The organism is Frankia sp. CeD (assembly GCF_000732115.1).
Classification (GTDB): Bacteria; Actinomycetota; Actinomycetes; order Frankiales; family Frankiaceae; genus Frankia; species Frankia casuarinae.
This window is the reverse complement of the sequence record NZ_JPGU01000007.1, coordinates 1-57,671: the sequence shown is the minus strand read 5'-3', so window position 1 is coordinate 57,671 and position 57,671 is coordinate 1. Positions and strand designations below refer to the sequence as shown.

General features: G+C 70.2%; 52 protein-coding genes, 2 tRNA genes and 3 pseudogenes (1 of these 57 running past the window's edge). 30 read left to right on the top strand and 27 right to left on the bottom strand.

All coding sequences use genetic code 11. The features are described 5' to 3' along the window. From CED_RS06915 to CED_RS06870, 10 genes are all read right to left on the bottom strand, one after another. Window positions 1-498, bottom strand: the 5' portion of a protein-coding gene (locus tag CED_RS06915) for a PIG-L deacetylase family protein (RefSeq protein WP_011438324.1). Its footprint begins 156 nt before the window's first position; 498 of the gene's 654 nt are visible here — the first part of the coding sequence; the start codon lies at window positions 496-498; its stop codon lies off the left edge, out of view. Between the two features lie 186 nt (window positions 499-684). Continuing rightward, on the bottom strand, window positions 685-1,278 hold the full coding sequence (gene pth, locus CED_RS06910) for an aminoacyl-tRNA hydrolase (protein ID WP_011438325.1): 594 nt from the start codon (window positions 1,276-1,278) through the stop codon (window positions 685-687). 33 nt (window positions 1,279-1,311) lie between these two features. Beyond that, window positions 1,312-1,932, bottom strand: coding sequence for a 50S ribosomal protein L25/general stress protein Ctc (locus tag CED_RS06905; RefSeq protein WP_035732506.1), 621 nt, complete (start codon window positions 1,930-1,932; stop codon window positions 1,312-1,314). Between the two features lie 177 nt (window positions 1,933-2,109). Next, window positions 2,110-2,778: a hypothetical protein gene (locus CED_RS06900; RefSeq protein WP_011438327.1), complete on the bottom strand. Its 669-nt coding sequence runs from the start codon at window positions 2,776-2,778 to the stop codon at window positions 2,110-2,112. After that, on the bottom strand, window positions 2,775-3,350 hold the full coding sequence (locus CED_RS06895) for a DUF6286 domain-containing protein (RefSeq protein WP_011438328.1): 576 nt from the start codon (window positions 3,348-3,350) through the stop codon (window positions 2,775-2,777). Before CED_RS06895 ends, CED_RS06900 begins: the two co-directional genes overlap by 4 nt. 106 nt (window positions 3,351-3,456) lie before the next feature. Further along, the gene (locus tag CED_RS06890) at window positions 3,457-3,840 is read right to left on the bottom strand and encodes an Asp23/Gls24 family envelope stress response protein (RefSeq protein WP_035909309.1); all 384 of its coding nucleotides are present in this window, start codon (window positions 3,838-3,840) and stop codon (window positions 3,457-3,459) included. After that, on the bottom strand, window positions 3,837-4,025 hold the full coding sequence (locus CED_RS06885) for a DUF2273 domain-containing protein (protein ID WP_035732549.1): 189 nt from the start codon (window positions 4,023-4,025) through the stop codon (window positions 3,837-3,839). The genes CED_RS06890 and CED_RS06885 overlap by 4 nt, the downstream gene beginning before the upstream one ends. Window positions 4,026-4,196: 171 nt before the next feature. Next, window positions 4,197-4,535 carry a hypothetical protein gene (locus CED_RS25105; RefSeq protein WP_049760994.1) on the bottom strand — a complete coding sequence of 113 codons (339 nt, stop codon included), beginning with the start codon at window positions 4,533-4,535 and terminating at the stop codon, window positions 4,197-4,199. After that, on the bottom strand, window positions 4,532-5,029 hold the full coding sequence (locus tag CED_RS22260) for a hypothetical protein (protein ID WP_200875373.1): 498 nt from the start codon (window positions 5,027-5,029) through the stop codon (window positions 4,532-4,534). The genes CED_RS25105 and CED_RS22260 overlap by 4 nt, the downstream gene beginning before the upstream one ends. Continuing rightward, on the bottom strand, window positions 5,026-5,511 hold the full coding sequence (locus CED_RS06870; RefSeq protein ID WP_011438331.1) for an Asp23/Gls24 family envelope stress response protein: 486 nt from the start codon (window positions 5,509-5,511) through the stop codon (window positions 5,026-5,028). The genes CED_RS22260 and CED_RS06870 overlap by 4 nt, the downstream gene beginning before the upstream one ends. 425 nt (window positions 5,512-5,936) lie before the next feature. Here CED_RS06870 and CED_RS06865 point away from each other — a divergent pair, with 425 nt between their 5' ends. Continuing rightward, the gene (locus CED_RS06865; RefSeq protein WP_023840058.1) at window positions 5,937-6,986 is read left to right on the top strand and encodes a 4-(cytidine 5'-diphospho)-2-C-methyl-D-erythritol kinase; all 1,050 of its coding nucleotides are present in this window, start codon (window positions 5,937-5,939) and stop codon (window positions 6,984-6,986) included. Then, window positions 6,983-8,821, top strand: coding sequence for an ABC-F family ATP-binding cassette domain-containing protein (locus tag CED_RS06860; protein WP_035909307.1), 1,839 nt, complete (start codon window positions 6,983-6,985; stop codon window positions 8,819-8,821). The genes CED_RS06865 and CED_RS06860 overlap by 4 nt, the downstream gene beginning before the upstream one ends. A 25-nt stretch (window positions 8,822-8,846) precedes the next feature. On the opposite strand, the gene CED_RS06855 is transcribed toward CED_RS06860, so the two are convergent. Next, complete coding sequence (locus CED_RS06855) at window positions 8,847-9,866, bottom strand: acyl-CoA desaturase (protein WP_035909304.1); 1,020 nt, start codon at window positions 9,864-9,866, stop codon at window positions 8,847-8,849. A gap of 410 nt (window positions 9,867-10,276) precedes the next feature. Here CED_RS06855 and CED_RS06850 point away from each other — a divergent pair. The 4 genes from CED_RS06850 to CED_RS06835 all read left to right on the top strand — a co-directional run bounded on the left by CED_RS06850 (window position 10,277) and on the right by CED_RS06835 (window position 14,557). After that, a tRNA-Gln gene (locus tag CED_RS06850) sits at window positions 10,277-10,348 on the top strand. Window positions 10,349-10,565: 217 nt separating this feature from the next. Then, window positions 10,566-12,176 carry a bifunctional UDP-N-acetylglucosamine diphosphorylase/glucosamine-1-phosphate N-acetyltransferase GlmU gene (gene glmU / locus CED_RS06845; RefSeq protein WP_084680717.1) on the top strand — a complete coding sequence of 537 codons (1,611 nt, stop codon included), beginning with the start codon at window positions 10,566-10,568 and terminating at the stop codon, window positions 12,174-12,176. 269 nt (window positions 12,177-12,445) lie between these two features. Further along, entirely contained in the window at window positions 12,446-13,420 is a 975-nt protein-coding gene (locus CED_RS06840; protein ID WP_035909302.1) for a ribose-phosphate diphosphokinase, read from the top strand. A 111-nt stretch (window positions 13,421-13,531) separates the two neighbouring features. After that, a complete protein-coding gene (locus CED_RS06835) occupies window positions 13,532-14,557 on the top strand; it encodes a tryptophan--tRNA ligase (protein ID WP_011438337.1) in 1,026 nt (341 codons plus the stop codon). Window positions 14,558-14,637: 80 nt separating this feature from the next. On the opposite strand, the gene rsmA is transcribed toward CED_RS06835, so the two are convergent. Together rsmA and CED_RS06825 are read right to left on the bottom strand one after the other, a co-directional pair. Further along, window positions 14,638-15,393, bottom strand: coding sequence for a 16S rRNA (adenine(1518)-N(6)/adenine(1519)-N(6))-dimethyltransferase RsmA (gene rsmA / locus CED_RS06830; protein ID WP_011438338.1), 756 nt, complete (start codon window positions 15,391-15,393; stop codon window positions 14,638-14,640). A 116-nt stretch (window positions 15,394-15,509) separates the two neighbouring features. Next, window positions 15,510-16,334 (bottom strand): TatD family hydrolase, encoded by an 825-nt coding sequence (locus CED_RS06825; protein WP_011438339.1) that lies wholly within the window; start codon window positions 16,332-16,334, stop codon window positions 15,510-15,512. Between the two features lie 124 nt (window positions 16,335-16,458). Here CED_RS06825 and CED_RS06820 point away from each other — a divergent pair, with 124 nt between their 5' ends. Continuing rightward, the gene (locus CED_RS06820; protein WP_011438340.1) at window positions 16,459-17,619 is read left to right on the top strand and encodes an ABC transporter substrate-binding protein; all 1,161 of its coding nucleotides are present in this window, start codon (window positions 16,459-16,461) and stop codon (window positions 17,617-17,619) included. Window positions 17,620-17,788: 169 nt separating this feature from the next. Continuing rightward, window positions 17,789-18,340: a YdcF family protein gene (locus tag CED_RS06815; protein WP_023840053.1), complete on the top strand. Its 552-nt coding sequence runs from the start codon at window positions 17,789-17,791 to the stop codon at window positions 18,338-18,340. Between the two features lie 13 nt (window positions 18,341-18,353). Here CED_RS06815 and rsmI read toward each other — a convergent pair whose 3' ends face one another. Beyond that, window positions 18,354-19,268, bottom strand: coding sequence for a 16S rRNA (cytidine(1402)-2'-O)-methyltransferase (rsmI, locus tag CED_RS06810; RefSeq protein ID WP_035732497.1), 915 nt, complete (start codon window positions 19,266-19,268; stop codon window positions 18,354-18,356). 40 nt (window positions 19,269-19,308) lie between these two features. On the opposite strand from rsmI, the gene CED_RS06805 reads away from it, so the two are divergent. Further along, the gene (locus tag CED_RS06805) at window positions 19,309-21,018 is read left to right on the top strand and encodes a dolichyl-phosphate-mannose--protein mannosyltransferase (RefSeq protein WP_011438343.1); all 1,710 of its coding nucleotides are present in this window, start codon (window positions 19,309-19,311) and stop codon (window positions 21,016-21,018) included. A 401-nt stretch (window positions 21,019-21,419) separates the two neighbouring features. After that, window positions 21,420-21,617: a hypothetical protein gene (locus CED_RS06800; protein ID WP_006541195.1), complete on the top strand. Its 198-nt coding sequence runs from the start codon at window positions 21,420-21,422 to the stop codon at window positions 21,615-21,617. A 41-nt stretch (window positions 21,618-21,658) separates the two neighbouring features. Here CED_RS06800 and CED_RS06795 read toward each other — a convergent pair whose 3' ends face one another. After that, window positions 21,659-22,228 carry a hypothetical protein gene (locus CED_RS06795; RefSeq protein WP_023840052.1) on the bottom strand — a complete coding sequence of 190 codons (570 nt, stop codon included), beginning with the start codon at window positions 22,226-22,228 and terminating at the stop codon, window positions 21,659-21,661. 369 nt (window positions 22,229-22,597) lie between these two features. Here CED_RS06795 and CED_RS06790 point away from each other — a divergent pair, with 369 nt between their 5' ends. From CED_RS06790 to CED_RS06760, 7 genes are all read left to right on the top strand, one after another. After that, window positions 22,598-24,382, top strand: a complete 1,785-nt coding sequence (locus CED_RS06790) for a glycoside hydrolase family 15 protein (protein WP_011438346.1) — start codon at window positions 22,598-22,600, stop codon at window positions 24,380-24,382. A 213-nt stretch (window positions 24,383-24,595) separates the two neighbouring features. Further along, on the top strand, window positions 24,596-26,086 hold the full coding sequence (locus tag CED_RS06785) for an FHA domain-containing protein (RefSeq protein ID WP_035909297.1): 1,491 nt from the start codon (window positions 24,596-24,598) through the stop codon (window positions 26,084-26,086). Window positions 26,087-26,126: 40 nt separating this feature from the next. Continuing rightward, complete coding sequence (locus CED_RS06780) at window positions 26,127-26,942, top strand: DUF305 domain-containing protein (protein ID WP_035909296.1); 816 nt, start codon at window positions 26,127-26,129, stop codon at window positions 26,940-26,942. A gap of 110 nt (window positions 26,943-27,052) precedes the next feature. Beyond that, complete coding sequence (locus tag CED_RS06775) at window positions 27,053-28,633, top strand: SulP family inorganic anion transporter (protein WP_035909293.1); 1,581 nt, start codon at window positions 27,053-27,055, stop codon at window positions 28,631-28,633. A gap of 72 nt (window positions 28,634-28,705) precedes the next feature. After that, entirely contained in the window at window positions 28,706-29,836 is a 1,131-nt protein-coding gene (locus CED_RS06770; RefSeq protein ID WP_035909291.1) for a family 43 glycosylhydrolase, read from the top strand. Window positions 29,837-29,998: 162 nt separating this feature from the next. Next, window positions 29,999-30,403, top strand: coding sequence for a VOC family protein (locus tag CED_RS06765; protein ID WP_011438351.1), 405 nt, complete (start codon window positions 29,999-30,001; stop codon window positions 30,401-30,403). Window positions 30,404-30,691: 288 nt separating this feature from the next. Then, a complete protein-coding gene (locus CED_RS06760; RefSeq protein ID WP_235186940.1) occupies window positions 30,692-31,570 on the top strand; it encodes an acyl-CoA thioesterase II in 879 nt (292 codons plus the stop codon). 25 nt (window positions 31,571-31,595) lie between these two features. Here the strand turns inward: CED_RS06760 and CED_RS06755 are convergent, their stop codons facing one another. Beyond that, complete coding sequence (locus tag CED_RS06755) at window positions 31,596-33,179, bottom strand: MFS transporter (protein WP_035909289.1); 1,584 nt, start codon at window positions 33,177-33,179, stop codon at window positions 31,596-31,598. Between the two features lie 198 nt (window positions 33,180-33,377). Here CED_RS06755 and CED_RS06750 point away from each other — a divergent pair, with 198 nt between their 5' ends. Next, window positions 33,378-34,136, top strand: a complete 759-nt coding sequence (locus CED_RS06750; protein WP_232235089.1) for a TetR/AcrR family transcriptional regulator — start codon at window positions 33,378-33,380, stop codon at window positions 34,134-34,136. 2,462 nt (window positions 34,137-36,598) lie between these two features. Here the strand turns inward: CED_RS06750 and CED_RS06740 are convergent. Next, window positions 36,599-37,117, bottom strand: coding sequence for a hypothetical protein (locus CED_RS06740; protein WP_011438356.1), 519 nt, complete (start codon window positions 37,115-37,117; stop codon window positions 36,599-36,601). Between the two features lie 308 nt (window positions 37,118-37,425). Next, window positions 37,426-37,911: an NUDIX hydrolase gene (locus tag CED_RS06735; RefSeq protein ID WP_035909284.1), complete on the bottom strand. Its 486-nt coding sequence runs from the start codon at window positions 37,909-37,911 to the stop codon at window positions 37,426-37,428. A 254-nt stretch (window positions 37,912-38,165) separates the two neighbouring features. Between CED_RS06735 and CED_RS06730 the strand changes: the two genes are divergently transcribed. The 3 genes from CED_RS06730 to CED_RS06720 all read left to right on the top strand — a co-directional run bounded on the left by CED_RS06730 (window position 38,166) and on the right by CED_RS06720 (window position 40,359). Further along, window positions 38,166-38,573, top strand: a complete 408-nt coding sequence (locus tag CED_RS06730; protein ID WP_011438358.1) for a molybdopterin-binding protein — start codon at window positions 38,166-38,168, stop codon at window positions 38,571-38,573. Window positions 38,574-38,602: 29 nt separating this feature from the next. Beyond that, entirely contained in the window at window positions 38,603-39,619 is a 1,017-nt protein-coding gene (locus CED_RS06725; protein ID WP_035909372.1) for an ABC transporter permease, read from the top strand. 98 nt (window positions 39,620-39,717) lie between these two features. Next, a complete protein-coding gene (locus CED_RS06720; RefSeq protein ID WP_235186939.1) occupies window positions 39,718-40,359 on the top strand; it encodes an ABC transporter ATP-binding protein in 642 nt (213 codons plus the stop codon). Here the strand turns inward: CED_RS06720 and CED_RS26075 are convergent. Together CED_RS26075 and CED_RS06715 are read right to left on the bottom strand one after the other, a co-directional pair. After that, window positions 40,277-40,582: a DUF1918 domain-containing protein gene (locus CED_RS26075; RefSeq protein ID WP_083503380.1), complete on the bottom strand. Its 306-nt coding sequence runs from the start codon at window positions 40,580-40,582 to the stop codon at window positions 40,277-40,279. The two genes, CED_RS06720 and CED_RS26075, sit on opposite strands and share 83 nt — an antisense overlap. Window positions 40,583-40,618: 36 nt before the next feature. Then, on the bottom strand, window positions 40,619-41,947 hold the full coding sequence (locus tag CED_RS06715; protein WP_035909281.1) for a phosphoribosyltransferase family protein: 1,329 nt from the start codon (window positions 41,945-41,947) through the stop codon (window positions 40,619-40,621). A gap of 947 nt (window positions 41,948-42,894) precedes the next feature. Here CED_RS06715 and CED_RS06710 point away from each other — a divergent pair. The 4 genes from CED_RS06710 (at window position 42,895) to gap (ending at window position 46,640) form a co-directional block, all read left to right on the top strand. After that, window positions 42,895-43,446 carry a hypothetical protein gene (locus CED_RS06710; RefSeq protein WP_049760996.1) on the top strand — a complete coding sequence of 184 codons (552 nt, stop codon included), beginning with the start codon at window positions 42,895-42,897 and terminating at the stop codon, window positions 43,444-43,446. Window positions 43,447-43,528: 82 nt separating this feature from the next. Further along, window positions 43,529-43,605 (top strand) — tRNA-Ala (locus CED_RS06705). A 136-nt stretch (window positions 43,606-43,741) separates the two neighbouring features. Next, window positions 43,742-44,197: a hypothetical protein gene (locus tag CED_RS06700; RefSeq protein ID WP_133057101.1), complete on the top strand. Its 456-nt coding sequence runs from the start codon at window positions 43,742-43,744 to the stop codon at window positions 44,195-44,197. A 1,432-nt stretch (window positions 44,198-45,629) separates the two neighbouring features. Next, the gene (gene gap, locus CED_RS06695; protein WP_035909368.1) at window positions 45,630-46,640 is read left to right on the top strand and encodes a type I glyceraldehyde-3-phosphate dehydrogenase; all 1,011 of its coding nucleotides are present in this window, start codon (window positions 45,630-45,632) and stop codon (window positions 46,638-46,640) included. A 38-nt stretch (window positions 46,641-46,678) separates the two neighbouring features. Here the strand turns inward: gap and CED_RS23450 are convergent. Next, a pseudogene (locus CED_RS23450) lies at window positions 46,679-46,828 on the bottom strand (hypothetical protein); the annotation flags it as partial. Between the two features lie 130 nt (window positions 46,829-46,958). Between CED_RS23450 and CED_RS26070 the strand changes: the two are divergent. Both CED_RS26070 and CED_RS06685 read left to right on the top strand, forming a co-directional pair. Then, window positions 46,959-47,093, top strand: a pseudogene (locus CED_RS26070) (hypothetical protein); the annotation flags it as partial. A 95-nt stretch (window positions 47,094-47,188) separates the two neighbouring features. After that, on the top strand, window positions 47,189-48,145 hold the full coding sequence (locus tag CED_RS06685) for a transposase (protein WP_160172369.1): 957 nt from the start codon (window positions 47,189-47,191) through the stop codon (window positions 48,143-48,145). 248 nt (window positions 48,146-48,393) lie between these two features. Here the strand turns inward: CED_RS06685 and CED_RS06680 are convergent, their stop codons facing one another. Continuing rightward, the gene (locus tag CED_RS06680; RefSeq protein WP_023840038.1) at window positions 48,394-49,257 is read right to left on the bottom strand and encodes a LuxR C-terminal-related transcriptional regulator; all 864 of its coding nucleotides are present in this window, start codon (window positions 49,255-49,257) and stop codon (window positions 48,394-48,396) included. Between the two features lie 217 nt (window positions 49,258-49,474). Here CED_RS06680 and CED_RS06675 point away from each other — a divergent pair, with 217 nt between their 5' ends. After that, on the top strand, window positions 49,475-51,184 hold the full coding sequence (locus CED_RS06675; RefSeq protein ID WP_035909275.1) for an AMP-binding protein: 1,710 nt from the start codon (window positions 49,475-49,477) through the stop codon (window positions 51,182-51,184). Window positions 51,185-51,355: 171 nt separating this feature from the next. Here the strand turns inward: CED_RS06675 and CED_RS06670 are convergent, their stop codons facing one another. After that, window positions 51,356-52,231: a helix-turn-helix transcriptional regulator gene (locus CED_RS06670; protein ID WP_148214921.1), complete on the bottom strand. Its 876-nt coding sequence runs from the start codon at window positions 52,229-52,231 to the stop codon at window positions 51,356-51,358. A 76-nt stretch (window positions 52,232-52,307) separates the two neighbouring features. Between CED_RS06670 and CED_RS06665 the strand changes: the two genes are divergently transcribed. Both CED_RS06665 and CED_RS06660 read left to right on the top strand, forming a co-directional pair. Then, window positions 52,308-53,150, top strand: coding sequence for an alpha/beta fold hydrolase (locus CED_RS06665; RefSeq protein WP_011438398.1), 843 nt, complete (start codon window positions 52,308-52,310; stop codon window positions 53,148-53,150). Window positions 53,151-53,430: 280 nt separating this feature from the next. Continuing rightward, window positions 53,431-53,940, top strand: a complete 510-nt coding sequence (locus CED_RS06660; protein WP_023840033.1) for an ester cyclase — start codon at window positions 53,431-53,433, stop codon at window positions 53,938-53,940. 177 nt (window positions 53,941-54,117) lie between these two features. Here the strand turns inward: CED_RS06660 and CED_RS06655 are convergent, their stop codons facing one another. From CED_RS06655 to CED_RS06630, 4 genes and pseudogenes are all read right to left on the bottom strand, one after another. Next, window positions 54,118-54,600 (bottom strand): SAM-dependent methyltransferase, encoded by a 483-nt coding sequence (locus tag CED_RS06655; RefSeq protein WP_235186938.1) that lies wholly within the window; start codon window positions 54,598-54,600, stop codon window positions 54,118-54,120. Between the two features lie 97 nt (window positions 54,601-54,697). Beyond that, window positions 54,698-55,126, bottom strand: coding sequence for a type II toxin-antitoxin system VapC family toxin (locus tag CED_RS06650; protein WP_011438401.1), 429 nt, complete (start codon window positions 55,124-55,126; stop codon window positions 54,698-54,700). Next, the gene (locus tag CED_RS06645; protein ID WP_131728916.1) at window positions 55,123-55,380 is read right to left on the bottom strand and encodes a hypothetical protein; all 258 of its coding nucleotides are present in this window, start codon (window positions 55,378-55,380) and stop codon (window positions 55,123-55,125) included. The genes CED_RS06650 and CED_RS06645 overlap by 4 nt, the downstream gene beginning before the upstream one ends. 2,000 nt (window positions 55,381-57,380) lie before the next feature. Continuing rightward, window positions 57,381-57,671 (bottom strand): annotated as a pseudogene (locus tag CED_RS06630) (IS66 family transposase); the annotation flags it as partial.

Below are 57,671 nucleotides of genomic sequence, written 5' to 3'. Positions count from 1 at the left end.
TGCCCCGACCGTCTCCTCGAGGATCGGGACGTACAGGCTGGGGGACAGCCGGTCAGCCTCCCATTTCGGGATCTCGTAGCCGAGGATGAGCGCCCCGCGAAAGGCCTGCCACGCCAGCTCGCCGAGCACCCGGTGATCCTGGTGGGCATCCGCGAGCGCCGGGGCGAACACGATGTCCGGGGTGACCTGGCGGGCGATCTGCAGCAGGACCTCCTTGACCCCGCTCCACTCCCGCGGGAGGAAACCGTCCCGGACCTCGTGCAGGTGCAGCGAACCGAGCGAGGAGCCGAGCAGTTCACGCGCGCTCTCCTCCGCCTCCGAGCCGCGCTCGCCCTCGCCCGAGAAGACCACCCAGTGCACGGTGGCCTCCGGATGGGCGGCCAGCAACTGCATGATCGTGGCAGCGGCGCCGATCTCCACGTCGTCCGCATGTGCCCCGAGGGCCACGACGCTGTACGCCCGCCCATCGGCCGGCGGGCCCGCCGTCAACGCCAGCATCCGGCACTCCTCCGCGCTCGCCCGCCCTTTCTCTCCCCCTCATGCCAGTGCACGAAGCCTCCGCTCCCCGGTTCCCCGGCAACCGGCCATGCCGTTGACCTTTCGCATCCATGCCAACACTTGAAGTAGCCAAGCACCCGGAGTGCCCGCCGGACCGGCAGAAACACGCGGCGTCCGTCGAGCGGTTCAGAGCAACGCGTGATAGCGGTTCTGCGCGGGCTCCAGACCGTCGGCGATGAGCATCTCGACCGAGTCGGCCGCGTGTTCGAGCAGGAGGGGCAGCTCACGGCGTTCGGTCGAGGTGAAGTCCCGCAGCACGAAGTCGGCCGGATCCATCCGGCCGGGCGGACGGCCGATGCCGACCCGGACCCGCAGATAGTCCCGCGTCCCGAGCGCTGAGGAGATGGACCGCAGACCGTTGTGGCCGTTGTCCCCACCGCCGCGTTTGAGCCGCACTGCCCCGAAGGGGATGTCAAGCTCATCGTGCACCACGATGAGCCGGGAGACCTCGACCTTGTAGAAGCTCCGGGCCGCCGCGACAGGNCCGCCGGAGAGATTCATGAAGGAGAGCGGACGGGCAAGGACCGCCCGCGCCCCGGCCAGGCGGGTCTCTGCGACATCGGCCCGGGAACGGTGCGACTTCAGCCGTGACCCGGTCCGCTCGGCGAGCAGGTCCACGACCATGAAGCCGGCGTTGTGCCGATTCCCGGCATAGGTCGGTCCGGGATTGCCGAGACCGGCGACGAGCCAGGGCCCATCGCCGGTCGGGGTGATCATCATCGGCAGGCGACATCGGCGATGGAGCGGATCCGCCTAGACGGACGCGCTCGCGACGCCGGCCTCCTCCGCCACCGGAGTCTCGCCGAGCGAGGCCTCCTGCTGGGCGTTCGTCCGCTTGGCCAGGCACTGCACGACGACCAGGTCGGGATCGGCGTCGAGCTCGGAGCCGGCCGGCAGGACCAGCTGGCGGGCGAGAATGCTCGTACCTGGCTCGAGCCCGGTGATATCGACCTCGATCGGGCCGGGCAGCCGGGTGGCGTCGGCCTTCACCGCGATCGTGGTGACCTGCTGGTCGACCAGGGTGTCCGGGTGTGGTTCCCCGATCACCTGCACGGGGATGTCGGCCACGACCTTCTCGCCCCGGGCCACGAGCACGAGGTCGATGTGCTCGAAGCTGCCCTTGATCGGGTGGCGCTGGACGTCCTTCGCGAGCGCGAGTTCGGTCCCCTCGGCCAGTTCGAGCGTCAACAGGACGTTCGTGCCGGCGTCGGTCTTGAAGGCGTGGAGGAGGTCGTGTGCGGGCAGCGCGATGTGACGCGGCGGCTTACCGTGACCATAGAGAACAGCCGGGACCTTGCCGGCCCGACGGGTGCGACGAGCCCCGCCCTTACCGAACTCGGTGCGCGGCTCCGCGGCGATGCGGACCTCGGACATGGCGGCGCTCATCCTTTCCTAAACTGGGGATCCGGCGCCGGAGGGCGGTGGAACCACCGCGGCGCGGTCCTTCACAGTACCGGACGCGCCATGGCATGGGGGAAACGACCCCGTTCTGTCAAGCCCCTGGGTGCGTCGCGGCCTTGGTCACCCTGCCCGGTCACGCCGGGCCGCACCTCAGCGCACCTGCGGCCGGATGGTGGCAGCGGGGCGGACCTCCACCTTGGCGGGTAGCCGCGGACGACCGACCGCGGTCCGGGCTCGATGGAGCACCGGGCCACGGATGTCGTCGAGCACGCCGGCGACCCCCGGCCCCGGGACAACGGTGACCGCGATCTCCAGCACGGGTTCCCGCCGGCCGCGCAGCACCGCCCGCACCGCCTCGACGCCCACGATCCCGAGCACGTCGTCCTCGACGGCGTCGGTCAGTGCCGCGGCGGACAAATGGACACCGCCGAGCGCATCATCCGTCACGTAGAGTCCACGACGCCGCGCCGCCAGCGCCGTCTGCGCCCGAAGCCACCCGAGGGCGAGCAGGACGACCAGCCCGGAACCGATCCCCACGACGAGCCAGAACCAGGCGTGGGAGGTCGGGTAGGAACGGGTGTCGGCGTCGAGCACCGCCTCGTCGGCGACGTCGTTTCCGAACGCACCGGCCCCCACCAGCAACGCGAGAACACCGGCCGCGAGGCAGAGCAACCCGATTCCGACCAGGGCGACCCGGTTGAGGCGGTCGGGCGGCGGCTCGGACAGCCCGGCCGGCCTCCCGCCGGGCTCCGCGGGNACCCCGCCACCCGCCGAGCGGCCCTCGGCGGCCTGCCCGCCCGCTGCCCGCGTCTCGGTCATGCCGCACCGCCAGCGGCCCGGTCCGCCCCGTTGACGGTCCGGTCCGCGGCCGGCGGGGTCGCCTGGATGCGCAGCTCGAGCGGCTCAGCCAGCTCGAAGGAGACAAGCGTAGAGGCCAGGACGGCACCCGCGCGCTCCCGCGCGCCACCGGCGACACGCTGCCGAAGGCGCAGGCGGACGTCGGCGGTCCGGTCACGGACCCGAACCCGGGCGGCCCGCACCCCGTCGACGGTCAGGGCTGCGGAGCGCAGCGCCCGCGCAACCCCTCGCCGCTCGACGAAGACAATGGTCTGCGCGCAGCCGCGCCGCACGGCGAGTCGGGACGGCGTTCCGCGCCGCGCTCCGAGCCAGATCAGCAGCAGGCCAACTAGAACGCAGACCCCCGCGGCCAGTCGGACCGGCCCGGAGGACCAGGCCGTGTCCGCCAGGTCGTCCGCCCACGCCGGCCAGTCGACCACGACGTAGCCCCTGCCACCGCCGGCCGCGGCCACGATCTCGATGACGGTGATGACCCCGGCGGCCACGATCAGCGCGGCGAGCAGTCCGGCGACGATCCTGCGCCCCACCCGCACGGCACCCTCCCCTCACCGAGCCCAACCTTGTCTGTTACCCGTGGTCTGTTACCCGTGGTCTGTTACCCGTGGTCTGAACGCGAACCGGAGGGACAGAAGAGGGCCGCTACCCATCGGAGGGCAGCGACGGGATATCGATGTCCAGATGTGCCACGCGCACACCCGTGAGCGCCGCGACCCGGTCCCGCACCTCGCAACGGACCAGCTCGGCCGTCTCCGTGACCGGGATCGGGTAACGCACGGAGAACGACATCGTCAGTCGGGCGGTGGCTNCCTCCATCTTCGCCGAGACCCGTGGCCGCCCGGCACGCCCACGACGCCGCGCGCCGCCATGGCGCGGGAATCCGCGTGGCGGTCCGGTAACGCCGACGACATCCGCCGCCGCCATGGCCGCGATCTTCTCGACAACCCGGTCCGCCACCCGCAGGGAACCGGCCCCCGCCCGCCTACCCGCGGGACGGCCCGGTCGCGCACGCTCCCTCTCGTTCACCGCCGCCCCCGACGCCGGTCACCGCCCACATAACGGGTGATATCGAGATCACCATCCACCACCTTGCCGATGACCAGCCCTATCGCACCGAAGACCAGCACGATCAGAAACTCGCTGAAGCCCCCGAAGGCGAGGGCGAGTCCGGCGATCAGACCGATGATCAGGCCAAGCGCGCTCGATCGCATGTGGCTCTTCCCCTTTCCTGGCCCATCCAGCCCGGCCCCGTCCAGCCCGGCCCCGTCCAGCCCGGCCGCAGTACCCGGTCCGCCCCTCTGGACCGGCAGATCGAGGGGCATCCCGCGTGATCGTCACATGGAACCGAGCCCGGGGTGCGGTCCCGCGGACCCGGTGTCGCCTCAGCGCACCCGAGGACCACGGCCGGGGCCGAACCGCGCCCGGCGGTGCGACCACCACCGACGCGTGGAGTCGGAACAGCGGCGCCCGCGACCGCGAACCCAGGCGAACAGGATGTCCGCGGCGTTGGGCCGGTGATGGGTGGTGAGGCGGACACCCGGAACACCCGGCCCGTCCGGCCCATCCGGCGTGGATCGCAGGGCCCGCAGGCCGGCGGCGAACGCCTGTGGATCACCTCCCCGATCCGGATGGTGCGTGCGGATGAACGCGCGGATCTCGGCCCTGCGTCGGGCGGCGTCGAGCTGGCGTCGGGATGACTCCTGCCGCCGATCGGAGGTCACGGCACCCCCATCTCCGGCACCCCCATCTCCGGCACCCCCGCACCCGGCACCCCCGAACGGGGCGTCCCCGAACGGGGCGTCCCCGGACCGACTACCGCCGCGTCCGGCCCCTGCGGACACGACAGGTCCGGATCCGGAATTGCCAGATCACGGATGACGACGTCGACCCGGGGACAGCCGGGTTCGACCACCAGCACCGCGGCGCGCACCCGGGCGGCGAGCTCACCGAGCCGTTCCCCGTACCGGCACACGATCTGCACCAGGATCCCGTCCGGCCGTACCCGTACCCCCTCCNCCCGGCGGCCCGGAAGGTAGGTCGCGACCTCGGCCGCGGCACCCGCCCCGCCGTCCGGAACACGGTGACGATCCTTGTGCCGGACCGGCGCGCCGATGAGCCGGACGACACCGGGACAGGACAGCACGGTCCGGGCCACGGCATCCGGGTTCCAGGCGAACCCGCTCACCGGCCCGGCCGCTGTCGGGTTCGTGCTCATTCGACCCGCCGCGGCTCTTCCGACTCCTCCTCGCCGATGTAGACGTCGTCGATCGCGATGTTCACCTCGGTGACCTCCAGGCCCGTCATTCCCTCCACAGAGGTGACGACGTTGTGCCGGATCGAGTGGGACAGATCCACGATGGAGACCCCGTAGTCGCAGACGACGTCGAGGTCGATCGCGGCCTGCCGTTCCCCGACCTCCACCGCGACCCCCTGGGAGACGCTGGCCGACGCGCCGGGGATGCGGGCCCGGAACGAACCCATCGCGCGGGCCCCGCTCGAGCCCAGGTTGTGTACCCCGGAGACCTCGCGTGCCGCGACACCGGCGATCTTGCTGACGACGGCGTCCGCGATCGACGTCCGGCCCCGGCCGGTCACCAGCTCGGTGGATGTCTTGCGCTCCGGCACGGTGGTGCGACGCGCACCACCTGCGTCCGAGGCCTTCGCCTCGGGCCCGGCCGCGCTGGTTGTGGTGGTCATGGTGCTCCTTCCTGGCCNGCATCGTCGGAGCGCCCGAAGCGGTGGAAGGGGTCAGGTCCGACCAGGAGCGGGACGTCGAGGGACGATCCGTCCGGGCGCTCTCCGGTGCGGCCGTTCACGATCAGGGATACCCGAATTCTCCGGTCGGACAACAACCCGTTCCCGTCGGCACAGCTACGATCACTGAACGGAAGCGCGCATCGTCCCCGCCGCGTCGCCGGGGGCCGATTCGCTGCGTCCCTCGCGATCCTTCGCGGGCGGACGCTCATCCGCTCCCGGCGTGGGCGGATAGGTTTGGGTGCCGGCCGCCACCGAACGCCACGCCGCCCAGCGGGCGCGCGTGCGTCCGAGCGAAGGAGCATCCGCTGCCTCGATCCCACCCGGGTCCGCGCCGAAGCGTCGGAGCCGGCCCCGCCACCGTCACCGTGCGAGCCCCCGCCAAGGTCAACCTGCATCTCGGCGTCGGACCGCTCCGACCGGACGGCTACCACGACGTCATCACAGTGCTGCAGGCCGTCTCGCTGTTCGACGACGTCTCGGCGACGTCCGTCGATCCCCCGCGGTTCCACGACCCGGGGCCATCGACCACCGACGGGAACGGCGGGTCCGACGGGAACGGCGGGTTCGACGGGAACGGCCGGTCCAGCGGGGACATCGTCGTGACCGTCGAGGTGTCCGGGGAGGGCGCCGACCCGGCGTCGCTGGGTCCGGCGACGTCCACGCCGGAGGTCTCCATCGTCCCCACCGGCCGGGACAACATCGCCGTCCGGGCCGCTCACCTGGTTGCCGAGGCCGCGGGCATCACCTCGGAACGGGTTCATCTCACCCTGACGAAGGGCATCCCCGTCGCCGCGGGGATGGCCGGGGGCAGCGCCGACGCGGCGGCGGCGCTCGTCGCCTGCGACGCGCTCTGGCAGACCGGCCTGGACCGGGCGACCCTGACCCGACTCGCCGCCCAGCTCGGCAGCGACGTCCCGTTCCCCCTGGCCGGCGGCACCGCACTCGGCACCGGGCGCGGCGAGCAGCTCACCGACGTCCTGGCGACGGGCGAGTACTACTGGGTGTTCGCGCTCGCCGACGGCGGCCTGTCCACCCCCGCGGTCTACAAGGAGTTCGACCGGCTGACCGAGGGCAAACTGCGGACCGGCCCGACCCCCGCCGACGACGTGCTCGCCGCGCTGCGCACCGGCGACCCCGGCCAGCTCGGAGCCGCCCTGGTCAACGACCTGCAGCCGGCAGCGCTGCGGCTTCGGCCGTCCCTGCGCCGCGTCCTGGAGGCGGGCCGGGAGCTGGGAGCCGTCGGGGCGATCGTGAGCGGCTCCGGCCCGACCTGCGCCTTCCTCGCGGCCGGAGCGCAGGAGAGCATCGCGCTCGCGGCGAGCCTCGCCGGGATGGGGGTCGCCCGCGCGGTACGCCGGGCCTCCGGGCCGGCGAGCGGCGCCAGGATGGTGGAGGGAGCAGGCGAAGCGCCGTGAGCGCCGTCCTGGTCAGCCTCGAGAACGTCAACGCCGCGTTCGGCACCCGGACGTTGCTCGACCGGGTGAGCCTGGGGATCGGCGCCGGGGAACGGATCGGGGTCGTGGGGCGCAACGGGGCCGGGAAGTCCNCCCTGCTGCGGATCATCGCCGGCGAGGTGGCCCCGGACGCCGGCCGGGTCGTGCCCGCCGGTTCCACCCGGGTCGCCACCCTGGCGCAGGCAGACGTGCTCCCCGCCGAGCGCACCGTGCGCGAGATTGTCGTGGGCACCGTCGCTGAGCACGAGTGGGCGGCGGATCCCCGGCAGCGGGGCATCCTCGCCGGGCTCGGGCTGCTCGAACGGCTCGACGACCCGGTCGGACCGATGTCGGGCGGGGAACGCCGCCGGGTGGCGCTGGCCCGGCTCCTCGTCCAGGACACCGACCTGCTGATCCTGGACGAGCCGACGAACCACCTGGACGTCGAGGGGGTCGCCTGGCTCGCCCGGCATCTAGCCGGCTTCCGCGGTGGACTGCTCGTCGCGACCCACGACCGCTGGTTCCTCGACGAGGTGTGCGGACGGGTCTGGGAAGTCGTGGACGGGCGTGTCGACGCGTACGAGGGCGGCTACTCAGCGTACGTGCTCGCGCGGGCCGAACGCACCCGGCGGGCCGACGCCACCGAAGCCAGGCGCCAGAACCTGCTGCGTAAGGAACTCGCCTGGCTACGCCGCGGCCCGCCCGCCCGGACCAGTAAGCCGCGCTTCCGCATCGACGCCGCCAATGCGCTGATCGCCGACGAGCCGCCGCCCCGGGACACCATGGCGCTGCGCAGCTTCGCGGCATCCCGGCTGGGCAAGGACGTCTACGACGCCGAGCACATCACGGTCCGGATCGGGGACCGGACGTTGTTCGACGACGTCACCTGGCTGGTCGGACCGGGGGACCGGATCGNGCTGGTCGGTGTCAACGGAGCCGGCAAGACCACCCTGCTACGCGTGCTGCTGGGTGCGGTGACGCCGGAGGCCGGCCGGGTCCGGGTGGGGGCCAGCGTGCGACCGGCCCTGCTGTCCCAGGAGATTGCCGAACTACCGGCGTCGCTGCGGGCGCTGGAGGCCGTCGAACAGGTCGGGCAGGTCCTGGAGGTCGAGAAGGGCCGGGAACGGACCGCCGGCCAGTTACTCGAGCAGTTCGGCCTCCCGTCGTCACGGCAGTGGACGCGGGTCGGGGACCTCTCCGGCGGCGAACGCCGCCGGCTGCAGCTGCTGCGCCTGCTGATGGCCAGACCGAACGTGCTGCTCCTCGACGAGCCGACCAACGACCTCGACACCGACACCCTCACCGCGCTCGAGGACCTCCTCGACTCGTGGCCGGGCAGCCTGATCGTGGTCAGCCACGACCGCTATTTCCTCGAACGCACCTGCGACGTGACACTGGCGCTACTTGGCGACGGGCACCTGCGCATGCTGCCCGGCGGCATCGAGGAGTACCTCGCCCGGCGCGCGGCCGCCCGGCAGGACGCCGCGGCTCGGGCACCGTCATCCCGGGGTTCGTCGGCCGCCGGCTGCGGAGCGGGCGGACAGACCACCACCGTCGCCGAAGCCGGGCGGACAGGTGGGCCGCCCGTCCTGTCCGGGGGCGAGCTGCGCGCCGCCCGCAAGGAGCTGACCCGGCTCGAGCGCGCCCTGGATCGCCTGAGCCGACGCGAGCAGGAGCTGCATCACGAGCTGGCCGAGGCCGCGACGGATCACGAGCGTCTGCTGACGCTGGACGCCGAGCTGCGCGCCGTCGTCGCGGACAAGGACAGCACCGAGGAGGCCTGGCTCACCCTCGCCGCCGAGATCGAGGGTGGCTGACAAGCCACCGCCACCCGCCGTCCGGTCAGGCGGTGGCGCGTTTCGCCGCGAGACGCGCCGGGTCCGGCCAGCGGACGTCCCACACCAGGTGAACGGTCTCCATCATCTTGATCAGGTAGAAGCTGGTGTCGATCTGCCAGGGCCGCACCCCGTGCCGGGCCGAGGTCGGCTCGGCGTGATGCAGGTTGTGCCAGGATTCGCCCATCGACAGCAGGGCCAGCGGCCACACGTTGGTCGACCGGTCCCGCGACCGGTAGGGACGCGAGCCGAGGACGTGGCAGATGCTGTTCACCGACCACGTGACGTGGTGCAGCAGCGCGATACGGACCAGCCCGGCCCAGAAGAACGCCTCCAGCGCCGCGGCGAACGAACCCCCCCACAGGCCGCCGATCACGGCGGGCAGCGCGAGGCTGGCGAACGCGCACAGCGCGAACGAGCGGCTGACCTTCATGATGTCGGGATCGTCGAGCAGGTCCGGGGCGAACCGACGCTGGTCGGTCTGCTCGACGTCGAACAGCCAACCCACGTGGGCGTGCCAGAGACCCTTGATCAGCGACCACGTCCCCGGACCGTAACGCCACGGCGAGTGCGGGTCGCCCTCGGTGTCGCTGAAGGCGTGATGACGCCGGTGGTCGGCCACCCAGCGGATGACCGGACCCTCGATCGCCATGTTGCCGGCGACCGCCAACGCGATCCGCACCGGCCTGGACGTCCGGAAGCCGCGGTGGGTGAAGTAACGGTGAAAGCCGATCGTCACGCCGTGGCCGGTGATGCCGTAGAACACCACGGCGAGGACGACGTCCCGCCAGGAGATCCACTGCCCCCACATCGCCGGGATCGCGACCGCCAGGGCGACCAGCGGCACCACGATCGTCACCACCATCACGACCTGCTCGGCGTGGGCCTTCGCCATCGAGCGGGGCCGCGTGGCGTTACCGCGGCTGTTCGCGGGATCAGCCCGGCGGGGAACCGGACCCGTGGTGGGTTCGCGGTTGTCCCGCGGTGCCCGATTATCGCTCGGCGTCACCGTGTCGGTAGCGGTCATTGCCTCGTTCCATCCGTCGCGGCTGGCCCACTGTGCCGGCGCTCCATCCGCCACGGTAGCCCGCCGACATGACAACGTCCCCCCTCCTCCACGTCCGCCACGCAAACAAACCATCCGTCGCCGACCCGACCCGGATCGATCGGCACCGCCGCGCACCACGATCACCGACAGGTCGATGACAAGCCGATGACAAATAATGACATCCAATGACATTTAACGCCATCAGCCGACAGTCGGTGACAGTCAGTGACAGTCAGTGACAGTCGGGCGACGAAGAGATGAACGACAGCCGGCCAAACCCGGTCCGGGACGCCCGCCCGCGCCGGCCGGCGGGCCGGGTAGCCGGTGGCGGCCCGGCTTTTACCATCCGAGCCACCCCACGATGGTAGAGTTGGCGTGTTTTCTCGCGGTCCGCCGTAGTGTAATCGGCAGCACAGGAGATTTTGGTTCTCTTAGTCCACGTTCGAGTCGTGGCGGCGGAGCACTACCAGGCACCACCAGTAATACCATCGAAAAGAATATTCCGGAAGCACCGCCGCCGCACCATCACCACGGCGGTGGCCAGGCCCACATCATTTCCCGGTCCGGGGCCGGCGTGTTCCCGGGATGGCCGTGGCATCTGCCGGCGCCTTCCGGTCGACGAGTAGTGTGGGCGCCGTCGCCCCACCGCTGTCCAGGTCCGAAGACTCGGGAGATCGCGTGACATCATCACGTCCGGTGGCCGTCATCATCCTGGCAGCGGGCGAAGGCAAGCGCATGCGCTCGACGAGACCGAAGGTGCTGCACCACATCGCTGGGCGCTCCCTTCTCCACCACGTGCTGAGCGCGGCCGGAGCCCTCGCGGCGGCGCGTACCGCGGTCGTCGTGGGCCACGGCCGCGAACAGGTCGCGGCGATGCTGGCGGAGCAGGCTCCCGAGGTCGTCCCGGTCGTCCAGGACCGCCAACACGGCACGGGCCACGCCGTCCGGGTGGCCCTGGCGGCGCTCGGCGAGCTGGCGCCCGGCGACACGGTGGTCGTGCTGCCCGGCGACACCCCGCTGTTGACCAGCGCGACACTCACTGCCCTGGTGGCCCAGCACCATGCCCGGGCGGCCGCGGCGACGGTCCTGTCGGCCGTCATCGACGACGCCACCGGTTACGGCCGGGTGGTGCGCGACGGCGACGGCGCGGTCCGGGCCATCGTCGAGCATCGCGACGCCGACGCCGCCACCGCGACGATCCGAGANATCAACACCGGCGTGTACGCGTTCGCAGCGGGCCCGCTCCAGACCGCGCTCGCGCGGCTGACCAGGGATAATGCTCAAGGCGAGGAGTACCTCACCGACGTCGTCGGGCTGCTGGTCGCCGCCGGGCAGCCGGTGGCCGCGCGGGTCGTGGACGATCCCGGCGAGGCCGGTGGGGTGAACGACCGCGTCCAGCTCGCCGCCGCCGGACGGGTGCTGCGGGACCGGATCGTCGAGGCGGCGATGCGCGCCGGCACCACCGTCGTCGACCCGCGGACCACCTGGATCGACGCCGACGTCACTCTCGAACCGGACACGACTATCGCCCCCAACACCTTCCTGCACGGCCGGACGCACGTCGCTCGCGGCGCCGTCATCGGCCCCGAATGCNCCTTGACGGACACGACGGTAGGCGCGGGCGCGACCGTCCTGCGGACCACGGCCGAGCGGGCCGAGATCGGCGCCGGGGCCGTGGTCGGGCCTTACAGCCATCTCCGACCGGGCACCCGACTGGGCCGCGAAGGCAAGATCGGCTCCTTCGTCGAGACGAAGTCGGCCGATCTCGGGAACCAGACGAAGGTCCCGCATCTGGCGTATGTCGGCGACGCGGTGGTCGGCGAGCGCAGCAACATCGGATGCACGACGGTCTTCGTGAACTACGACGGGGTGGCCAAGCACCGCACGGTGATCGGCTCGGACGTCCGGATCGGCAGCGATACCATGCTCGTTGCTCCGGTCACGGTCGGGGACGGGGCCTACACCGGCGCCGGATCCGTGATCCGGGAGGACGTTCCGCCGGGCGCGCTGGCGGTCCGGGAGGGGCGGCAACGGATCATCGAAGGCTGGGTCTCCCGCCGCCGTCCCGGCAGCCCGGCGGCACGAGCGGCCGCCGCTGCCGGCGTCCAGGCCCCCGGCAGCGTCGGGGATCCCGAGCATCCCGATGAAATGCCGCAACCGTCCGCGGCCGAGGCCGCCGTGCCGATCCCAGCTCATCAGGGTGACGTGGCGCACCGGAGTGAGTTGCCGCATACCGGCGAGGGCGAGGCCGGCATCGCTGGCATTCCCGGCGCGGGGAGCAGAACGTAAAGAGACGTCCGTCCAAACCTTCTGGCCAGCGAGGGGATGCACACCGCCCGACCTGCCCCGCCCGGGTCGGCCGCCCGGGGTCCGCAGGCGGCGATCCGGGCACGTGGGTACCATCCCGCCTGCGCAAACAGGGGCGGGGCCGGGTATGCCCGAGTGTTGAACCGTGCAGCCTCACGGCCGTTCCCCCGGACGGGTCACCCGCCCGGGGGCTGCCCCCGCCAGCCCGATCACGCCAGCCCGATCATCCCGTCACGCCCGAGGAGTACGCGGTGGCCTACCAGACCGAGAACCGGCGCAATCTGATGCTCTTCGCGGGACGTTCGCACCCGGGCCTCACGGCGGAGGTCGCGGCCGNGCTCGACGTCGAGCCCGTCCCCACCCATGCCTACGAATTCGCCAGCGGCGAGATCTTCGTCCGCTTCTCCGAATCGGTTCGGGGCTGCGACGCCTTCGTGCTCCAGTGCCATTCGGCTCCGGTGAACACCTGGCTGATGGAACAGCTGATCATGGTGGACGCGCTGAAGCGGGCCAGCGCCAAACGGATCACCGTCGTCGCGCCCTTCTNCCCCTATGCGCGCCAGGACAAGAAGCACCGTGGCCGGGAGCCGATCTCGGCCCGCCTCGTCGCCGATTTGTTCAAGACCGCCGGCGCGCACCGGCTCATGTCGGTCGACCTGCACACCGCCCAGATTCAGGGCTTCTTCGACGGGCCGGTGGACCATCTCTTCGCGTTGCCGCTGCTCACCGACTACATCGAGTCCAAGCTGGACACGTCCGAGGTGACCGTCGTCGCCCCCGACTCGGGCCGGGTCCGCGTGGCCGAGCGGTGGACCGACCGGCTCGGCTGCCCGCTGGCCATCATCCACAAGCGGCGTGACCCGGACGTTCCCAACCAGGTGANGATGTTCGACGTGGTCGGCGAGGTGCACGGACGGACCTGCGTCATCGTCGACGACATGATCGACACTGCCGGCACGATCACGAAGGCCGCGGAGTCACTCAAGGAGCACGGCGCGGCGGGCGTCATCGCGGCGGCAACCCACGGCGTGCTCTCCGGCCCCGCCGCCGACCGGCTGAAGAACTCGGAGATCAGCGAGGTCGTCCTCACGAACACGCTGCCCCTGCCCAGCGAGGCTCGCATCGACAAGATCACCGAACTGTCCATCGCCCCGCTGCTGGCCGCGGCCATCAAGGCCGTGTTCGAGGACGGGTCGGTGACCGGCCTGTTCGGCGGAGACGCCTGACCGAGGCTCGCATCCCCNCCCCGCCGCGAGACAGGCGCGGGCAGGCGAACGGCCGCGGCGAACGACCTGGGGCGTCCCGGCGGCCGCCCCGCGTCCGTAGACTGCCCTGCCATGGCAGCGCAACAGCCGAAGGTGTCTCTCACCGGGATCAAGCCGACGGGCGAGCCGCACCTCGGCAACTACATCGGAGCGATCCGGCCGTCGCTGGAGCTCACCTCGGCCTACGAGTCGATCTACTTCGTCGCCGACTATCACGCCCTGACATCCGTGCGTAGTCGCGAGGAGTTGGCGAGCTATACCCGCTCGGTGGCGGCCACGTGGCTCGTGCTCGGGCTCGACCCGACGAGCACGATCTTCTACCGCCAGTCCGACGTCCCCGAGATCTTCGAGCTGACCTGGGTGCTGTCCTGCGTCACCGGCAAGGGTCTGATGAACCGGGCCCACGCCTACAAGGCGGCCCGTGACCGCAACGCCGAGGCCGGCGTCCCCGATCTGGACGCCGGCATCAACATGGGCCTGTTCAACTATCCGATTCTGATGGCCGTCGACATTCTCATCATGAATGCCGACGTGGTCCCCGTTGGCCAGGACCAGTCGCAGCATGTGGAATACGCCGCCGACATCGCCGGCTCCTTCAACCATCTGTTCGGCGACGTGTTCAGCCTGAAGATCCCGGAGGTGGTCCTCCCGGCCGGGAGCTCGGCGAAGGTACTGCCCGGCATCGACGGCCGCAAGATGAGCAAGTCATACCGGAACACAATCCCCCTCTTCGCGCCGGAGAAGCAGCTACGGAAACTCGTCCGTGGGATCGTGAGCGACAGCACACCGCTGGCGGACCCGAAGGACCCGGACAGTTCCGCGGCCTTCGTTCTGCTCGAGAACTTCGCGACTCCAGAAACGATCAAGGAGATGCGCGGCCGTCTGGAGCAGGGCGGCACCGGGTGGGGCGAGGTGAAGAACGCCCTGTTCGAGACGCTCAACGACTGGCTGTCACCGCTGCGGGAGCGCTACACCGAGCTCATCGCCCCGGACAGCGAGCTGGACGGCATCCTCGCGGCGGGTGCCGAGCGGGCCCGCGACCGGGCCCGGCCGGTGCTCGCCGGCGTCCGGCGCGCGATCGGGATCTCGCACCTCTGACCTCCCCCGCCGTTGCGCCCTTCCCCGCCGTTGCGCCGGGTGGCTCAGTTGCGCCGGGTGGCCCAGTTGCGCCGGGTGGCTCAGTCGGAGCGGGCGGCGCGGGCAGCGGCCAGCCGGCAGAAGGCCGCGATGTCGAGGGTCTCGCCCCGGGCACCGGGATCGACCTCGGCGGCACGCGCCAAGTCCCCGGCGGCGGCGGGCGATCCGGCCCAGGGCGCCAGGGCCGTACGCAGGGTCTTGCGGCGCTGCGCGAACGCGGCATCGATCGCGGCGAACACGTCCGCCCGCAGCCGCGCCGGACCGGGCAGGGGCCTGCGGGCGAAGGCCACCAGCCCTGAATCAACGTTCGGCTGCGGCCAGAAGACCGGTCTGGGCACCGCGCCGGCCGGCCGGGCGTGCGCGTACCAGGCCAGCTTGACGCTGGGCGCCCCATACACCCGGCTGCCCGGCGGCGCGGTGAGCCGGTCGGCAACCTCCGCCTGGACCATCACCAGCCCACGGCGCAGCGAGGGCAGCCGTTCCAGCAGCCCGAGCAGCAGCGGCACCGCGATGTTGTAGGGCAGGTTCGCGGCGAGCACCCCGGGCGCGGCCACGTCGGCGGGCAGGTCGGCCAGGGTGACCCGCAGACCGTCGGCGGCCACCACGCGCAACCGCTCGGCGACGTCGGCCGGCAGCCGGGCGGCCACGGTCACCGGCAGGGCCGCGGCGAGNGGGCGATCCACCTCGACGGCGACGACGGCCTTCGCCGCCTCGACGAGCCCCAGGGTCATCGACCCGAGTCCTGGCCCGATCTCCAGCACCGTGTCGTCCGGGCCGACGCCGGCGAGCCGCACCAACCGGCGGACGGTGTTCGCGTCAACGAGGAAGTTCTGTCCGCGCCGTTTCGTCGGCCGCAGGCCCAGCTCGTGCGCGAGGGCCCGAAGTTCAGCCGGCGAGAACAGCGCGTCGGTGTCTACCAGGGCCCGAACACCCGCTCCGCGTTCGCGGCGATGTGCGTGCCGAGCTCGGCGACGCCGACGCCGCGGGTCTCGGCCAGCACCCGCAGCGTCAGCGGAATGAGGTACGGGCCGCCGGGCCGGCCCCGCCAGGGGGTCGGGGTGAGGAACGGCGCGTCGGTCTCCACCAGGATGAGATCCGCCGGAGCGACGGCCGCCGCCTCCCGCAGATTGGCGGCATTGGAGAAGGTGACGTTGCCGGCGAACGACATCACGTACCCGGCGTCCGCGCAGATCTTCGCCATCGCCGTGTCCCCGGAGAAGGCGTGGAAGACGACCTTCTCCGGGGCGCCCTCCTCGGCGAGGATACGCAGCGTGTCGTCGTGGGCGTCCCGGTCGTGGATCATCAGCGCCCGGCCGGTCTCCTTGGCGATCGCGATGTGGCGCCGGAAGCTCTCCTGCTGCACGGCATGCGCCTCGGGTGGGGTGCGAAAGTAGTCCAGGCCCGTCTCGCCGACCGCGCGCACGCGATCGGCGCGGGCCAACTCGGCGATGGCGGCGAACGTCTCCTCGGTGACCCCCCGGGCCGCCTCGTTGGGATGAATCGCGACGGCGGCGTAGATCTCCGGATGCGCCGCGGCAACCTCGGCCTGCCATCTGCTGGTGGGCAGGTCGATGCCGACGGTGACGGCCCGCGTGACACCGACCGCCCGGGCCGCCGCGATCGCCGCCGGAACTTCGGTGCCCATCAGGTCGAGATGACAGTGGCTGTCGACCACGGCCACGGGAAGAGGGTCCGGCGGTGGCGGCGGATCACCCGACCGGCCAGAGTTTCGCGCCACCTCACCCGCCCTCTCGTGCCCGCCCTTCGTTTCCTGAGGTCTGAAGTCTACGACCGCCGCCGGGTGTGCCAGACAACCCGGCATGGGACGCTAATCGGGTGAGCAAGCGCAAGGACCCCACGCGATGACGACACCGTTGACCGTTGCCCTGGTCACCCCGCTGACCGGTCCCGATGCCGCCCAAGGCCTCGCCGGGCTACGAGGGGTCACCCTGTGGGCGCGTGACGAACGCCTCCCACTGCCCTGGGACGAGGTGAGTCTCACCGCCTACGACGCGTATCCCGATTCGGCCGCCGCCATGCGCGCCGCGGTGGCCGCGGGGCCGGACGCCCTGCTCGGACCCTACGGCCACCGGGCGGCACTCGCGGCCTGCGCCTCGACGGACCGGGTGGTCTTCAACACCGGCGCCCCGTCCACGCGCTTCGTCCGGCAGGCGTTCCCGAACGTCGTGAACATCGCCGCGGCCACCTCGACCTGGCCGCGCGGGGTCCTCGCCGCCGTACGGGCGGCCGATCGACGGGCCCGCAAGGTCGTCCTGCTCGCCTCCGGGGACACCGCCGTCGAGATCACATCGGTGACGAAGGCCGCCGCGGTGGCGCAGTCGTTCGAGGTGGCCTCGCACGTCTTCCCCCCGGGCAAGGCCGCCCTCGCCGCGACCCGGCTGCCCCCGGGCGACATCCTCATCGTCCACGCCGGCCCGGACGACGAGCTGGCGGCGGCGAACATCCTGCTGCGCCGGCCGTGGCGGGCGGCCGCTTTCTCCACGGCCGTCAGCGCGCAGGCCACCGCGAGCCTGGGCGACCTGCGCGAGCAGCTGCTGGCGCCGGGCAGCTGGATGCCCGAGAGCACCCAGCCGACCGCGACCGGCCCGACCGCGCGGGAGTTCACCGCCGACTTCACCGCCCTGCACGGCGTCGCGCCGACCGAAACGGCGGCCTGGGCCTACGTCACCGGGTTGATCCTGGGACGGGCCATTCGCTACTGCGGAGGCGTGCAGGATGCCTCCGTGCTCGCCGCCGCCCGGGGCATCGACACGACCACGTTGCTCGGTCGCTTCCGGCTGGACGAGGCGACGGGGCTCCAGGTCGGCCACCAGATCCCGATCGTGCAGTGGCAGGCCGGTGCCTCCCGGACGGTCTGGCCCCGTGAGTCGGCGCGGGCACCGTTCGCCCATCCCCGGCTGTTCACCAGCCGACCGGGGATGGCGTCTCGGACTTCGCCGGGGACGCCCACGCCCACGCAGCCTCGGACGCCTCCGGCCTCACGCACACTCCCCACCACGTGAGTGGCTCTCCGCCGCCAGCGGACCGTCCGGGGCGGGTGAACCGTCCGGAGCGGGTGAACCGTCCGGAGCGGTGGACCACCCGGAGCGGGTGAACGGTGGTTGGTTCGGGTGCCGCCGTGGTACTGAGAAGCTCTACGGCGGCACCTGCGCGGGCCGCGGAGGGGGAAACATGACGGCGGGTCCACTCGGTCGTGTTCCCACGAGGCCGTGGCGCCGCCGGGCCGCGGTGGGCATCCTCGGCGGCCTGACGGTGGCCTTCGCGGTGGCGACGGCCCGGCTGTTCGTCTTTCCGCACCAGGATGCTCCCGCCCCGGTGGACGCGATCGTCATGTTCGCCGGGAGCCCGGGACGGCTCGAACGCGCCGTCGCACTCGCGCGGGCCGGCTACGCACCCGTGCTCGCGGTCTCGGCGCCGACGGAGAAGGACCCGTGCCCCGGGCCCATTCCCGGGGTGGAGGTGATCTGTTTCTCGCCCGATCCGCGGACGACCCAGGGCGAGTCGCGGTGGACCTCCGCGGCGGCGGCACGCCGCGGGTGGCATTCACTCATAGTCGTCGCCTCGACCTCGCAGAGCACGCGCGCCCGGCTGCGCCTCGCCCGTTGCTATGACGGCGAGACGCGGATGCAGGGGGTCCCGCCCCCCCGCCGGGCCTGGCCGTACGTGATCGCCTACGAGTGGGCGGCGCTGGGCAAGGCCCTCGTTCTCCAACGCCACTGCTGACCGCCGACCGTGCTCAGCGCCCGCCAGCCCGGTCCCCGGCCCGGACGGCGAGCTCCGCGGCATAGACCTCGTTGCGGGAGACGCCGTACTCGGCGGCCACGGCCTTGCGCGCGTCCTTCGGGGACATCCCCACCGAGGTTCGTCGGGCTACCTCGGCGACGAGGATCCTGCCGTCGATGATCGGTTCGGCCCCGCTCAGCCCGGCCCCGCCTGGTTCGGCCCCGCTCGGCTCGGCCCGGCCCCGGGCACCGCCGGCGACCACCAGCGTGAACTCCCCCCGGATGACCCGGCCGTCGGTGGCCCAGCCGAGCAGATCGGCGAGGTCGCCGCGGACGATCTCCTCGAAGGTCTTCGTCAGCTCGCGGCAGAGCACCGCCGGCCGGTCGGCGCCGAAGGCCGCGACGAGGTCGCGCAGGCCGGCCACGAGCCGGTGCGGGGACTCCAGGAACACCATCGTCCGCGGCTCGCCGGCCAGGTCGCGAAGGCGTCCACGCCGATCGCCGCCCTTGCGCGGCAGGAAGCCCTCGAAGGTCCAGCGGTCCGTCGGCAGCCCGCTGACGGCCAGGGCCGCGGTGACGGCGGACGGACCGGGAACGACGGTCACGGCCATCCCCGCGGCGGCGGCCGCGGCCACGACCCGGAACCCGGGGTCGGAGACGGCGGGCATCCCGGCGTCGGTGACGAGCGCGACGGTGGCGCCCTGGCGCAGGTAGTCGGTGAGCTGGGCGGCCCGGGCGCCTTCCACCGCGTCGTAGCACGACACGATCCGCCCGGACACCGTCACGCCGAGCGCGTGCGCCAGCCGTAGGACCCGGCGGGTGTCCTCGGCGGCGATCACATCCGCGGTGGCGAGGATCTCGCCGAGCCGAGGGCTGGCGTCCCGGACGTCGCCGATGGGGGCACCGCACAGCACCAGGGTCCCGGACACCCGACCAGTCTGTCAGGAGCCAGGACCTACCCTGATCGGTGTGACGGCGACGACGGCTCACCTGCCCTGGACGGCGACCGGTCGCGGGGACGCGGCGCGGGTGACCGGCCCGGGTTCCGCCGGCCCGGCCGGCGGTCGGGCGCTCTCGGTGCGTGAGCGGCTGTGTCCACCGATGCCGCGGTCGCCGCTCATGGGGTGGCTGGCGACCCTGTCCGTCGCGATCGTCGCCGGGCTGCTGCGTTTTTGGCACCTCACAGAGCCCCGCGGGATCTACTTCGACGAGGTCTACTACACCAAGGACGCCTGGGGCCTGCTGACGGCCGGGTATGAGATCAACTCGACGACCTGTTCCGGTCCGGCCTACGTCGTCCATCCGCCGTTCGGCAAATGGCTGATGGCCGCCTCCGAGGGCCTGTTCGGCTATACCGACTGTGCCGGGGTCCCGCACGGCAGTCCGGAGCTCGGCTGGCGGTTCTCGTCCGCGCTGTTCGGGACGCTCGCCGTCCTGGTCCTCGCCCGCGCCGCCCGACGGATGTTCCGCTCCACGCTCCTGGGCTGCTTCGCCGGTCTGCTCCTCGCCCTCGACGGGCTGGAGTTCGTGCAGAGCCGCATCGGGATCCTCGACATCTTCCTGATGACCGGCGTCGTCGTAGCGCTGGCCTGTCTGCTGCTCGACCGGGACGACGGCCGCCGCCGGCTCGCCGACCGGCTGGAACCGGTTGGTTCCAGCCCCGGCTCAGCACCCCTGGGGGACGAGGCCGCCGGCCCGGACGGCGGTACGGACGCCGGCCCGGACGGCGGCCCGACCACGACGGCTCCGCCCACCCGGGCCGACCGCCTCCTCGACATGTACGGGCCGCGGCTGGGGTTCCGCCCCTGGCGGCTGGCCTGCGGAGCGGCCCTGGGACTGTCCATGGGGGTGAAGTGGAGCGCCCTCTACACGATCATCGGCTTCGCGGCGCTCGCCCTCGCGTGGGACATCGGAGCACGGCGCACCGGCGGAGCCCGCCGACCCGTGCTGGGAGCACTGCGCCGGGACAGCCCGGCCTGGTTCGCCGCGTTCGTACTCGTCCCCATCGTGACCTTCCTCGCCACCTGGACCGGCTGGTTCGTCACCGACGGCGGCTACTACCGCCACTACTACGGCAACGGTTTCGGCGCCGCGTGGCACGGCTGGTGGAAGTACCAGATGGCGGTGCTGAAGTTCCACGAGGGACTCCACGAGGGGCACGCCTTCGCGTCGCATCCGATGAGCTGGCTGGTGATGGCGCGGCCGGTCGCGTACTACTACTCCTCGCCGGCGTACGGGACCTCGGGCTGCCACGATCCGGCCGGCTGCTCCCGGGAGGTCATCGCCCTGGGCAACCCGGCGATCTGGTGGGTCGGCACGGCGGCACTGGTCGCGATGCTCGCCTGGTGGGTCTCCCGGCGGGACTGGCGGGCGGCCCTGGTGCTGGTCGGGTTCGGCTCGGCCTTCGTGCCGTGGCTGCTGTTCCCGAACCGCACGATGTTCTTCTTCTACGCGCTGCCGTCGCTGCCGTTCCTGGTCCTCGCCATCACGGCGCTGGCCGGGCTCGTCCTCGGCCCGCGCGAGGCGTCGGAGACCCGCCGCCTGGTCGGGGCGCTGTCGGTCGGGGTCTACACGATCATCGTCGTGCTGCTCTTCGCGTACTTCTACCCGATCCTGGCCGCCGAGGTGATCCCCTACTCCTCGTGGCGCGCCCGGATGTGGTTCCCGGGCTGGATCTGACAGGACACCACACCAGGCCCACAGCGCCGACCCGTGGACCCCCGACGAGGCCCCACGGCGTCGCCTCAACGTGATCCGACTCACGGCTCCGCACCCCATTCGTGGCATCACCACCGTAGGCGATGCAACCATTACGAATCGGCAAGCTGGAACGGCGACAGCCGCGGCGACAGGGGTTATCGAAGTTGGACGGTCACGAAGAGTCGGACCAGGATGCCACTAGCAGCACCGCCCTGGCCCTTGAACGGGGGGGTCGCGTACAGCTCGAGAAGTCGATCCGAGAGGGTGGGGTGGTCACCATGCCCCGAGGCCGTGCGGCAGTGAGCGCCCAAACGGGCCTCCCTCCGACCTCCAACCACCGGAGACGGGTGTCGGGCGGGCCGAGACTGGGAGGAACCACCATGGCGGATGTGTCGGTACGCTTCGCGATGACCGATGACAGCGAGATCGTGCTGAACCTGTCGCTGACCCAGGCGATCCGGCTCACGGAGGCGATCGCGTCGAAGGTCAGCCAGGCGATGACCGAGCAGCCGCGAGCCGGCATGAACGGCAACGCCTACGGCCCCGGGGTGCGCCCCGGTCCCTACTCGACGTCCTGAGCCATCCGGCACCGAGCCGGGCTTGTCCCCCCGGTGTCGGGCTATCCCCCGGTCAGCTGGGCGATCAGAGCCCGCAGCAGGTCGAGATCCCGGCGGCGCAGCTCGGCGACGGACGACGGATCCGGCCGCGTGGAGGCCAGCGCCGCACGCACCGAGCGCAGCTTGCCGCGCAGGATCTCCACGTCGGCGGGTGTCAGTAGACCGTCGCGCAGGACCAGCACGACGTGGCCACCGTGCTGCACCACGTCCACCGGCTCGACCATCGGCAGCGTGACGACCCGGATACCGACGGGTGCCTCCTGGTCGTAGACGAGGCACAGCTGGTCCTCCGCCATCACCTCCGCGGTGCCGTCGTCCCACAGCACAGTCGCTCGGGCCGTGACGGGGGTCACGCCGCGGGCCGACTCGACCCGCACGGGGTCGGCGTTCCCGGCCGGTTCGCGACGGCCGGCCGGGTGGACGGCGAGTACCGTGCCGCGCCGCGACCAGACCCCGCCACCGAGGTCGTCAACGGGGAAGACCCGGTCACCCCGGGCGAACATCACCAACGCGGCACGACCGTCCTCGGCGATCGGCGGGTGGGCGGCCATGGCGTGATCGTAGGTGGCCACTGTGAGGGCCCGAGCGCCGAGACCCCACCAGGGCGCATCCGCAACNCCCGCACNCCCGCGCCGGGAACCACCGTTTCGCACCGGTGAACCGGTGCCAACGATCCTGGTAGCCACCGATGTGGCCGCGAACCACCGCCGGCATCGCACGTTCACCGGCTCGCCGCGGCCACTGTGGCTTATGCCCGGTGATGGTCCCGTGGACTCCGCCACGGGTTACCTTCGCCTGGTTGCCACCGAATCGCGTGGCGACCGGCGGCGGTCGGAGGACGCGGGCGGCTCCTAGCGGGCCGCGGCGACACGGTCCATCCTCCCCCCTGTCCGCAACCCCCACGGCCGACCTCGGCCGGTCACGCTTCGCGGAGCCCACGAATGCCCGACACCGACTATCCGCCCATCGAAGAGCACGCGGTCATCGGCGACCTGCGTACCGTGGCCCTGGTCGCCACGGACGGCACGATCGACTGGTACTGCCCGCAGCGCTTCGACGCGCCGTCGGTTTTCGCGAGTCTGCTGGACGCCGACCGTGGCGGATCGTTCCGTATCCACTGTCCGGACTCCCGGGCCAGGCAGCTCTACCTCCCCGACTCGAACATCCTGATGACCCGTTTCCTCGCCCCCCGCGCGGTCGGTGAGGTCATCGACTTCATGGTCCCGGTGGACAGCGACGTCACCGAGACACCGCACGTCGTGGTCCGCCAGGCCCGAGCGGTGCGTGGAACCGCCACGTTCCGGCTGCGCTGCGACCCCCGGTTCGACTACGGCCGGGCCCCGCACACCGTCACCCTGGTGCCTGGTTCGGGCGCGGTGTTCGAGTCGACCGCCGGCACCCTTGTGCTGCGCACGGCCCTGCCGCTGCGCGTCGAGGCCACGGCCGTGGTCGCCGAGTTCGAGCTGGCGATGGGCGAGTGTGCCGACATCGTGCTCGAATGGAACTCGACCATCCGCCCATTGATCATCGGCGAGGCGGAGACGTTGTTCACCCGGACGCTGAACTACTGGCAGGCCTGGATCCGGCGCGGGCGCTATCACGGCCGGTGGCGGGAGATGGTGCTACGCAGCGCTCTCGTCCTCAAACTGCTCGTCTACCGGCCCACCGGGGCGCTGGTGGCCGCGCCGACCACCTCGCTACCCGAGGAGCTCGGCGGCGTGCGCAACTGGGACTACCGCTACACCTGGATCCGCGACGCGGCCTTCACGGTGTACGCGCTGATGGCGCTCGGATTCACCGACGAGACCGCGGCGTTCATGGACTGGCTCGAACAGCGATGTCACGAGGCACCCAAGCACTGCGGGCTCTACGTGCTCTACAGCGTGGACGGCAACGCCGACCTGGACGAGCTGGTCCTCGACCAGCTGTCCGGCTATCGCGGCTCGAAGCCGGTGCGCATCGGCAACGCCGCCGCCACGCAGCTCCAGCTCGACATCTACGGCGAGCTGATGGACTCGGTGTACCTGTACAACAAGCAGGTCCCGATCTCCTTCCAGCTCTGGGAGGCGCTGGGCCGCCAGCTCGACTGGCTGGCCAGGCACTGGGACGAACCGGACGAGGGCATCTGGGAGACCCGGGGTGGGCGCCAGCGCTTCACCTACTCGGCCGTGATGACCTGGGTCGCCTTCGAACGGGCCTGCCGGATCTCGCGCCAGCGCGGCCTGCCCGGGCCGACGAACGAATGGAAGGACTACGCCGGGCGGGCCTACCGGTTCGTCCAGAACGAGGCGTGGAACCCCGCCCGCGGCGCCTACATGGAGTTCCCCGGCTCACCACGGATGGACGCATCCCTGCTGTGCATGCCGCTGGTGAAGTTCTCCGGCCCCACCGACCCCCGGTTCCTGTCGACCCTGGAACGGTTCAGCGGGGACCTGGTCAGCGACAGTCTGGTGCGCCGGTACGCCGCGGACGGCAGCGACGGCCTCACGGGTGACGAGGGCACCTTCAACCTGTGCTCGTTCTGGTACGTGGAGGCACTGACCCGGGCCGGTCGGGTCGCCGAGGCCCGGATGGTCTTCGAGAAGATGCTCACCTACGCCAACCATGTGGGGCTCTACGCCGAGGAGATCGGTTCCTCCGGGGAAGCGCTCGGCAACTTCCCGCAGGCGTTCACCCACCTCGCCCTGATCAGTGCCGCGATCCATCTCGACCGCGCGCTGGGGTGACCGACCCGAGGACAGGTGCGCGGTGACCACAGGTACGCGGTGACCACAGGTGCGCGGTGACCACAGGCGGTTTCCGGTGCCGGCGCGGCACGGCAGGATAGGCGGCGAGGACACGCACCGGAGCCGATAGCCTGAAGATCGGCACCGATGTTCGGAATGCGGGATCCTTCAAGGTCGGGATCCTCCGGGGTGCGGGATACGAGGGGCGAGGTCATGGCGGGACTGGACCGTTTNCGGGNGGNCGTGGNATCCGGGCGCGGNGATCGGACGGGNGNGGTCGTCCGGCTGCCCGGCGCACTCATCGTCGCCTGTGCCGGCCGGGCGGAGACGGCCGAGACGACCACCAGGCTGCTGGCGCTGTGCGCCGAGGTCGCTGCCGAGGTGGGCGCCACCGCGTCGACCATGGGTCGCCGGCTGGTGCGTCGGGTCGCGGGGCTGCTGGCCGATGCCGATCCGGATCGGGTGCCCGACTTCAGCCTGCTGACCACGGTCAATGACCGGGTCGCCGCGCTGGTCCACGGGGCGATGGACGTCGTCGCGACGGGCAGCTGCGGAGTGACGCTCTCCGGCGTCGACTCGGCCACGTGGGTCGACCGGCTACTGCCCACCGAGATCAGCCGGATCGACGTCGGCCCCACCGGCCTGGTCGGGCCGACGGGTTTCCCCGGCGGGCTCGGCGATCTCGGTTTCCCGCTTGACCTGCGCATCGGGGCCGTGCCCGGGATCGGGGTGAGTCTGCTGCTCAGCGACACGCCGTCGCTGCCCGCGCCGAAGGCCTCCGCCGAGCAGCTGCTCGCCGGATTCGATCCGGTCCGGGAGCCGATGACCGGCGCCGCGCCCATCCCCACGCCGGGAACCCGCGCCCCCGATCCGATGCCGACCACCCCGCCGGCGCTCGCCCCCCTGCTCAGCAAGGAGGAGGAGGCCCATCGACGCCGCGCCGCCGCCGAACCGACGCAGGCGGCCGACCTCGACGAGCTCGACGAGCTCGACGAAGATCCGCCCACCGAGCTGGCCCAGCGTGACTCGGTCCCGCGTGCCGGGAGCGATCTGGGTGGCAGGCACGGCCACGCCGGGCCCGTCGGCCACCGCGAGGGCCTCTCCGACGGTCTGGGCGACGACCTCACCGACGACGAGCACGACGCCCTGACCCAGCTCCCGGGCCAGAGCTTCACCGTCTCCGACCTCATCGAGGACGACGAGGCACCGACGATGCTGCCGAGCAGCGGCGAGCCTCAGGTCGAGGGTGTGCTGTGCGCCAACGGCCACTTCAACCACCCGCAGGCGCCGTACTGCTCCGAGTGCGGCCTGTCGCTCGCCCAGCAGAACACCCGCACGGTCTGGGGTCCCCGGCCGCCCGTCGGCGTCCTCGTCTTCGACGACGGCCAGACCATGAACGTCGACATGGACCTGGTGATCGGCCGCCAGCCGGACCGCGACGATGCGGTCCGGGCCGGGAAGGCACGGGCGCTGCCGGTCGAGGACGGTGAGAGCGCCGTCTCCCGGGTGCATGCCGTCATCACCCTCAACGGTTGGGACGCGGTCATCACCGACCAGGGTTCGGCGAACGGCACCTACATCGCCCCGCCGGAGGCGACCGTGTGGACGCCGCTGAGCCCGCACCAGCCGGCTCCCCTGATCCCCGGCACCCGCGTGCAGGTGGGCAAGCGGACGTTCGTCTTCAACTCCCACCTGCACGTTTGACCACCTGCCCGGGCAACCCACCCGCCCAGCCGAGGGGATCATGACGACGACGGACGACAACCGGCCAGCCGGCAACGACCCGCCGGCCAGCGATGGCGATGCGGCGCGCGGGAGTGACGCGCGGCCGCGGCGCCGCTGGGCCCGAAGCCGGCTGTGGTGGACGCCGATGGTGCTCGCCGTGCTGGCCGGCCTGCTGGCGGCCGGCGCGGCGCTGGGCAACCTCGCCAGCCGGTCACCGGACGAGGGGTCGGTCGATGTCGGCTTCGCCCGGGACATGTCCGAGCATCACGCCCAGGCCGTGCAGATGGCCATGATCGAGTTCAGTCACGGCGGTGACCAGGACACCCGCAGCGTGGCCCAGGACATCGCGCTGACCCAGCAACGCGAGATCGGCATCATGTCCTCATGGCTGTCCGGATGGGGGCGGCCCCAGTCCACCTCCGGGACACCGATGCGGTGGATGCGGGACTCCCGCACCGTCAACGGCGCCTCGGGCGGGCATGACGGTCATGCCGGGCCTGGCGCCGCCATGCCCGGCATGGACCTGCCGGGCCTGGCCGGGGGTGCGGCGCAGGACGCGTCCAGCGACCCGCGGGACACCGCGCGCATGCCGGGCATGGCGACCCCCGCCGAACTGCAACGGCTGGCCTCGATCCGGGGCCATGACCTCGACGTCCTCTTCCTTACCCTGATGGTGCACCACCATCAGGGGGGGCTGGCCATGGCCCAGTACGCGGCGATGCACGCCGGTGAGGACCGGGTACGGGCGATGGCCAGGGCGATGGTGCTCGCCCAGTCAATGGAGATCGACCAGATGCAGCGCGATCTGGTACNCCTCGGCGCGCCTCGGGCCTGACCGGCGAACCCACCTACTGTCACGACGAAACCGGCTTTGTATAGTCGGGTGGGACTAACCGGACTCGGGGAAGGCAGCCCCCTCGTCGCAGGGCAGGGGAGGCCGCCGCCGTGCCTGATGTAACCGCCCGAGAGGCCGCCGACGCCGGGGGCTCCGTTCGCCGGACGGCCCCCAGCGGCCCCTGGTACTCCCGCCGCCGCACCGGCCGCTGGCCGGGAGTTCGTCACATCCGGGTGGAACTGCTCGCCGGCCTGGTGACCGCGCTCGCGCTGATCCCGGAGACGATCTCCTTCTCCGTGGTGGCGGGGGTCGATCCGAAGGTCGGTCTGTTCGCGTCGTTCACCATCTCGGTGGTCATCGCGTTCACCGGCGGACGCCCGGCGATGATCTCGGCGGCGGCAGGCTCCATGGCCCTCGTCGCCGCCCCCCTGGTCCGCGATCACGGCCTGAACTACCTGCTGGCGACGACCATCGGGGTGGGCCTGCTGATGTTTGTGCTCGGCCGGCTCGGGGTGGCACGGTTGATGCGGTTCGTCCCGCAGAGCGCGATGATCGGCTTCGTCAACGCGCTGGCCATCCTCATCTTCACCGCGCAGATGCCGCACGTGATCGGCAAGTCGTGGCAGGTCTACGCCCTCGTCGCCGCGGGCCTCGCTATCCTGCTGGCTCTCCCCCGCCTGACCAGAGCGGTCCCGCCGCCGCTCGTGGCGGTGGCGGNCCTCACCCTCNTCACCGCCGGNTTCGACATCTCCGTCCCTACCGTCGGCGACGAGGGCCGGCTGCCGAGCTCACTGCCCGTCCCCGGTGTGCCCGACGTGCCGCTGACCTGGGAGACACTGCGGATCATCGCCCCGTACGTGGTGGCGCTCACCGCCGTCGGCTTGGTGGAGACGCTGCTGACCGCGCAGATCGTGGACCGGTTGACCGACACCACGCATGACCCGAACCGCGAATCCTGGGGCCTGGGTGTCGCCAACATCGTCAACGGGTTCTTCGGCGGGATGGGCGGCTGCGCCATGATCGGCCAGACGATGGTGAACGTCAACTCGGGCGGGCGGGGCCGGCTGTCGACCTTCGCCGCCGGCGGTTTCCTGCTCATGCTGGTCGTCCCGCTGCGCGACCTCGTGCGGGTCATCCCGATGTCGGCGCTGGTCGCGGTGATGATCCTGGTGTCGGTCATGACCTTCGAGTGGCGCAGCATCCAGCCCTCGACGCTGCGCCGGATGCCCCGCGGCGAGACCGCGGTCATGGTGGCGACCGTCGCCGTCGTGGTGCCCACCCACAACCTCGCCTACGGCGTCGGGGTGGGCGTCATGCTGGCCGCGTTGCTGTTCACCCGCCGGGCCGCGAACCTGGCGCTGGTGACCAGCGTGCTCGACCCGGAGGGCCGGGAGAGGATCTACGTCGTCCAGGGCACGCTGTTCTTCGCATCGACCAGTGATCTGGTGAACGCCTTCGACTACGCGTGCGACCCCGAACGGGTGGTCATCGACCTCTCGGAGGCCCACCTTCTCGACTCGGCGGCGGTCACCGCCCTCGACGACGTGCGCGCGAAGTACCGCGAACGCGGCACGCAGGTGAACCTGGTCGGGGTGAACGCCCGCAGTGCCGCTCTGCTGCACAAGCTGTCCGCCGAGCCGGCGCAGGTGGAACCGGCACCGACCGAACCGGCACCGACCCGCGTCCGGTGAGGTCGAGCTGACCGCGAATACACTCTGCCATTAGATGCTTACTCAGATACTTGCCCTGAGGATGGTGGCGGGATGGCCGGAGAGAAGGGCGCCGGGCTCGCTCAGGGTCTGATCGACTTCGTCCGGCGCCAGCCCGCCGTGGTCGTCATCATCATCGTCCTAGGCGGGTTGTACCTTGCCAGGTCCGGTCCGGGCCCGGGTTCCCNGGCCGTCCTCGTCCCCGGGATCGAGTTCTCAGCCCCGTCCCTGATCACCCGCAACCGGACAACCTATGCCTTCGGTGTGGACCCGGACTCCCCCGGCACCGTTGACGTGCTCTCCAGCCGGGACCGCCGGAGCTGGACGATCGAGCCGGCCGCGCTGCGCGCCCTGCCGCCCTGGGCCGACCCCGCGGGCGGCCTCGGCCCGGCTGCCGTCGGCGCCTTCGGCCACGGGTTCGTCATGTACTACGCGACGGCCGTGCGTGGCCTCGGCGTCCGCTGTATCTCCGCGGCGACCGCCGACTCCGCCGACGGTCCGTTCGTCGACACCTCCCTCGCGCCCTTCATCTGCCAGACCGCGGACGGCGGCAGCTCGGATCCGAGTCCCTTCGTTGACGAAGCCGGACGCGCCTACCTGGCCTGGGCAAGCCCCGGTGCGGGCGGCGGCTCGGACCGGAACCACGGCGCGCCGCCCACCCTGTGGGCGGCGCGGCTGCGGTCCGACGGACTCGTGCTCACCGGCGAACCCGCCGTCATGCTCCGCCCGAGCCTGTCCTGGCAGCAGGGGCGGATCTCGGCACCATCGATGATCTCAGCCCGCGGGCGTCACCATCTGCTCTATTCGGCCGCGTCGTCGCTCGGTGGACGGCAGGTGGTGGCGACCGCGTCGTGCAAAGGGCCGCTCGGGCCCTGCCTGCCGGCGGGCGAACCGATGCTGACCGGGGGAAAGGTCGGCTTCGGACCGAGCGGGGCCCATGCCTTCACCGACGCGCGGGACCGCTGGTGGGTGGGGCTGCACAGCTGGGACTCCCGACCCGACGGCGTCTACCTGCCGATCGGTCGGTTCGTCGTCGCTCCGCTCGACGTCACCCGGGACGCGGTGACGCTGCACGTCGATTCCCTCGTCCGGGGACGGGTGCTTGATCCGGATGAGCGTGACCCGCCCCACGAGCGCCGCCGGCAGCACGAGGATCGGGTAGACGGCGAGGACCGGATGGGATAACCAGGTGGTGGGCCGGCTCCCCGTCGTCTTCGCGGACTACGACATTCCGAATCCGGGCATTCCCGGCATCTCCACCGAGGACCACGAGGCCATGGAGATGCCGACAGAGCGACTCGCGAACAAAGCGCCTTACAGACCAAGCGACTTACGGAGAAGTTCCATATGCCAGTCGAACTGAATCATACTATTGTGCATGCCCGGAATAACCGGGAATCGGCCGAGTTTCTGGCGGATATCCTGGATCTCGAGGTCGGCGCCGCGTGGGGGCCGTTCATCCCAGTCGTCACCGCAAACGGTGTCACCTTGGACTTCGCCACCGCCCCGGTTGGGTCGATCACTGCGCAGCACTACGCGTTCCTGATCTCCGAGGAGGAGTTCGACGCGGCGTTCGAGCGGATCCAACGGGCCGGGATCACCTACTATGCGGATCCGCAGCGCAAGCACCCGGGCGAGATCAATCATAATGACGGCGGACGCGGGTTGTACTTCCTGGACCCGGCCGGTCACGGCATGGAGATCATCACCCGTCCCTACGGGGGATTCGAAGCAGATTCCAGAGCAGTCTGAGATCGGGAACAGTCCGAAATCGGCGAGCAGACCGATAAGGAGCACCTTTTATCGGTCATATGGGCTCGATGGAACGTGGCGTGCGCCACTGCGGCCAGCGGTCAGCGGCGAACAGGTCGATATTTGCCGCGAGGCTCCGCGCCGGGCGGAGTCATGATCCACGTGTGGCGGTTCGCCAGAGAGTGCAGCGACCGGTCGCGGTCCCCCGACCTGGACGTCCAGCGCGGGCGTCCAGCGCGGGCGTCCGCGGCATCCGCACCTGGCGAGCGTCCACGGGAAGGGTGCGCTGTGGGTACACAATCCGCGGAGACAACGGACGCACGAGCCGGCGAGGCCCCCAAGCAACGGGCAAGCACGCAGGATCAGGTCGATGCGGTGCCGGCGCCCGGCCAGTGCACTCTGAGTGAACTACTGGCAGTTCTCGACCTCGGCGGGGNTGTTNCGCCGGTGCCGGCCCGATGCCTGCCCAGCACACACGGCGGCGTCCTCGGGGCGCAGCTGCTCGGCCAGCAGATCGTTCTCGCCGAGCGCATGACCCCCAACAAGATCACGCACAGCCTGCAAACGGTGTTCATGCGCCCCGGCGACTGCCGCCAACCGGTCTGGATCGACGTCGAGCGGCTGGCCCACGGGCGGTCGATCGACTCCCTGGCCCTGACCTTCCGGCAGGACTCGTTGCAGATCTGCCGGGCGGACGTGATGCTCCGTTCCCCGGAGCCGGACTTCCTGCGCCTGCGCTCCACCGAGTCCGACTTCCTCGGCCCGCAGCACGCCAGCCCCCTTGACCGTCCGATGATGCCCTGGGAAGTTCGGGTGCTTCCCCGAGCGGACACCCATCAGCTGGACCAATGGCAGCGCATCCCCGAGGCGCCGGAGGACCGGTCCCTGTGGAGGGCGTTCATCGCGCACAGCTGCGAGTTGCTGCCGCTGTCCGACCTGCTGGCCGTCACCGGCCTGACCCCCACCAAGCGCCTGGCAGTCGCTGTCCTATCGCAGAATATGACCTTCTACGACGACCTGGACGTCCGGGACTGGCATCTGTTCCGGGTGCGTACCCTGCACGCGGGCCACGGCCGGGCGATCGGTCGCGTCGAGGTCTTCGGCCCGGACGGGGAGCTACGCGCGGGCAGTGAGCTCGTCGGGCTGCTGCGCGGATCCGCGATCTGATGTCCGCACGGCTGATAGAAATGGATCAGATCTCCGCGAGTGCCTGGTCCTCGTCATCCGAGGCCCCGGACGCGGTCTTCTCCGTCGCGCCGAGGGGCGGCTCCGGCTCGGGCCGCCGGACACGGGGCAGCAGCAGCGCGGCCAGGATCCCGACCGCGAGGACGCAGCCGCCGATGAACAGCCCGAGGGAGTAGCCGGAGGCCAGCGCGTCAAGCCGCGCGGCCCCGTGCCTGAGGCGGCCGTCGGTATGCCTGGTCGCGATCGTCGACACCGCGGCGAGGCCGATCGCCGCGCCGATCTGGCGGCTGGTGTTGATCAGACCCGACGCGAGGCCCGCCAGGCGCATCGGCACGCCCGCCGTGGCCGCAGCGACCATCGCGACCATGATAGACCCCACCCCCAGCCCGACGATCAGGACCGGGCCGAACACGTGCACCCAGTACGAGCCGTCCCGGGTGATCGTCGACATCCAGAGCAGACCCGCCGTTCCGCTCACGAGACCGAACACGATGATCGGCCGCGGACCGAGCCGCCCGATCATCCGGGTGACAATCCGCGAGGCAACGATGATCATGAGCGGCATCGGGAGCATGGCCACCCCGGCGCGCAGCGGGCTGTAACCCTGAACCTGCTGGAGGAAGAGGGTAAGGAAAAAGAAGATCGTGAACATAGCGGCGCCGAGGAAGGCTGCGACCGAGTTCGCCGCGGCGAGCCCGGGGTAGCGGAAGACGCTCAGCGGCACCAGCGGGGCGGGGGTCGTGACCTCGACGGCCACGAACGCGGCAAGAAGCACTACCGCCCCGGCCAGCATCCCGAGTGTGACCGGGGACGTCCAGGAGGAACTCTCGGTGCGGACGATGACGTAGACCGACAGCACCAGACCCCCGGTGACGGTCACCGTGCCGGGAATGTCGAGATCACGCAGCCGGCTCAGTTGGCCCCGCGACTCGACGAGCACGAGCCGGGCGGCCACGAGGAGCGCCACGCCGATCGGCACGTTGACGAACAGCNCCCNCCGCCAGTTCGCGACCTCGGTCAGCGCACCGCCGACGATCGCGCCAAGCGCCCCGCCGCTGGCCGCGGTGGCGCCCCACGCGCCCAACGCCCGGGTCCGCTCCCGCCCCTCGGCGAAGGAGGTCATCAACAGGGTCAGCGTCGCCGGGGCGAGCACGGCCCCGCCCAGCCCCTGCACGGCCCGGGCGACGATGAGCTGCGCCTCGGTCCGCGCAAAACCACCGCCGAGGCTCGCCAGGGTGAACAGCGCCAGCCCGGCCACGAACACCCGGCGGCGACCGAACAGATCCGCCGCCCGGCCGCCGAAGAGCAGCAGACCCGCGAACGCGATCGTATAGGCGTTGACCACCCACTGCAGGCCGCTCGCCGTCATCCCGAGATCGGTCTGCATCGACGGCAGCGCGACGTTCACGATCGAAATGTCCAGAACGACCATGAACTGGGCCAGGCAGCAGACGGCCAGCACGGCCCAGCCCGGAATCCGCCGGCCCGGCGGTGCGCCACCTTCCGGCGAGGCGCCCGCCCCGGTACCGGCGGTCCTGCCGACCACGGCACCACCCTCACCCGAACCACCCTCGTCCGAATCTGCCCTCACCCGAATACCTCCAAGCTCCAGCCTTCGTACAGCTCCAGCCTTCGTACACCGTACGAACGCTGGGCCAACCCTACGCCGTACGATGTACCAACGCCAAAATGGCAGCCCGTGCCTCCTGCCAGGAGGCGTCCTGCCAGGAGGTGAGTGGCGATGGCGGCGCCGCCGAGTGCGGCCCCGGGGCGGCCCCCGGGGAAGCCGATGGCACGGGTGTCCACCCCACCGGGATGCCGGACGCCCCTGAGCGGTGAACGGCTGGCCCTGGCCGCGATGGAGATCGCCGACGCGGAGGGGCTCGCGGCGGTGTCGATGCGGCGGATCGCCGCACATCTGGGCGTCGGGACGATGACGCTTTACCACCACGTCCGGGACAAGGACGAACTGACCGGCCTGATGTGGGACGCGTTCCTGGCCGGGCATCTGCTGGACGAGATTCCCGAGGACTGGCGGGACGGCCTCACCCAGATCGCCCGGCGCGCGAGGCGGTCCTTCCAGGAACATCCCTGGGCCCTTCGGATCGGCATCCGCCGGGGTTTCGGTCCCAACAAGCTGCGGCACATCGAGCAGTGCCTGACCGTCGCCTCGAAGATCACCGATGATCCGCAGGACCAGCTGCGCATCATCCACTCGCTTAATGATCTGGTGGTCGGCTGCACGCTGCGCGAACTCGGCGACCGAGAGGATTTCGACCGCCGACGGCCTCCGGCGGCCGACGCCCAGAATCGCCCCGGTGTCCCGACGGCGCAACCGGTTTTCTCCGTCCAGGTCCTTGACGCCCAGGTCCTCAACCGCGCGCAGAGCGCCGAGGACGCACAGACCGCCGAGAAGGAGTACCCACGGCTGCGCGCCATCGCCGCCCTCGGCTGCGGATACACGGCGCCGCGCTTCGAGCAGGCGCTGAAATGGCTTCTCGACGGGATCGCCGTCGCGTACGCGCCGGAGCCGCCAACCGACCAATGATCGGTCGGCCGGGACGTAGCCGACCGGGGAACAGCCGGGCGATGTTCCGCCGACGATGATCACTGCGCTCGTGCCCCGTGCCCGCCGACGTCACGGCGGATGCCGAATTCGCTGCGGATGCGAAGAAGGGCGAAGAAGGAGGCGTAGCGGTCTTCACGGACACGACTGGAGTAGCTACCGTCGGAGAGAATAAACGCCGCTGACCGTCCACGAGCCGCATTCGGGGCATTATCACCATGACCGCTCGGCTACCTCGTCACGTCGCGCCGCTCGCCGTTGGCGAGCCCACCTCACTCGGGCCCTACCAGCTGCTCGGTCGGCTGGACGCCGGCATCACCGGCATCGTCTATCTGAGCCGTGCGGTCGGAGGCGCGCAGGTCGCGGTCCGCGCGCTGCACCCGGGCGACGCCCTGCGCGCGGACATGCGGGCCCGGTTCGCGGCGGCGATCGACCGCGCTCGCGTGCTGGCCGGGGCACACACCTGCGGCGTGCTCGACGCCGCGCCCGCCGCCGAGCGGCCCTACATGGTCACGGAGTTCGTCGGGGGCCCGACCCTGGCCCGCGAGCTCACCGAACGCGGACCGCTGTCCTCGGACGAGATCGACCGCCTTGCCCGGACCCTGTTGGAGACCATCGATGCGGCGCACCGCACGGTCGGCGCACTCGGCGACCTGACGGCAACGGATGTCGTGCTCTCCGTTACCGGGCCGCGGCTGGTAGACCTGGGTGTCGCGGCGGCCCTGCGGCCACTGCTGCTGTCCCCCGCGGCCGGCTCGGCCGGCGGGACGGCGCCCGGGACGCCGCACATCGTCGCCGGGCGCTCCGGCCACCTGTGGCCTCCCCCCAGCAGCCCCGGCTATGTGCCCGGCTATGGCTACGGNCCCGNGGNGGGTGGCNGGGAGGGCCCCGCCGCTGACATCGTCGCGTGGGCCGGGATCGTCGATCTGGCCGCGACGGGAAAGCCCAGCGGGTCTGTCGAACCCGCGGCCCGGGCCGGACGACGCCGCGCCGACCGGTCGGAGCACACGGCTCCCATCGGCGAGGGGGTGCGGCGAGCGCTCGCCCGTGTGCGACAGGCCGATGGGGCCTCTCTGCCCGATACCACCGAACTGCTGGCGCTGCTCGCCGGATCGAAGCCGCGGTCGACCCGAGCGGCGTGGGGCCGTGGCCGACAGGCCGCCACGGCTCACGGCGGGCGGGCGGGCGCCGCGACGACAGGCGCGGATCCGCGGCCTGAGCCTACCGATCCTCGACCACCGACCCGGACGGCTCCCCCCGGAAAGGCTCCCCTCAGGACGGCCACGGGCGGGCGGCACAGCACCGGTCGGCGGGCACCGAGCCCCACCGGGAGTGTCCCGGACCCGATGGCCGCCCGGGCGCTGCCGCCGCTCCCGACACTGCCGCCGCCCCCGACACTGCCGCCGCCCCCGACACTGCCGCCGACCCCGACCCCGACACTGCCACCGCCCCCGACACTGCCCCCGACCCCGACACTGCCACCGCCGGAGCGCCGGGAGGCCTCCCCGCGTCCGGATTCCGGGCGAGCGGACTCCGGGCGAGCGGCATCGGTGAGATCCACATCAGCGAGGCGGGCGGCCGAGCCACGGGNGGAACGCCTGCCGGCGGACCCGCTCGTTCGTGCTCGCCGGTCCCGGATGCGCCCGGTCGCCGCATTCGCGGTGGCCGCGGTGGCCGCTGTGGCCGCCGCAGCCACCGCTGCGGGGCTCAACTCCTCGCCCGACGACGTGACCACGGGTGCGCGTGCTCCGTTGCACGAGTCACAGCCGGACGACGGCGGCACCGTGGACACTCCGAGCAGCGGCCGGTCCGGATCCCGCGAGGGCCGCCCGCCCGTGCGGACACCAGCCGCCCCCCGGCCCGCCGCGTCAGGCAGCCCCGCCACGGAGGAGCTCGCCGTGGACGAACCCGGCTCAGGTGGGCCCAGCGCCCCCGGCGGCGGATCCGTCCTCGGCCCGACCGAAGAGGAACAGCAGAACGACCTGGCGGCGGAGGACTTCGCTCTGAACACCCTGCGCCTCGCGGCGGGTGGCAGGTCCGCGCCGCCCGGGCGCTCCTCCGGCGGCCCGGCGTCGGCGGCCTCCCCGCCTGCGCACCAGGCACCGCCCGTTCTCGCCGCCNCCCCGCCGGTGCCGACCAGGCCGTCCGCAGCGGCGGCAGGAGTGGCCGCCGGGCCGATCGAGGCCAGGACCCCGACCACCCGCACCCCGACCACCGGCACCCCGGCCACCGGTGGCCGGACCACCCGCGCGGCAACGACCGCCAGCGCAGCTTCCGTGACGTCCACGGCGACCAAGCCCCCGACCCGGCCGGCAACGACCCGGCCGGCAACGACCCGGCCACCGGCCACGACGGCTCCGGCCAGGAGGAGTCTCGCCCCGGTGCAGGTGGACGTCGTGACGTTGGCCCCGCGGTAGCCCAGGCCCCGCGGCGACCTCCGCCGGTTACCGCTGTCGTTCGCCCGAGCCGGCGACGGAGGTCGCCCCCGCCCGTACGGCACCGTCGGGCCAGATGATCTGGAGGGGTTTGCGTCGCCAGCGCGCGTAGGAGACGACGTCCGCCGTCCCCCCGAAGCCACGCGCCGGCAGACCGTCCCACACCGCGAGAACCCGGTCGGATGCGTCGACCAGAAGGCGGCTCGCCGACATCAGGCTGGGCAGATCGGGCTTCGCCCGGTCCTGGCTGCGTATCTCGGTGGCGCGGCCGAGCAGCCGGTCGTAGTTGCGCCGATGCGTAGCGGGTTGAAAGTCCCGGTAACCGGCCGCGGGTATCATGACGATGAGCCGGCCCCCAAGTTCGAGGACCACGTCGGCGAAGATGGTGTCTGCTCCCTCGGCCAGGCAGCTGATCCCGGTCAACCCGGCCGCGGCGAGAGGCGCCAGCACCCGGCGCATCTCGCCGGCCGTGTATTCGGCTTGCCCGCCGGAGAGCCCGCGGTGACCCGTCACCCCGATGACGACCATGCCGTTGTCACCCCGTCCGGCGGTGACGACGGAAACAGCGGTGACCATCGCGCGATGCAGCGCCCGATGCGGACCGCGACGGCCAGGGTCGGCGTCGAGAGAACACCGGGCGAATGTACCCAAGGGGATCCGGGGCCAGGGCGGTTCGTCACCGGATCGGGCCTGTCACGGGGCTGTGGCGGGGGNCGCCTGGCTCCTGCATCCGACCGCATTCCGACCCGCAGGCGTGCGGGCGTGCGGGCGTGGAACGCTAGAACCTGAAGTCGAGATGAGGTCAACCGTGCGAAGGTGAGGATGCGCGCCTACGGTCAGCGGCTGGCCGACCCGTACCAGGCCGGACGGGTGTTAGTGAGCCAGGCGGGGACCAGTCGGCGCAGGTCGGCGGGCCTTAGTTCCAGGTCGAGCAGGCTCCCAAGGGACACCGAGACGATGTCGAGATCATTCAGCCTGCTCCCGAAGTCGGCGCCCCACGACCGGTCAGCGGCGAAGACGACGTCGAGCACCCCCGTCCGCCCACCGCGTTCGATCGAGATGCTCTCGATGCCGCCCACGAACGTCAGGTAGTCCAGTTCGATACCGGCCTGCTCGTTCAGCAGCCGGCGCAGCGCCGCCTGCACGGTCTCCCCCGGCTCAACCCGGCCTCCCGGCAAGTGGAACGACTTCTGGCCACGCTCGTTGGCGAGCAGCNCCCGATCNCCCGCCACGAGCAGCGCGCGCGCGTTGATCCGCACGGGGCCGGCGACCGGGTCACCGTAGGACGTGGTGGCGGTCGGTTTGGAAGCGAGCGGTGTCACGGGTGCTCCAGGAGTGGCGAGTCGGGCAGGGGGCGAGTCGGGCCGAGAAGGGCAACCTCCGCATCGTGCCCCGCCGGACCGGATCGTGATGCGCCAACCGGTCATCCGGCCGACATCGGGTCGGTCGAGGACACGGTCCCGTCAATCCGACCACCTCGCCGCCCGACCCGCAGGAGCGGATATTTCTCTGTGATTTCTCCGTAATTTCGGATCATGCGTCGCAGCTCCCCCGAAGATGCGGGTACGATCACCCCATGCCGAGATTCCGGATCAGCGAGGCCGCCGCGCTGCTCGGTGTCAGCGACGACACCATCCGCCGGTGGGCGGACAGCGGCCGACTGCCAACCGTCCTGGACGACGCCGGCCGCCGGGCGATCGAAGGCGGCACCCTGGCCGGATTCGCCAAGGATCTGGCGACCGAGCAGACCGCCGCCCAGACGCCGGTCGTCGCCGAATCCGCGCGTAACCGCTTCCCCGGGATTATCACCCGCGTGGTGCGCGACACGGTGATGGCCCAGGTCGAGATCCAGGCCGGCCCGCATCGCCTGGTCTCGCTCATGAGCCGGGAGGCCGCCGACGAACTCGGGCTGGAAGCCGGCGTCCTCGCGGTCGGCGCGGTGAAGTCGACCAACGTCGTCATCGAGCTTCCCGAGCGTCGTTGACCCCGATCAGCGAGAAGGGCCTGCCCGCCGTGTCGACCCGCGGCGGTTCGCTCCTTCGAGGGGGTCAGCCGGAGCAACGGGCCGTCGGCCCGCACGGCCGGTTCGGCCCGCGCGGCCGGTTCGGCCCGCGCGATCGGGCACCCCGGCCGGGTGACCCGCGGACCGGCGGACATCCACGCCGCACGGTTCGCCGGGAAACGCGCCGCCGGATGTCCTGGGCGCTGCTGGTGCCGGCCGGGATCGCTGGCCTGTTCCTGCTCCTGCCGCTCGTCGGCCTGCTCGTCCGCGCTCCCTGGTCCGCCCTGCCCGATCTGCTCACCGAGATCGCGGTCCGGCAGGCCCTCCTCCTGTCGGTGGAGACGGCCACCGCCACGACCGTGCTGTCGCTGCTGTTCGGTGTCCCCCTGGCCTGGCTGCTGGCCCGCACGCGTTTTCCCGGCCGGTCTCTGCTGCGCGCCCTGGTCACCCTCCCGCTCGTGCTGCCGCCAGTGGTCGGCGGCGTGGCCCTACTTCTGGTACTGGGTCGGCGCGGCATCGTCGGCCAGTACCTCGATGGCTGGTTCGGCATCACCATCCCGTTCACCAGCGTCGGCGTGGTGATCGCGCAGACCTTNGTGGCCATGCCGTTCCTCGTCGTGTCCGTCGAGGGCGCGCTGAACAGCGCCGATCGGCGGTTNGAGGACGCCGCCNCCACCCNCNGCGCCGGGCCGNGGNTGACGTTTCGCCGAGTCACCATGCCGATGACGGCGCCGGCGGTGGCCGCCGGCGCGGCGCTGTGCTGGGCCCGCGCCCTCGGCGAGTTCGGGGCCACGATCACGTTCGCCGGCAACTTCCCCGGGACCACCCGGACCACGCCGCTCGCGGTCTACCTGGCGCTGGAGACGGACTCGGACACCGCCATCGCGCTGTCACTCGTACTGCTCGCGGTCTGCGTCGGGGTTCTGGTGGCGCTGCGGGGCCGGTGGTTCCCCGGCACCCGGCGAATTTTACGCAACCGGGGAACGCGTGACGGCGCCCCCGATGCGCTCGAGCGGAGCATCCCGTGAACACAGGGCGTCCCGTGAACACCGTCACCGGAGATTCGGCGCGGGCGGCGCCCTCCGCCCCCGGCCTGGATCCGGCGTCAGACGGGCTCAGCGCGCTGATGACGGTGCGACGGGGCCAGTTCGTGCTCGACGTCGAGGTCAGCGTGGCACGGGGGGAGACGGTCGCCGTCCTCGGCCGCAGCGGGGCGGGCAAGAGCACGCTGCTGCGGGCCCTGGCCGGTCTCCTCCCGCTCGACGAGGGCCGGATCACCCTCGCCGGCGAGGTTCTCGACGACCCGGCCGAGCACCGCTTCGTCCCGTCCGAACAGCGGCCGGTCGGCATGGTCTTCCAGGACTACCTGCTGTTCCCACACCTGCGGGCCCGCGACAACATCGCCTTCGGCCTGCGGGCCCGCCTCGGTCAGGGGCGGCGGCACGCCCGGGCGTCCGCGGACACCTGGCTGGAACGGTTCGGGATCGGCCATCTCGGCGACCGGCGACCGGATGCCCTGTCCGGCGGCCAGGGGCAACGGGTGGCGCTCGCGCGGGCGCTGGCATCAGGGCCCGGACTGCTGCTGCTCGACGAACCGCTCGCCGCGCTCGACNCCGCGACCCGCCGCGAGGTCAGGTCCTTCCTGCATAATGTGCTACCGACGCTGGCGGCTCCGGTGCTCATCGTCACGCACGATCCCACGGACGCCGAGGTTCTCGCCGACCGCATCCTCGCCCTCGATGCGGGGCGGGTCGTCGACCAGGCCTGATCCGGTCCGCTCCGCCGGCCCCGCCGCATGCCTCCCCGTCGCGGTGACGGATCTCGGCATCCGGACCCGGGTAGACGAAGCTGACGTGCCCCGTGCCGGACCAGCGGACCGCAAACGGCGGATCCCCCGCCACCGAGCGCACCTCGAAGATCTCGCCGAGTCGATCCGGCTGCCGGGTGGTGTGACGGTGGACCACCAGAGTGTCGCCCGGGTGGGCACGCATCGCCCGGCGTCGCGCGGAGGGCAGGTCAGTACCCGGTCAGGCGCGACCGGGATGGCCGGCCAACGCCAGGTGATCGACGAACCAGTCACGCGCGAGCGCGGCCGCCTGCTCCAGGGCACCCGGCTCGGCGAACAGGTGCGTGGCGCCCGGGACGATCGCCAGCCGGTTCTCGCAGCCCAGCAGTCGGGCCTGGGCCTGCCGGTTCAGCTCGAGGACCAGATCGTCCCGCGCACCGACGATGAGCAACGTCGGGGCGCGTACCGCGGTCAGCTGCGCCGCGGCCAGGTCCGGTCGGCCGCCCCGCGACACGACGGCCGCGACGGGGAACCCCCCTTCCGCGGCGGCCCGCAGCGCCGCGGCGGCGCCGGTGCTGGCGCCGAAGTAACCAATGGGGAGGGTAGCCGTGACCGGTTGGCCGCGCAGCCAACCGGTCACATCGATCAGCCGCCGGGCAAGCAGCCTGATGTCGAACACGTTCGCCCGGTCACGCTCCTCGTCCGGGGTGAGCAGGTCGAACAGCAGGGTCGCGAGCCCCGCGGCACTGAGGTCGCGGGCCACGAACTGGTTACGTGGGCTGTGCCGACTGCTGCCGCTGCCGTGGGCGAAGACGACCACTCCCCGGGACGGGTCGGGCACGGTGATCCGACCAGCGAGCCGCACTCGACCGACGGGGATGTCGACCTCGACGTCGCCGCCGGACGGGTCGGCTACCGCGCCGCCGACCGGCATCGTCAGCGCGGCCCGGCGCAGCAGGTCGACGACCTCCTCGTCCGGTGTCTGGGAGAAGTCCGCGTAGAACTCGCCGATACCGAAGAAGGCGTCGGGCGTCTGGACGCAGACCACCTCGTCTGCCTGCCGGCGCAGCCAGCCGATCCGGTCACGGGGGGCAACGGGGGTCGCCAGCACCACGTGGGTGGCTCCCTGGGCCCGCACGACCTGGCACGCGGCAGAGGCCGTCGAGCCGGTCGCGATCCCGTCGTCCACCACGACCACCGTCCGCCCGGCGAGCGGGATCCTTGGCCGGCCGTTCCGGAACCGCCGGGTCCGACGATCAAGCTCCACCAACTCGCGCGCCTGAACCGCGGCGAACTCCTCCGGCCCCACGTTGGCCAGCCGCCGGGCCTCCTCGTTGACGACCCGCACCCCACCCTCGGCGATCGCCCCCATCGCGAGCTCAGGCTGGAAGGGGACACCGAGCTTGCGGACGAGGATGACGTCCAGCGGGGCCTCCAGCGCCCGCGCCACCTCGAACGCGACGGGAATGCCCCCGCGGGGCAGCCCGGCGACAACGACATCACGACCGCGTAGATGCGCCAGCCGCTGCCCGAGCTGCCGGCCGGCCTCCTCCCGATTATCGAAGATCACGACAACCTCCTCGTGCCGGCCGGGCGGACTCCTCGTGCTCGCCGTCCGGACCGGACATCGTCCTGTGGTTGTCGTTCCCCGGTAGTCGCCGGGATACCGACCCACACCGTCTCGGGGCACCTGCCCCGAGACGAGCGATACACGGCGTGCGGCGCGCGGCGCGCGGCGCGTGGCGCGTGGTTCGCGGCGCGTGGTTCGCGGCGTGCGGCGTGCGGCGTGCGGCGTGCGGCGTGCGGCGTGCGGCGTGAAGATCGTCAAGGCACTCCGGACAGCCGGAATCACCGTGTCCGCATGGGCCTGAACCGATCTCCGGCGGCCACTTGCGCTCCGACGCCCGGCCGGGCTGCCGTGCATAATAAAGATGTGACGCTCCGTTGGCAGCCCGGCTCCACCCCTCACTGGGCGTGGCGAGAGGTCTGTTGTCCAGGGCGCTGTCGGTGTTGTCCCAGCCCTCGCGTCCACTGAGCCTCGCCGCACGCGCGACGAGCACATCGGTCCTGTAATTCTGGGACCGTTCTGGGCGCGAGGGGCCTCGGAGCTCGGCGCCAGACCTGAACGGATGATCTTTTTGCTCCCGGTGGGAGCAGCTATCGATCATCCGTATTCCCGGACTCCCGTCCTGCCCCGGCCGGTTCGTTCACCGGAGTGCTCCGTGTGCGCTCCCCGGATAACCGGCTGAGCTGTGCGCTCCGCCGGATGAGCCAGGTCGCGCCGTCTCCGTCTTCTCCCGTCACACGCCAGCCCGCTGCCCGCCCCGGTCACCTGTGGCCGCGCCGCCAGGGCCAGCCGGGCTGATCCGGCCCTGGCGGCTGGTCCGGTCCTGGCGGCTGGTCCGGTCCCGACCGGCCGATCCCCCGATGGGGCTTCCCAGACCAGCGCAACTACTGCGTAATCATCACGTAATCACTGTGTAGCTATCGAGAACTATCAGGAAGGCAGCGTTCGCTGTGACCTTCGAGTCGTGGATGGCCCGGTTGCGGAGCGAGGGATACCTCGTCTGCTCGGGGAGCTCCCCGGTGCCCGTCGAGGTACGAGGTGTTCGTCCCGACGGGGTCGGTCTGCTGTTCCGTTGCCGGGGAACGGCGATCCGGCTCGCCCTGTACCGGCCCGGACGGGCGGTATGGCAGATAGCCGTCCGCGACAAGGCGTGGTGCCCGGAGGAGTCCCTGCAGCTGTGGACGCACCACCCGCTCGGCACGCCGGATGTTCCGACCGACGCCCGGCTGGCCTTCCCCCGAGGCACCGAGCCGGACCAGGAGCTCGTCATCGACGGCGCTCGGGTGTGGGGATGGTGCGGCCATGAGGCGGGGCTGCTCCGGCCAGCCGCCGCGGCCCCCCTGTTCGACCGGTTGATGGCCACCGTCGCGAGGTCCGGCGGGGCGCGGTCCGGCCTCGCCCTGTCGGACCGCATCCAGCCAGATCTCACCCGGGAGGTCGCCGTGCCGGCCGCCCGATCGAGGGCTCGGGGCAAGGAGGGCATCAGCATCAGCATCAGCTGACGGCCGGCCGGAGGTGGCGATCCATCCGAACCGGGTGGTCGTCACATGGGCTACGCGGTCCTGTAAGCTTCAGATGCTTCCAGGGGGTGTAGCTCAGCCTGGTAGAGCGCCTCCCTCGCACGGAGGAGGCCAGGGGTTCGAGTCCCCTCACCTCCACCAAAGGATTCATACTCGAACCCCGGTCATGATCTTCATGGCCGGGGTCCGTCGTTTCTGGGCCCTCGGATGGGCCCAGTCCCGACCCTTCTGTGATACATGTCACGTCGGCCATATCCGCGAGCCGCAACTCCCGTGTGTGACGTACCACACGTTCCATGGATGCCCAGGGCTGGGCCAGCATCGTGCCGGTCTCTTTTACATCAAGTTCAATGCGCACCAAAAAGGCCCGGTTCAACATCCGCCGGATCTCCGGGGTGGCCTGCTGGTAGATCGCAGGGCCCAGGCGCATCAGGGTGACGGCCTGACGGAAGGTCTCGGAGATGTCTTCGTGCTCGGTTTCGGCTTGGGCAAGAGCCCGCTGGGCGGCCAGCTGCTCCCGGCCGATGCGGTCTTGCTCCGTCTTCAGGAGGTCGAGTGGGATGGCGTCGGCATAGGCCATCTGGACAAGCTTGCGCCGTTGGTCATCCAAGACCTTCATCTGGCGGGCAGCCCGTTGCCGGGTCTCCGCGCGGTCCGCGCTCCCAAGGTTCAACTTGTCTTGGAGGGCGACCTCTGCCGCTTCGGCGTCAACCTCGTGCATCCGCACCCATAGGGGCCAGCCACGGACAACGTTGTCTTCCACGTGATGGGCGGGCAGATACGGCAAGCTGCACTTTCTGCCCTGATGACGGCCACCGCAGACGTAGTAAGCGAACTCGTCGCCATGCTTGCCTTTGACCCCGCCAGTCGTAGAACTCCGGCCGGAAGCGACACAGCCTCCCCAGAGCCTCGACGCGTCCTGGTTCGTCCTGCNCACTGCCCATCATGACCTTCGGTTCGATCACGGCTTCTTTGGCGAGAGCAAGATCTTCCGAAGATCGTTCCACGTCACGAGGACACGCCGAACCACCCCACAACACCAGTAGGTATCACGCAACGTGACAGTCGGAGGTTAAAGGGCGAGTTCACGCCGGGCGCCCAGAAGTGGGGGAGCCGGCTGATTGATCTGCTCCATGAGGTCAACACCCTCGTCGTCGCCCACACCGCCGGGAAGACCGAGCCCCTATCCAGGAGATGATCGACAGGCTGCTGACCTGGTACAACACCGACGTCTGCATCGGCGAACTGGCGAACATCTCCAGATCCTGGACTGACGAGAGAAACCATCCATGCTTGGGACTCGCCCTGGCCCGCCGCGAAGGCGAGCCTCGATACGGGATCGATCGGGCCCTCAGCAAGCACGATCCTCCCTGCTCAGAAGCACTTTCCCGCTTATCTCCACCAACAGAAGATCAATCCGGCGAANGTCCGAGGCTAGCGCAACAGCAACCCCGGCAACCTCTCCGTGATCACCCACTGTCAATGCTGCGCCACGCAACGATCCTTCGGATCGGGGAACCCTGTTACCAAATCCTGCATGTGACTGGATTCACACCAGGTGCGCTGGCCTGCTGAGGCTGCGTGCCGACTTGACTGCCATGATTCGAAGTTGTTTGATCTGACCTGTGGTCAGATCTTCATCTCGGCGAACTGCAGCATCCGCGTCGACGGCGAGCCTGGCGGTGTGCGCATTGCGTGTAGTACCGGCCGGCGGACTTGTGCAGGTGACATGTTGCCCTGGAGAGATGCGCACAGTTACGGGAACAGTTATAGCTGTATAGGGAAGAGGTAAACCCTCGGGGGATGGGCATAGCTAAGTATTCTATCAAGCCAAGCATTGGAGTGCTGTGGAAGCCTGACAGGGTGAGTTCTTCAGACTTGCAATCGAGGAAACTGGCAGCGAACCATTGGAGTGTCACGCCCTATTTCTAGGATGCGTCCGTAAGGATACGGCGGAGATGCTCGCCAGGCGACGGGATCAGAATGATCCGCCGATGCTGTGAGCTTTNAANANAAAAAGCAGTCATGTGTGCGGCCGGNTTTGATTCGCTCGCCGAGTTCGCAGGAGTCTAACCGCCTCGATCTTTTTATGTGAGGGATATATCGACACTTACCGAAAGTATGACACCTATGCTGCGAGGCTCCTAGTAATCAGAATGGGAATCATGACAATCACTGTGGGAATCAATGGCTTCGGCCGTATCGGCCGTAGCTACTTCCGTGCGCTGCTCACTTCCGGTGCCGACATCCGCGTGGCCGCGGTCAACGACCTGACCAGCGCGCAGAGTCTGGCGGACCTGCTGAAGTACGACAGCGTGTACGGGCCGCTGCCGCAGCAGGTCGCGGCGGAGGGCTCATCGCTCAGGGTCGGGGACACCGTGGTCGAGGTTCTCAGCGAACGCGACCCGGCACAGCTGCCGTGGCGCCGCCTCGGAGTCGACGTTGTCATCGAGTCGACGGGCGTGTTCAACGACGCGGCCAAGGCCCGGGCGCATATTGATGCCGGCGCCTCGAAGGTGGTCGTCTCTGCTGCGGCAAAGAACGCGGATCTCACCCTCGTCATCGGTATCAACGATGACCTGTACGACCCCCAGAAGCACACGGTCGTCTCCAACGCTTCGTGCACGACGAACTGCCTGGCTCCCATGGCCCGGGTGCTCGATGACGGGCTCGGCATCGAGTGCGGCACCATGACCACGATCCACGCCTACACGCAGGATCAGAACCTGCAGGACGGCCCGCACCCCGACCCCCGGCGCGCCCGTGCGGCCAACCTCAGCACCATCCCGACCACCACCAATGCCGCCAGTGCGATCGGCCTCGTGCTCCCAAACCTGAAGGGCAAGCTCGACGGGTACTCGGTGCGGGTTCCTGTTCCCGTTGGCTCGCTGACCGACCTGACCGTCCGGGTGGACCGTGAGACGACGGTGGAGGAGGTCAACTCGCTTTTCCGCAAGGCGGCGGACGGTGAACTTGCACGAATCCTGCGCTACACTGCAGACCCGGTCGTTTCCGCGGATATCGTCAAGGATCCGGCGTCATGCATCTTCGACTCCCTGCTCACGCAGGTTATCGAGGGGCGCCACGTACACATCTTCGGCTGGTACGACAACGAGTGGGGATTCTCCAACCGCCTTATAGACACAACCCAGTTGGTCGGCGGCGCGACTGCATGACGGAACTGGGCAGGGGGGCCACAGTGAGTCAGCCGTCCTGGCGGGTGAGGAACGCCGTGCCAGCCATGCGCGGTCAACGGCAACGTCGGCATGACCTCGTCGGGCACGACGACGCCGGTGGGATGGGTACCGGGGTCGAGCTTGGCGTGCACGGTCAGCCCGGTGCGGGTGGTGGTCGTCCCGATCGTAAACATTCAGCTTCATTGTTGATGTTGCTGTGAGTGGTTGGCGCTCGTTCCGGGTCCGCCTGTTGGCTGATGTGTGGCGCATCGGATCTGGTGCGTGTGGTGATGTGGTGGGGTGCCGCCGCCGGAGGAGATGCCGATCGAGGGGCTGATCGCCCTCGTCCGCGCGCAGGCGGAGTTGATCGCCGAGTTGCGGGCGACGGTGGCGACACAGGCCAGGGAGATCGCGAAGCTGACGGCGAAGGTCGCTGACCTGGAGCGGAAGGTGTCGCGGAACTCGCGGAACTCGTCGTTGTCGCCGTCCACGGACGACGCGATCCCGGGGCGGAAGCCGCCCGGCCCGGCGGGGTGTCCGGGGCGCCGGTGTCTTACGGGCCGGAGTTGCGTGCGCTCGCGCTGTACTTCCTGGTCCGCCAGCACCTGCCGGTCGAGCGGGCCAGGGAGGCGATCGCCGAGCTGTGTGGGGGGGAGGTCTCGGCGGGCTGGCTGCGCTCGCTGCTGGCCCNGGGCGCGGACGTGGTCGCCGAGCCGGTCGACGCGATCGAACAGCGGATCGCCGCGGAGAAGGTCGTCGGGTTCGACGAGACACCGCTGAAGGTCGGGCCGAAGGGCGAGAAGCGCTACGTGCTCTCGGCGTCGACGCTGCTGTTCACGCTGTTCATGCTGGGAGGCCGTGACAAGGCGAGTTTCTGGGTGTTCCTGCTCGGCCGGATGCTCGGGGTCGTCGTCCACGACCGTTACGCCCTCTACGACGCCGAGGAGTTCGTCGGTTTCCTGCNCCAACTCTGTGTCAGCCATCTGCTGCGTGACCTCCAGGACGCCGTCGAGACCTACCCGGAGGCGGTGTGGCCGGTCCAGCTCCAGCAGGCGTTGCGGGGCCTGGTCCACCAGGCCAACCTCGCCCGCGCGGCCGTGCTGGCCGAGGTCCCCGCCGCGCTGCGCGACCCGCTGGTCGCCGAGTACCGCGGCGCGGTCCGCGTCGGGCTCAGGGATGTCCCCGCGGCCGAGAAGGGCGCGAAGCAGCCGGTCGGCCGCTGCCTACTCGAGTGCCTGCGCGACCGCCAAGACGACATGCTCCGGTTCGTCTTCGACCTCGACGTGTGGCCGACGAACAACCAGTCCGAAGGCGACCTACGGCCGTTCAAGACCCAGCAGAAGATCTCCGGACGGCTCACCTCCGCGGCCGTGGCCGCCTGCCGCCTCCAGATCGCCAGCTACCTGTCCACCACCCGCAAACACAGCGTCTCCGCCCTGCACGCCCTACGGCTCGCGTTCCGCGGCACCCCCTGGATGCCACCACCCGCCGTCGCCCCCACCTGACGGGCACCCCACCGATCCCACCGATCCCGCCGCGCCGGCCCCGCCTGCACGGCCCACAGCCACGCCCACGAACCGCCACCTACAGCAAGATCCCTAAACCAGGTGAATGCTTACGACTTGGCGGCCCGACCCTCGACGCGGTTCTCGGCGCATCACGACGCCCACGAGAGCCCCGAACAGCTCAGCGACGAAGACCGGGCACGGCTCTCCGTGGGCGGAAGTCCCCGCCGGGCGAAGTCAGGGTAATTTCAGGGGATCAGCATCGCCTTGCGGGCGCGGACGACGGCTTCGTAGCGTGTGCCCGCGTCCAGTTTCCGCATGGCGGATTGCAGGTATGCCTTGACCGTTTCGCGGGAGAGCGAAAGCCGGTTTGCGACCTCGGCATTGGTGCAGCCAAGCGCGACCTGGGCGAGGACATCGGTCTCACGGGTGGACAGGCGTACCTTGGAATTCTTTCCCGGCCCGCTCTCGCCGACGGCGACGAGACGTTGTGCGGCCGCGTAGATCCTGCGCTGGAGCGCCGAATCGGACATGGCTCCCGCGATGGCCCTCAGTTCGGAGTGCACCGAACGAAGTTCCTCGAGCGTGGCGGCGTGCGCGGGCTCGAGCTGTCTGACGGCCGCGAGCGACTCGGCCATCGCCAACCGATGATCGACTTCGTCGCGGATGGTGAGCTCGTGGACGAGCCGCCGGCCCGCGGCAACGATCTCGTCCCGTATCCGGTCGCCCAACGCGGCGGGCTGGCGCACCGCGCCGTAGAGGACGGCACGGCAACGGCCACCAGCGTGAACGGGAACCGCGAGTAACGAGGCGAGACCTTCGCGGAGGACGGGCCGGTCGTAGTCATGCGTGATGCTCCGCGCGCTGGCGTAGTCGGTCACCCCGACCGGGCGGCCCTGCAGGATCACCCGGCCGCCCAGTCCCGTGCCGGGACAGACCTCCAGATTGTGCAGGCCGGTGGTGCGAGTGCCCAGGAACTCCGTCAGGCGCAAGCGGTTGCCACCCACCTCACCGGCGAATGCCACCGGGACTCCGCCCTGCCGGATGATGGTGCGCAGCTCGGCCCGCAAGGCCGCGCGGTCGTCTGGACGAAGTAATCGGGTGTCACTCATCGCGTCCGTCCTCATTGCGCACACCGCCATGTTGTGCACGTCACAGTAACCCGGCCGAGGCAAGCCGTCGACCGGCCATCCCCGTGACCATCACGCGACCATCACGCGGCTACCTCCGCTACCACCCCGTGGCCATCCCCGCCTGCTACCAACTTTCGGGGGTGGCCGGCGGGGGCGGCTCGGCACGACTCTGTGCGGTGTTGGAAGGAGTTTGCCGATGACGTCGACTGCCGCGACCGAGACCTACCGCACTGCCCGCGATCTTCTGATCAACTTGCGCACGGACTACGGCAAGGCGCTGGAGGAGTTCCGCTGGCCACGGTTCGAAGGCCAGTTCAACTGGGCCATCGACTGGTTTGACCCAATCGCCCGGAACAACGACCGGGTGGCGCTGTGGATCGTGGAAGAGGATGGTTCGGAACGTCGGTGCACCTATGACGAGATGGCCCGTCGCTCGGACCGGGTAGCGACCTGGCTTGCCGGGTTAGGCATCGGCAAGGGCGATCCGGTGATCCTCATGCTCGGCAACCAGGTGGAGCTCTGGGAGTCGATGCTGGCGCTCATGAAGCTGGGCGCGGTAATCATACCCACCACTACCGCGATCGGTCCGACGGACCTCGCCGACCGGATCGAACGCGGCGGCGCCACCTGCGTGATCGCCAATGCCGCCGACGCGGTGAAGGTCAAGCTGAAAAACCTGAACGGTGTCATTGTAGGTGGCGAGGCCGCCGGCTGGCGCCCCTACACCGAGGCCAACGGCGTCACCGAGGTGCACCGGTTCGAATCCCGTACCGCCCCCACCGATCCGCTGCTGTTCNACTTCACCTCCGGAACCACCAGCCGGCCCAAACTCGTCGAGCACAGCCAGGTGTCCTATCCGGTCGGGCACCTGTCCACCCTGTACTGGACCGGGGTGCAACCCGGTGACGTGCATCTCAACATCAGTTCCCCTGGCTGGGCAAAGCACGCGTGGAGCTCGTTTTTCGTGCCGTGGATNGCCGAAGCAACGATCTTCGTCTACAACTACGGCACGTTCGACCCCGCCAAGCTGCTGGCGCAGCTCCGCCGGGCTGGCGTAACCACGATGTGCGCGCCGCCGACCGTGTGGCGCATGCTCATCAAGGTCGATCTTTCCGGCGGGCCCGGCGCGCTGCGCGAGGTGCTGTCGGCCGGTGAACCCCTCAATCCGGAGGTCATCGACCAGGTCCGCGCCCACTGGGGCCTGACCCTGCGCGACGGGTTCGGCCAAACCGAGACGACCGCCCAGGTCGGCAACTCACCTGGCGCCGCCGTCAAGCCGGGGTCGATGGGCCGTCCGCTGCCGGGCGTGCCCACGGTCCTGGTCGACCCGGTGAGCGGCCAGCGCTCCAGCACTGAGGGAGAGCTGTGCCTCGATCTGGCCGCGCACCCGCTCGCGCTAATGACCAGTTACCGTGGCGACCCCGAACGCAACGCGGAAGTACTGGCCGGCGGCTACTACCACACCGGTGACGTCGCATCCCTCGACGAGGACGGCTACCTCACCTACATCGGCCGTACCGACGACGTGTTCAAGGCCTCGGACTACAAGGTGTCCCCCTTCGAANTGGAAAGCGTCCTCGTCGAACACCCGGCTGTGCTCGAGGCAGCCGTCGTGCCCGCACCCGACGAGGTACGCCTGGCCGTGCCGAAGGCCTACATCGCACTTGCTCCGGGATGGGAGCCGAACCGCGAGACAGCNGAGGCGATCCTCCGTCACGCCCGCGAAAACCTTGCCCCCTACCTGCGCGTCCGGCGGCTGGAGTTCTACGNCCTACCNAAAACGATCNCCGGCAAGANCCGGCGCGTCGAGCTGCGCAGCAGGGAGAGCGAAGCCGCGGGCACCCGCCTCAGCATGGAGTACCGCGACACCGACTTTCCCAGGCTGACCAGCCGTAAGGCCGACTGATCGACCAGACACCACGGGCCGTGGATGGGGCGCGCTGGAGTGCGTGCCCCGTTCCGGGGGTCGTCCAGTTCGGCAGCGGTGAGCCCGGTGGCGCTCAGGCGACTCGGTTATGAGGGGCGAATGAGGGCGCCCGCAAGCATGACCTGGGCTTCCGATATCTGGTCAGATCGGTCAGAGGAGCTCCGCGGCGTCGGTTCCGCGTCTGCCGGACTGCCACATGATGGCCAGCTCGGTACGTGACCGCACGCCGCACTTGGCGAGCACATGGGTGATGTGACGTTTGACGGTCCACTCCGAGATCCCGAGCTCCCGAGCGATCAATCTGTTGGGCCATCCATCGGCAACGTAGCGGGCGATTTCGTGCTCGCGGATCGACAAGACTATTCCCGCCGGCGCGACCTGATGTTCGAGATGGCTGCGCAGCAGGTACGACAACGTCGGCCGAAGTCCCCGCAGGAGTTCGTGATCTCTATGATCGAAGGTGCGCCCGCCCGTCGCGACGACTCCGATGTAACCGTGAACGGGCAGCGAGGTATCCAGCCAGACGAGGATCTTGTCACTGATGTCGTTTTGCGGCAAGAAATCCTCGAGGAATTCTCCGCATCTGTCGTTGCCGAGGGCCATCTCTGCCAGTTGCGGGAGCACGGCCTGGCCGTATTCCTGCATCAGTTGACGAGCGAACTTGTGCGCGAAGACATCTCGACCGGCATACCTGTCCAGGTAGCGTGCCATGAGCTCGGGAAGGATGCCACGAGTGCGGGGCTCGCTCAATTCCAGCTGCAATGACGGGTGGCGGCCGAGGGAGAAGGTGAGGTGCTCGTAGCCAAGGTGCGCCGAGAACGCGTCGAGGACGACGCTACGGAAGGACGGTGACTCGGTCGCACCGACACAGTCGTTGATCACCGCGAGAGTGCGGCGGTAGTCCGCAGCTTCCAGCTCCACGATGGCCTCCAGCAAACATGCGTCCAGCGCGACGTTACCCACCCGGAGAGACGCCACTTCCGAACGAATCACCATATCACTCGCCGCCAAGATTTTCAATGCCACCTAAGTGGCATTGAGGCGGACCTTCACGACAATCATTGTAGTGGTGCCGGTCACATTCTAGTCCAAGGTGAAATCCATGAAAGAGCATATCGTTACCGGGGCCGCGGGGGCACGACTACGAGTCCTCGAGCACAGCCCGGAAAAGGCGCCCACCGTCGTGCTGGTCCACGGCCTGTCGCTGAACGCGGGCGTGTGGGACCCGCTCGTTGCGCGGATCCAGAATTCGTTCCGCATCCTGGCGCCCGACCTTCGTGGGCATGGCCGCTCGGATGTACCCGAGGACGACACCTACGCGCTCAGCCGCACGTGGGCCGAGGACCTCGCGGCGGTTATCTCGCTCGCCGGACCGGGGCCGGTGGTTCTGGTGGCGTGGTCCTACGGCGGTCTGGTGGCTACCGACTTTCTACGCACCTACGGACAGTCCGGTCTGTCCGGACTGGTGTTGGTGTCCCCGTTGCGCAAGATCGGTAGCGCGGACGCCCTGGCGCTGTTGGGACCGGACTTTCTCGCGACAGCCGGTGGACTGACCTCGACCGACCTCGGCGAGGCGGTTCCCGCTGCGGGCGCGTTCGTCGATCTACTGCGCGCCGGGGACTGGGATCAGGCCACCCGCGAACGACTGCTCGGCGCCGTCCTCGCGGTACCGCCGCGGGTACGGGCCGCGATCCTCGGGCGCGTCGACGACGGCGATGAGGTGCTCGCCGAACTGACCATCCCCACCCGGATCATCTACGGCAGCGACGACACCGTCATCATCCCGGCCGCCTTCGCCGAGTTGGACACCATCATTGCCGCGGCGACCGTGACCGCGTACCCCGGCGTGGGGCACATACCGTTCGTGGAGAACCCCACACGCTTCGACACCGAACTCACCGAGTTCGTCGGCACCCTTTCATCTGCCACTGCTGCCGTGCGCTGACCGCAGCATCCACCCGATTATTCGGCATGGTGACGGACGCCGTGCCGTACCGAAGCTGGGCGAAGATAAGGGCCCACCGGTGAACGCGGGTCCGCATTCTGAAGAACGGCATTTATTCGACCGGTTCCGCACCTGCCCGCACCCGGTCGACGCTTTCACTCAGGACGTCTTCGTGGCCGTCTTCATGGTCTTCTTCGTGGGTCTTCTTCGCACTGGAGACGGACGGCCGTTAGAAACCAAGATGGAAAAGTAAACACCAATCAGAAAGGAAATCAATACCATGATCACTATTACCGTCGAGGAGCGGATTGCTCTGCAACGTGCGACCATCGAGGAGCACATTCGCCAGGAGAACGCCAAGGAGTGGGAGAAGGTCTACGACACCTTCGTGCGTGACGAGCGTTCCTTCTACGATGTCGTCCCAATGAGCACCCATTACGAAGGCATCCGGGGCGTGCAAGACTTCTACGAGGCGCTCACTGTCGCCTTACCAGACTTCGTCATCACCGTCACCGGAGAATACGACCTCCCCGGCTATTCCTGGCGAGAGGTGACTGTCACCGGAACGCATCGGAGCGAGTTCGCCGGNATCACTCCACAGAACCATGTGGTTCGCTTCGAAATCGCCGCACTCTACCTCTTCAGCGACGACAACCCCGGCAAGCTCATCGCCGAACGCGCGTACTGGGACAACGACTCGATCTTCCGCCAGATGAAGGGGGAGGCCGACGCCCCCCGCGGCGGAGTTGGCCTGACCGACCGCGAACCCATCCGCGCAACCATCGCATAACCCACATCCATGGACAGGGCGCGCCGTCGTAACGGGCGGCGGCGTTGCCCTGTCCTGCACAGGCAGGGAAGGCCGCCGAGGACAACAAAACGCGCAAGCGCGCCCTGGCGGCTGACCACCTACCGGCCGGGCGAGATCTCGCATATCCACAGTGTCATGGACGGCGAGGCGCGCGGGCTACGGTTTCCGGGCGATTCCGCCATACATGTACACGCGGGCATCGTCCAGCGCAGCCGCCTCCTCGTCGGGATGCCAGTGGTGGACGAGCACTACTCCGGGGTCAAGCAGTTCCAGCCCGTCAAAGAAACGCTCGACCGTGCTTTTATCGCGCGCGATCAGCGGAATGCCGTTGGCGTTGTATGCGGCCTCCCCGGCGCGAGCTTCCTCGGGCGCGCTGTCGGCCGTGGCGGTCGACAGCGCCAGGATGCTCCCCGCCGGCAGCGGGCGCATGAGCCGGTCGATGATATCCTGAACGATAGCGTCATCAGTGATGAACTGCACGATCGCGATCAGACTGACCGCCATAGGCCGGCCCAGGTCGAGAGTTTCCCGCAGTTGCTCGGGCTCCAGGATCCCCTCCGGGTTGCGGAAGTCGGCGTCGAGATAGGCGGCCCGGCCCTCGGGGGTACTGGCGAGCAGTGCTCGGGCGTGCACCAACACGATGGGTACCACCCCTGGGCTGCACATGGCGTCCGGCATCCGGTCCTAGCGCTCTTATGCGTGCCAGTGGAGATCGCTTCGTCCTGGTGCGTGGAAGTCAGCCGAGGGTCGTAGGCAGAAGCTCAAAGGCGCCGCAGTGGCTGGGAACGACGATCTGGAAGTCCTTGCGGTCGACCGTCGCGACCTTGGGTGTGCCCAGGCGTTCCGCTGTAGCGACTACCGCGGCGTCGACTGCGTCGAGCGGAAGATCGGCATAGCGCCGCACCAGTTGGGCAGCGCGGTCGAGGTCCGCGGCTGTCGGCGCCTCCACGTCAAGCTCTCCGGCCGCCAGTGACTCCAAGAACGTGGCGGCCAGTTGCGGCGTTCCGTGCCCCCGGCGCGCAAGCAGGTAACAAACCTCGGTGATGACCATCGCGGGAACTACCAGGGGCTCGGCGGCCGCCACGAGGAGGTGGGCACACGATTCATGGAACTTGTCCCGCTTGTTGATGGCAGCGACGAGTACACCGGTGTCGATAACTATCACCGGTCTGGCTCGCCTAGCTCCTCGTGAAGGATTCGAGATGAACGTTCAGCCAGATCGCGTTCACCATCCATGATCCCGATGAACGACAAGCGGCGCCCCGGTGTGGCTGCGCTGTCGTCAACCTGCCGTGCTGACTCCGTGGCCGGACGCGGGCCGAGCATGCCACCCAAGATCACATAGAGCGCCTCCACCTGGGTAGGCGCAAGCCGATCCACCATCCGGTGCACATCGGCCACATGCGGCGCGGTTGTCATGGTGCCAGCGTAGCCCGCTCGGACGGGGCGGTAGCGCGTCGTCGGGACGGATGCGCCGTCCCTGCCGACGCGTCGGGACGTTCCTGCGGGCGTTGCTGTGGGGTCATGCCCGTCCGCTCGAGAAGGTCGCCCGAGCGGTGACCGCCGCGCTGCCGCGCCACGCGCCGGTGCTGTTCCGCCTCGTCGACGAGGCTCTGGCAGTGCGGTGGCCGGCGCACTGCGTCCGAGCCGCGCGACGTGTGCAACTCGGGTACGGACCAAAGGCCGGGCCCGGCTACCTAAAGATGCTGGTGAGACGCCCGAATCTACGCCGATACGATCGGTACCACCCCTTGGTGACACATGGCAAGTGGTACTCGCATGTCGGCCGTGAGCGCCGATGGGCGCGCATGGCGGTGTTCTGGGCGTGTAGGCGACGGTCCCTTGCTCGGGAGGTTAGGCGGCGGGTGGTCGCCGGACGAGCACGCCCGCGATGAGGGCGGCGACGGCTGGCGGGACGGGCGGGGCCTCGGCGAGCGTTTCGGCCATCCAGCGCGCTACCGCGTCGGCGTCGTCGCTGTCCGACTCGGCATCGTGGGCTNCCCGGGTGCTGGCCGTCGAGCGGAGCGTCGGTCCGCCGGCGCCCGGCACCGCCGTGACGTCGTCCCTGCCGATGTCCGCCGTATCGGTCTGCGGCGGCCCGTCCCCGGTCTGCGCTGGCTTGTCGTGCGAGTCGGCGGAGGCGGGACGGCGGAGACGGGACGGATCGACCACGGCACCTCACAGAACGGACGGGGGAATTCGGCGAATAAACGCTAACCGCACTATCCGCTTCCGCCAAGTGCGCGCGTTCCGCCCGCCGCCCCCGCCCTGGACCATGATTAGATAGGATGCCAGTAGAGGCATTAAAGTCTTGGCCCACTTGGGTACGGGTCAGATGCCCGCTGAGCTGCGCTGATGCGCCATCCCGGGTGTAGCCACTAAGCGGGTACACCGTTGGGGCCTCCGTTGGGGCCACGGACGGGGCATCGGTTGGGACATCCGGCAATTGGGGCATTTCATCTCAAAGCGCCCCCGCGCCTGTGGGCGAGATCACAGCAAAGAGGGGTTCCCTGTGGGCCTGCGGGCGTCCGCGCCTGACGCCGCTGTCAGGAAGGTCCGACAGCTACGGTTGTCGCTCGCCGTGAAGAGCGCGAGCTGTCGTCGCTACCGGAGAACGGCACGGAAAGGGACCACATCACGCATCCGCGGCCCGCTCTTAAACTTTGGACAGTACCCGTTGGGTATTTCAGTCGCGGAGTGCTTGGGTGGGTGTGGAAGGGGCTGTGACCTGCGCCGGTACGGCATCGCAGACCCACCCGTCTTTACGGGTGGTCCGGTGGGCGGGCCGATGGGGGGTCCGGTGGGCGGACCGGCGGGAAGCCGGACAATTCTGGCCAAGCAGGATGTAGCGGACCTACGGGCGTCTGCGGGTCCGCGGATGCCCAGCGGCCGGGGCCATGGCTGTCCAGATGTGAATACGTGACCTGTAGGGGTACGAGTCGGGCTGTCCTTGGGCGACCCCGGCGGAACCGGTGGCCTGCGCCAGTGGCGCTCTGCCGGGTAGCCGCTCAAACAGGGGACCGGCACGGCGACCGGTACGGCTACCCGATCGGCAGGGGGTATGCCGACACAGCGAGGCGCCCGGACGGCGCCAGCGCGTCCGGCCGTGCCCTCGGCACCCGGGGCGTGGCCGCCGCCGGTTCCCGGCGGTGGCAGCGGTGGCAGTCGGCCGGTTGACGTTGGCACGTCATGGCGTCGATCACCAGCCGGTCAGCCGGTCGCATCCGGGCGCGGTCGCGGGCGTCCACCAGCATGTGGACGTCGGTTCCATAGGTGGACGCCAGCAGGGCGAGAATCTGCGGGGTCGGCCTGCGCCGTGAATACCCGTCCGGCGGTAAGAGTTCGGTGATGGCGTGGGTGGGCGGGCCGAAGGCCCGGCCGGTGTTGCCGGTCGGGTGGTTTTCGGCTTGTGGGTGGGGTTAGGGCTCGGGCCCGTCGGGTGGGCCGTCCTGGGGTGGGTCGGTGCTGGGAGGGCTGCCGGTCTGGGTGGTGGTCTGCCAGGTGAGGAAGGGTTCGAGGGCGGGGCCGGCGGGNGCTTTNCCGCCGGCTGTGGCGCAGGCGTTCAGGTAGCCGGTCAGGAACGCGAGGGGTTCACGGCCGTTACGCTCCGCGGTGGCGACGATGGTCCAGACCCGGGCGGCGAGGTGCGCGGCCCACTCAGCGTGTGCGCCGTAGTAGTTCTTCCGCCCGACGACCGGGGTCCGTAGCGC

What these genes read in the sequence shown, in the direction of transcription:
- CED_RS06905 (WP_035732506.1), bottom strand. Translation starts at nt 1,932, where the DNA reads ATGTCCGAGGTCCGCATCGCCGCGGAGCCGCGCACCGAGTTCGGTAAG.
- CED_RS06885 (WP_035732549.1), bottom strand. Translation starts at nt 4,025, where the DNA reads ATGCGATCGAGCGCGCTTGGCCTGATCATCGGTCTGATCGCCGGACTC.
- CED_RS06870 (WP_011438331.1), bottom strand. Translation starts at nt 5,511, where the DNA reads ATGACCACCACAACCAGCGCGGCCGGGCCCGAGGCGAAGGCCTCGGAC.
- CED_RS06855 (WP_035909304.1), bottom strand. Translation starts at nt 9,866, where the DNA reads ATGACCGCTACCGACACGGTGACGCCGAGCGATAATCGGGCACCGCGG.
- CED_RS06835 (WP_011438337.1), top strand. Translation starts at nt 13,532, where the DNA reads ATGGCAGCGCAACAGCCGAAGGTGTCTCTCACCGGGATCAAGCCGACG.
- CED_RS06820 (WP_011438340.1), top strand. Translation starts at nt 16,459, where the DNA reads ATGACGACACCGTTGACCGTTGCCCTGGTCACCCCGCTGACCGGTCCC.
- CED_RS06815 (WP_023840053.1), top strand. Translation starts at nt 17,789, where the DNA reads ATGACGGCGGGTCCACTCGGTCGTGTTCCCACGAGGCCGTGGCGCCGC.
- CED_RS06800 (WP_006541195.1), top strand. Translation starts at nt 21,420, where the DNA reads ATGGCGGATGTGTCGGTACGCTTCGCGATGACCGATGACAGCGAGATC.
- CED_RS06790 (WP_011438346.1), top strand. Translation starts at nt 22,598, where the DNA reads ATGCCCGACACCGACTATCCGCCCATCGAAGAGCACGCGGTCATCGGC.
- CED_RS06765 (WP_011438351.1), top strand. Translation starts at nt 29,999, where the DNA reads ATGCCAGTCGAACTGAATCATACTATTGTGCATGCCCGGAATAACCGG.
- CED_RS06750 (WP_232235089.1), top strand. Translation starts at nt 33,378, where the DNA reads ATGGCACGGGTGTCCACCCCACCGGGATGCCGGACGCCCCTGAGCGGT.
- CED_RS06740 (WP_011438356.1), bottom strand. Translation starts at nt 37,117, where the DNA reads ATGGTCGTCATCGGGGTGACGGGTCACCGCGGGCTCTCCGGCGGGCAA.
- CED_RS06730 (WP_011438358.1), top strand. Translation starts at nt 38,166, where the DNA reads ATGCCGAGATTCCGGATCAGCGAGGCCGCCGCGCTGCTCGGTGTCAGC.
- CED_RS26075 (WP_083503380.1), bottom strand. Translation starts at nt 40,582, where the DNA reads ATGCGTGCCCACCCGGGCGACACTCTGGTGGTCCACCGTCACACCACC.
- gap (WP_035909368.1), top strand. Translation starts at nt 45,630, where the DNA reads ATGACAATCACTGTGGGAATCAATGGCTTCGGCCGTATCGGCCGTAGC.
- CED_RS06680 (WP_023840038.1), bottom strand. Translation starts at nt 49,257, where the DNA reads ATGAGTGACACCCGATTACTTCGTCCAGACGACCGCGCGGCCTTGCGG.
- CED_RS06665 (WP_011438398.1), top strand. Translation starts at nt 52,308, where the DNA reads ATGAAAGAGCATATCGTTACCGGGGCCGCGGGGGCACGACTACGAGTC.
- CED_RS06645 (WP_131728916.1), bottom strand. Translation starts at nt 55,380, where the DNA reads ATGACAACCGCGCCGCATGTGGCCGATGTGCACCGGATGGTGGATCGG.